This window comes from Halalkalicoccus tibetensis (assembly GCF_037996645.1).
In the GTDB taxonomy this organism is placed as follows: domain Archaea; phylum Halobacteriota; class Halobacteria; order Halobacteriales; family Halalkalicoccaceae; genus Halalkalicoccus; species Halalkalicoccus tibetensis.
This window is the reverse complement of record NZ_JBBMXV010000001.1, coordinates 536,409-593,505: the sequence shown is the minus strand read 5'-3', so window position 1 is coordinate 593,505 and position 57,097 is coordinate 536,409. Positions and strand designations below refer to the sequence as shown.

The window sequence follows — 57,097 nt, the reverse complement described above, 5'->3', positions numbered from 1 at the left end:
GTTGACGCCGTGGAACGTCGCGGTGATCAGGAACAGGACCATCAGCGAGTAGTAGCCGAGGTCCTGCATCCGGTACTGGCTGCCCGCGAACGTGATCTCCGAGGCGTGGTTCACGAAGTGAAGCAGGAAGAAGTGGAAGGCGAGCACCACGATCAGGAACGCCGCGGTGATCCGCTGGATCAGCCAGAGGCTGCCGTTGGAGTCGAACGAGGAGTACCGTTCCGCCATCTAGAACACCCCCTCGATGAACGTCGGCACGCTCGCGATGGCGATCAGGCCCGTCACGATCAGCGCCGCGTAGAAACTCTTGTCCTGTGCTTCGAGGCCGACCCCGAGGTCGATCATCAGCAGTCGGATGCCGTTCAGGATGTGAAAGACCGCGACCGCGAGCAGGCCGACCTCGAGGACACGGACGATGAAGAGGCTCTCCAGGCTCTGGATGGTCTCGGTGTACGCTCCCGTCCCGACGGTCGCCGTGCTCAGGACCGCGATATGTGTAAACAGGTAGCCGATGAGTACCCAGCCGGTGAACTTGTGGAAGATCCACGCCCACATGCCGGCGGTGAACTCGCGCCACCGACCGAAGTCCTCGACGAGGCCACGATTGTACGACTGACTCATTCCTGCTTGGGTCTTGGACTCATGGACTAAAGAGGTTACTACCTCGCACGATCGACCGCTTCGAGGGCTCTCGTAGCAACGTTCGGACCCGTTCACTCCCCGACCGAGCGCCGGGAAGCGACGATGTCCTCGATGGTCTCGTCGAGCTCGACGAGATGGCAGATCGGGTTGCCCGGATAGACCACGGGGTTCTCGAGCACGCCCACCAACAGGCCGGTGAAGGGGGCCTCGACCACGTCGGTTTCGGTCATGAACGGGTTGGTGATCGTACAGATCGGCTTACCCTCGTAGACGAGCGCGCCCCGGCGGTGGTGCATGTCGACGATCCCGCCCGAGTCCGCCCGGATCCACGTCTTCTCGAGGTCGTCCTGGATCACCGTCCGCCAGCCCGGCCAGCGGACCTTCGTTTGGGGGTAGAGCCCGTACTCGGCGAAGACGCTCTCGGTCCCCGCGAGCGCCTCGTCGATCAGGTCCCGCTGGAACTGGTGGGCCCCGCCCATCTCGATCGTCACGGTGGGGGTGCCGCCGTCGCTGGCCTCCCGGCGAAGCGTTCCTTCGGGGCCCTCGCTCGCGATGATGACGTTCGAGGCGAACGCGAACGCGAGGCGCCTGACCTCGGGGTCCTCCATGTGAGCCCGGACGTGGAGCATGTTGTTCCGGCCGCGCGTCGAGGTGTGGAAGTCGAGGACGAAGTCACACGGCTCGATGAAGTTGGTGTAGATCCGGTGGGCCATCCGCCGGGCGCTGGTCCCGCCCTCCGAGCCGGGGAACGACCGGTTCAGGTCCCGATCGAGGATCGGCAGGTAGCGCTGCTGGGCGAGGAAGCCGGGGACGTTGAGCACCGGGAGACAGACGATCGTCCCGTGGAGGTCCGTGTGATCCCACTCGTGGGCCACGGCCCTGACCACCTCGATCCCGTTGAGCTCGTCGCCGTGGGTCGCGGCGGTGAGACAGGCCGTCGGACCGTCGTGCTCACCGTTGACAATCGTCACGGGGATCCTGATGGGGTCGCCGAGATACGTCTCGCTGACCGTATAGCGGATGTTCGTCGTCTCCCCGGGGGCGACCGTTCCGCCGTTGTAGGTGAAGGCGGAGGGCGCGGCTGTCATGGCTGTGTCTGCGGGCCCGGCACGTAATAAGTCTCCCAGGTGGATCGGCCGGACTGGCAACGCTTTTGCACCCGCCGTGAGTTGCCGTGAGTATGGGAACCGGGAGCGTCCGAGTCGGGGTACTGAGCCTCCACAGTAGCAAAGAGACGAAAGCCATCCTGAACGCCATCGAGGACCTCGGCCACGAGGGGGAGTGGCTCAGACAGGAGAACACCGCCATCGAGATCGACTCCGACGGCGTACACCTCGAGCCCGACGTCGACGTGATCGCCAATCGGCTGTTGCTCTCGAACACGGGCCACCCCAGCGAGGAGCTGGGCCTGGCGACGACCTACGAGTCGCTGCGCCCGATGCTCAACGAGCCCCAGGCGACGCTGACCGCCCTCCATAAGTTCGCGACCGGCGTGACGCTCGCCGACGCGGGCGTCCCCGTGCCCGACGCGCTGCTCGCGCTCGACAACCGCCGGCTCAACGAGGGCCGTGGCGAGTTCGGCGAGGAAGTCGTCTACAAGACCGCCATCGGCACTCACGGCGGCGGCACCTGGAAGATCGGCCCCAACGAGTCGGTCAACCCCCGCGTCGGCAATCGCCAGGCGTTCCTCCAGGAGCTGATCGAGCGCGACGGGGAGAAACACCGCGACCTGCGGGTCTACGTCGTCGGCGACCGGATCATCGGCGCGATGAACCGCTACGCGCCCGAGAACGACTGGCGGACGAACGTCGCCCTCGGCGGCGACGTCGAGGACGCGAGCGACCGTCTGCCCGAGGAGGTCGTCGAGATGGCGAGGCGGGCGACCGACGAGATCGGGCTCGACTACGCCGGCGTCGACCTCATCGAGGGCGAGAACGGCTGGTTCGTCCTGGAAGTCAACCCCACGGCCGGCTTCCGCGGGCTCTATCGGGCGTCGAACGTCAGCCCCGCGCCCTACATCGCCCAGGAGGCGATCGAGCTCGGCGGCGGGGAGGTCGATCCCGAGCGCGTCCACGACCTCTCGGCGACCCTCGACGACTCGCGACCCGCCTCGATGCCCCCGGAGGCCGAACAGGTCCGCGACGAGGTCGTCTCCATCGGCTACACCGAGGAGGTACTGGTCAGCGGGACCAGCGGCAGCGAGACCGTGATCGCCAAGTCCGACACCGGCGCGGCCCGCACCAGCATCGACACCGGCCTCGCCGCCGAGATCGGCGCCGGCCCGATCAAGTCCATCACGCGGGTACGCTCGGGCAGCTCGAAGTCCAGCCGGTCCCGACCCGTAGTGGACCTCGTCGTCGGCGTCAGCGGCAACCAGCACACCGTCACCGCGAGCATCGAGGACCGCAGCCACATGGACTACGCGCTGCTTCTGGGTCGAGACATCCTCGAGAACTACCAGGTCGACGTCCGCCGCCGCGCCGAGGCGGAGGACTACGACCCCGACAAGGAAGAAGAGGAGGAGTAGCTCAGTCCTCGGCCTCGTAGGCCGCCCAGACGTACTTCGTTCCGGCCGATCGATAGGGTCGCCAGGCGTCGGCGATCTCGCGCATCTCCGCGCGCGTCAGCTCCTCGCCGTCGTTGTAGAGGTTCTCGATACCGCGCCGGACCGCCAGATCGCCGAGCGGCAGGACGTCCTCACGTTCGAGGACGAACAGCAGGTACATCCGGGCGGTCCACTCGCCGATCCCCTTGATGCGGGTCAGCTCCTCGATCACCTCCTCGTCGGTGTGGTCGGCGAGCGCCTCCCGGGTCAGGTCACGCTCGAGAAAGGCCTCCGCGGCGTTTTTCACGTACTCGGCTTTCGTCCGACTGAGGCCGGCCTCGCGAAGCGCCTCCTCGTCGGCGGCCAGCACCGCCTCGGGCGTCACCCCGTCGTCGAACAGGTCGAAGACGCGTTCCTTGACGGCGGCGGCGCTGGCGGTCGAGAGCTGCTGGTTGATGATCGAAACGATCAGTCGCTCGAACTCCGAATCCCATTCGGGCTCGACGTAAGGATCGTACTCGCTAATCAGGGCCTCCATCACGGGGTCCTCCCGTAGGCGTGCGAGCGCGTCGTCTGCCATCGCCGTCGCTAGGGACGCGAACCACCTGACGGTACCGGTCCGGCCGTCGTCAGCTAATAAACTGAATACGGGTTGTTAATCCAGGAGAGGGAAACGTTGAAACGGGTTGCAGTCCCACCGTGGAGCATGGAGTTAGACGACGTCAACACCATCACGGTTCTCGGTGCCGGAAACATGGGCCACGGGATCGCGGAGGTCGCCGCGATCGCCGGCTACGACGTCTACATGCGCGACATCAAGGAGGAGTTCGTTCAGAACGGCTACGAGCAGATCGAGTGGAGCCTCGGGAAGCTCGCGGAGAACGACCGCCTCTCGGAGGACGCCGCGGACGCGGCCCTGGAGCGGGTCACCCCCGTCGTCGACGTCGAGGAGGCGGTCGCGGACACCGACTTCCTGATCGAGGCGGTCCCCGAGCAGATGGAGATCAAGAAGGACGTCTACACCGACGTCGAACAGTACGCCCCCGAGGGGGCGGTCTTCGCGACCAACACCTCCTCGCTCTCGATCACCGAGCTCTCGGAGGTCACCGAGCGCCCCGAGCGGTTCTGTGGGATGCACTTCTTCAACCCGCCGGTCCGGATGGACCTCGTCGAGGTCATCACGGGCGAACACACCGACGAGGAAACGCTCGAACTGACCGAGGCGCTCGCCGAGGAGTTCGGCAAGACGCCCGTGCGCGTCCACCGCGACGCCCCCGGATTCATCGTCAACCGCGTGCTCGTCCCGCTGATGAACGAGGCCGCGTGGCTCGTCAGCGAGGACGAGGCGACGATCACGGAGGTCGACTCGACGACGAAGTTCGAGATCGGCCACCCGATGGGCGCGTTCGAGCTCGGCGACCAGGTGGGCAACGACGTGAGCTACCACGTCCTCCAGTACATGAACGATGTTCTGGGCGAGGCCTACGAGCCCGCCCCGCTGCTCGTCGAGAAGGTCGAGAACGAGGAGCTCGGGAAGAAGACCGGCAAGGGCTTCTACGACTACGAGGACGGCCCCGGCGCGGAGATCCCCGCCGACGAGGGCTCGGAGTTCGTCGAGGCGCGCCTGCTGGCCTCGATGGCCAACGAGGTCGCGAAGCTGATCGGCGGGGACATCGCCCCGCCCGACTCGATCGACGAGGCGGTCACCCTCGGCGGCGGGTGGCCCGACGGCCCCGTCAAGCTCGTCGACGAGTACGGGCTCGAACGGCTGCTCGAAACGCTCGAGGAGGCCTACGAGGAGACGGGCCACGAGCGCTACCGGCCCGACGACTACCTCCGCGAGCGCGCCGAGGCGGGTGGGTTCTACGACGCCGCCGAGGACGGGGATCCGGAGGGCTACGAGTACGACGCCATCGAGGTCGAGGTCGACGGCCGGATCGGCCATCTGTCGATCGACCGGGCCCACCGGATGAACACGATCACGACGGACATGATCGACGAGATCGACGACGCCCTCGACAAGCTGGCCGAGGACGACGACGTCCGCGCGATCCTGCTTTCGGGTGCCGGCGACCGGGCCTTCTCGGCCGGCTTCGACGCCTCGACGGCCGCCGCCGGGAGCGGCCTCGAGGCCGCCGAGCTCTCGCGACACGGCCAGCGGGTGTTCGGACGCCTCGAGGAGCTCGCCAAACCCGTCCTCGCCGCGATCGACGGCTACTGTCTGGGCGGCGGGATGGAGCTCGCGGCCTGCGCCGACATGCGGATCGCGAGCGAGCGCTCGCAGTTCGGCCAGCCCGAGCACAACCTCGGACTCCTGCCCGGCTGGGGCGGGACCCAGCGGCTCCCGCGGATCGTCGGCGAAGGCCGCGCGAAGGAGATCATCTTCACCGCGGACAACGACTACGAGCCCGAAACGATGTACGACTACGGGTTCGTCAACGAGGTCGTCCCGACCGAGGAGTTCGACGAGCACGCCCGGGAGCTCGCGGGCGATCTCGCGGGCGGCCCGCCGATCGCCCAGAAGCTCACGAAACGCGCGATGCTCGCGGGCCGAGGCGACGTCGATGCCGGCCTGGAGCTCGAGGCCAGTTCCTTCGGCCACCTCTTCACCACGGACGACCTCTGGGAGGGGCTTTCGGCCTTCCAGAGCGATCGCGAGCCGGAGTTCGAGGGGGAGTAGATCGACGCGGAACGGAACGTTTAAACGAATCTGCCGGGAACGGTAGGACGCGAGCGGAGTGATCGCTCGGTTGGTGTAGTCCGGCCAATCATTTCGGCCTTTCGAGCCGATGACCGGGGTTCAAATCCCCGACCGAGCACTTCCCTCTTGCAGTTTTCTGCCATGGATAACCAGAAGTAAATCCATCATGGCATCATCCGAGTCGACTCAACGGAACGACCTCCCGAATAGCATTCCTGTCCTCACTCAACCAGCAAAGCGGTACCTCAACGACAGGCAACAACAGGACTACGAAACCCATCGGAGGAACCTTCTCAGTTGGCTCCATACCCTGGGGAAGAATCCAGAAGCAAACCAGGGATACAGTGACTCAACTCTTGAGAAGACTGCGTACCGATTAGACCAATTCTATCGGTGGGTATGGCAAGAAGAAGGATACACAACGAACATCACTCAGGAGCTTGCAAACGACTATCTCAACCATCTCAAGCAATCCGATACATCGGCTTCCCATGGGAACAAGATAGTCAAATCCCTCAAAAGGCTCTTCAAATGGCAAGAGTATCAGAAGGGGCTCAACCCATGGGAACCCAACGTAGCCTTCTCGTCGGGGAATACCAGTTCCCAACCACGGGATTACCTTACCAAAGAAGAACGGACCAAAATACGGGAAGCTGCCCTTGAGTATGGGTCTGTTCCGGGGTACAATGACCTCACTCCTTCCGAGAGAGACCAATGGAAGACATACTTGGCCCAACGGTTCGGTAAACCCAAGTCAGAGGTCACCCCAGAGGATTGGGAGAAGGCCAATGAATGGAAAATCCCCAGTATGGTTTGGGTCTCACTGGATGCCGGGCTTCGACCAGTAGAGATAGAACGAGCTTCCGTCAGTTGGATTGATACCCAGAATGGGATGCTACGAATACCTAAGGAGGATTCATCGAAGAATCGAGATAACTGGTACGTCGGATTGACCGAACGAACAGCAGATTCCTTGAGACGGTGGCTCAGAGAGCGAGAGAACTGCGAGATGTACCATGGAACGGATTCTCTGTGGTTGACGAGGGAAGGAAACCCCTACCAAGCACAATCGCTCAGATACCTTCTCAGGCGTCTCTGTAAGCTTGCAGAGATTCCCGTGGAGAACCGTAAGATGTCTTGGTATGCTATCCGCCATTCCCTTGGCACATACATGACCGCAGAGAGGGACCTGAAAGCAGCTCAGAGCCAATTGAGGCATAAGAGTCCCCAGACGACCATGCGGTACGACCAAACGCCAATAGAGGACCGCAAGGAGGCTCTGGAACGGATTGGGTAAGACCACGAGCCCATAGAACGTTCTGCTATTCCCTCTATCTCCATTATGTTGTCACGATTATCCCATGTCTTCACAAATGTACCTGAATAACCTGGTGATACAAGGAGTGTCAAGATTACCCAAAGAGACTAACAGAAACTACTAACAACTTCGTTATCGCAATTCAGGAAAGATGGGGAAGGAAGAGCTCATAAAAATGACTGTGGCATCTATTATCGGTGCTCTATTCATCTTTATTATTTCAATCATATTACAATGGGCTGGAGCCAGTTTCGCTCTTATTAGCTCTGCAACAGGCATTTTATTAGTGATATTCTGGTTGTATGACTGGATATTTGATGAAGAAGTCAAAGGAGAAAACGAAGCACAAGAGGAAGGAAATGAAAGCTCCGAACTTGACGAAAAAGAAATACCCCCTAAGATGGCAGCCGGTAGAGTTCCAGGAAATAGAGAAAAGCCTGTTGGGCGGAATAAAAACCGAGAAGAGATACGGTCTTCCGCAGATACAATAAAGGAAAATTGGGAATGGGCAGGCACAGGGCAGCATCCAAATATGACTGTATATTTCGTTCGTTGGATGAGGACTTTTTTCAATGAATTAGCTATTGGAGAATCGTATGAACAAAGGTGGTCATATTGGATAGAACGAGTTGCGATTTCCCTTGGGGTGCTGTCTTATCTTTGGATGTTCCTGATTATAGGACGGAGTGTAAATGAGCTAATCGGTCTACCATCATTTCTCCAACCTGTTGTGTCAGTAGCACCCTCCACGATTAATCTCATGCCTGCTTACTCCATGACAGGGTTCCTTTATCTTGTTCTACCTATAGGTATTATTTCCGCTATCAGCTGGTACTATACCACAAAACAAGAAACTATTTGCCCAACTTGTGGAGAGACGTTTACCCTTATTAGTGAGGGACGGTACTATCGTCCTGAAAATGTTCATCCTCCAGTTGGACCCCATAGGAGCAAAGAGTCATCAATTGTGATTAATGGGATACAAATCTGGAAATGCAAGTCCTGTAGAAACCAAATTATTCAAGATATCCAATGGGAAGAGTAGAAATAGCCACTCTTCATATCAATTGGTCTTTCTCTCCTATCTCTGGAAGCTCACAGGTGCTTAGGACGGACAGCAAATCATCAAAGGTTTTCTCATCTCTTCACTTCTCAAACTGCTCATAGGCCAACTAAAGAGCACACAAATCTATTGTTTCATCATACCCATGATTGATGGAGCAGATTATCCCGGTTATCCTGAACCGGAACCAGAACTAGAACCGGGATGGAAATTAAAACTCAAACATGTTGGGATTGCTCTAATAAGAAGTTCTTCTATCTATTCTCGCTGATAGTAACAAGTGTAAAGATGGTATTGTCGGGTGTAGTTGGAGCCTTATTAGCTCTCCATTTTGACCGAACAGTTCCCGAAGGGATTTCGACAGATACGATTTGGATAATTGTTCTTATTTTCGTTTTTTCGTATGCTGCCTACCATCATCTGGAGAATTTTATGGAGGACACTGACCTACCCCCCTATGAGTGAAGTTCCACTAAATAGACGGTCATAGTTCGCGTCTGAACAAACCCAATGAGAATATCAGAGCACTATCCTCGAAGTTTATAACCGATAATGGGACCAACAGAGTCCATGACATCCAACGAATGGCACCCACAAGATTGGATTATTGTTCTTGAAGTCCTCTCCGAATGGACTGGCACGCCTGATGGTACTCAGACATCAAGACAAATCCGAGCAGAAGAGATGATACTGGAAATTAGAGAGCAACAAGAAGTCCATCCCAGAGACCTCATTGAACAAGTTGACCAAGAGTGGTATGGACGGCTACCTATTGACCATGAATTGAGAGAGCCATAGGGGAAGCTATTCGTGGTTATTTCGCGTATATTGGGAATGAATTACCTCTGGTTTCCATTTTGAGACCGCTATATTGATTCCTAAGAGGGATTCGCCCATGCCGAGGTTTTCTTTCCATCATCCCATTGTAATCCCTTCAGGAAGCAAACTGTGGATTTGTGTGAAGGTTGTTTTGATGAGTTGGTTCGTCAGATAGAAACCCTGAAAGAGCGATAGCTACCATACCATTTTGTCCCTGGTTGTGTCAAACCCTACTGGGAGACAAACTATGTTAGGGATTTTCAACAAGAAGAACAAACGATCGGAAGAATTGACCGAGGAGGTAATGATTATCGAGAGAGACGATGAAGTAGTCATCAATCATACAGACAGTTCCCAAGCAGAATTTCGGGATGTCAAATCGGTCGGTTATCGATTATCTCAACGGTCGGCATGACCCGCCTCAGTTAGCGATTGTTTGAATAACTTTAACACGGATTTCTCTGATTGTACGAGTGCTGGGGGTAAAACGAATCTCTCAGCGAACTATGGGCAAGGACAATTACGGCCATGAGGCATCTCGGCGTACTGTAATTAAATCACTGGGAATTGTTGCGGGAGCGGGTGTACTCTCAACGAGTCAGGTAGCGGCGGGGTCAAGCGATGGCGATGAGGTGGAGGGTTCCCGATGTGTTGACGGCACGATGTATTACCCGGTTCGAGTAACCGTTGTGGATAGTGAGACGGATGAGCCGGTGCCAGTTGGCGCATATGGGCTTTCGGTTGGTGAGGGACTTATCCCCACAGACGATGACCCAGAGGGGAAGCCGGGGACGGTTCTAACGTATCTTACCAAAGGGACGCATTACGTGCGTGCGGGAGCTTATCCCATGCACATGCACGGCTTTGCGTGTGTCACTGTGGACGCTGATGAGGATGAGCCGGCTGAAGTGACGGTTCCGGTGCCGGCAGGACCGGAGCATCCGAGCGTGACAGAGCCGGACGATGGCGCTGATGATAGTGACAGCGATAGCGATGAGCCGGACGAGACGCCAGCGGGGAGTGACGGTGACGATGGAGATAGTGATGACAGCGATGACAGTGCTGGCGATGGGTCGGATGAGGAACCGGATGCGCCACCAGCGGACGGTGGCGATAGTGACGGTGACGATGGTGACGGTGATGGCGATGACGATGACGTAACCGATGAGCCGCCAGCGGACAATGGTGATGGCGATGACGCCAGCACACACACAGTTACCTTTACACTCAGAGGCGGTGGCGAGCCGCTTGATGGGTTTGAGATTGAGGTGAACGAGTTCGGTGGTGGGGTTGCAGAGTCCGGGCCAATCGAGTATGTCGATACCCTCGAAACGGACGAGAACGGGGAGGTAAGCATAGACCTCGAAAACGGCGCTTACGTAGCGTTACCCCAGATTGGGTCGGCCAACTGGGTGAACATGGGCGATGGGTTCTTTAATGTCGACGGGGAGGACCGCACGTTCAATATGGTTCTCACCCGGCCAGAAGGCGATAGCACGCTGACGGTTCGGGTTACGGAGTTCGGTAGTTACTCCGGCGATGACGGAGCGCCGATTGAGGGGGCTGAGGTGACCATTTCCGAGTGGGCCAGAGAAATTGAGGAAACGGACACCACGGACGCCGATGGCGTGGCAACGTTCGTTGTGCCTGTTGGGGAGTATTCCATCAACGTAGACGCTGAGGGCTATCTGTGGGTACCGGAAACCACGGATATGATGGCTGAGATAGCCACTGATTTCAGTGAGGTCGAGGTGAACCCGCAACTGTTCGTTGACCCGCCAGACCATGACCTTACGTTGACGGTTATCGATGCGGATACAGGAGGGCCGATTGAGGAAGCAGATATTGCAGGCGTGGGCGGCCGTCCCGGCTCGGGTGATGCGCTTATCGGTGGCGTGACGGACGCGGATGGCGTGGCCGTGATGAACGCCATGGAGCCACTGTCCGATTATACCATTGACGTTCGCGCTGATGGCTATGAATCTCAGACGTTCAACGAACCGCTCACGGAGGATACGGAACGAACGATTGAGCTAGTGCCCGAGAGTGATACATAGGCCGGAAATATCACTCCGGCGGTTGTAGTAGGAATAGCGCCTACGATGATATGGGTGCAAATCCCAGGGTTAGTAAGGCCCAGTGCTCACAATTTTTTTCGTGGGTTGGCCGTACTGCCTGTGTCTGTAAGTTGATAGTAATATAGGTACAACGGAACAGCATCAAAAAACGACCAGAAGGGATAGAGGAACTGCTATGGATACGGTTGCTCCATTACGGGAAGAGAATGTACTGGGTCGATTCTCTCACCTCTAATGCCCCATGAGATAGTGAGATACAGGCTCGTGGGGAATCAACAACTCAGATAGGGATATTAACAGATAGAGCAGGCCCCAACCCCACAACCCATATAATGGCTTGTATGTGTCTTTTCAGGAGTTATCCTCTGTTACCATGGCTATGGGGGCATCACGCTACATCATCCGCAGAGGTGAAGGAACACTACGCTCTTAGCCCAAAATAGTGACCTCATTGGCCAAGACGAGCTATCGTTTGATGACCAGCTGGTCCTGCTGGAGAAGGATGAATCGGATTGGAGCCTCAACAGCATCCAGCCCATTGACGTTTCCGAACCATGGAGTTTATCGAAGAAGTCGTAGCCGATGACTGACCTCTACTCAAAAGGCGGCCGTAAATCCCTCCCTCGGAAATCAAGGACCTCACCAGACTCCAATTCAACTCGATAAAGCCGTGAATCCTGAGGGTCACCAGCCTCGTCCGAGATAATCTCGACTACGGTGCCATGTTCTCCATGGTAATGGTGGTCCGGGTCAGTTTCATCGGGAATGTCGATTCGGATTCGCTCTCCTTCCCGTAATTGTCCCACAAGAGTAAACTAGGATGGATTCGTCAAAAGCTATTTGCTCCACTCTATCCGATTAGAGAATCTTAATAGAATACCTTTCACGAAACTGAACTGGGACATCAGAGTCACGTCCACGGTGTCCAGGGTCAATCCGACTCTTTCCTCTTCTAGTTCACCTTCATTTGTTTGCTACAATCTGTAATTACCCTGGACACCCTGGACATGCCTGATAGTAATGAGAAAGAGGAGTGACAGTCAGAAGGATTCAGACTCAACATTTTCTAACCAGCCAGAATTCTCGTCATTGTCCTCTTCACTATCCGTTACTAGAGAATCACCGTCTGAGAGTGCGATACCAGAGTAACATCGAATTCGTTCCCCGTCGATGTTCGGCCGAGTCTGTTCAACGTTTGCCCTCCATTTGAGTTCCTTCGTTACCGTCTGCTTCGGACGGGACGGAAGTCCTTGATGGTAACAGAACTCGCAGTAGGCATCATACACATCATCCTCCGGTGTTTTAGCCTCGGGAACAATATCGACCTTCTCTTCAAGGAACTGCTCTATCGAGGTCCCATACGAACGCCAGAACGACCGAGTGGATACAATATCCCGATTCTCGGTGAACTGTCCCTGCCTCATCAATTGGGCATATCCGTCAAGTGTCCAGTTAAGGATGCCAGGCAATTCCTCCAGCAGTTCATCTTCGAGATTCGGATTTCGGTCGGCCGACGGAATCGTCTCCGAGAACTCGACAATGTGCCACCGACGATAGAAGGCATCGTCATCATGGTCTACACTTGGAACTTGATTGGCCGCGAAGAGCAACTTCTGAGTCGGCTGGAACCGGAACGGGTCCTTGTTCTTTCGTTCAACAGTGATGGAGTCCCCGGCAGTTAACGTCTTGAACACACCTGGATTCTGGACACTCGCTGCATCCAAGTCATTGTAGATGTTGGCGAACTTCTCATACAACTCTGCCTTCGCAAACCGTTGGTTCGCCAGTGCCTGCAAGGACTGATTGGCGACATTCTCGTGACCGAGAAGTTCATTCACGACGTTCAGAAACGTGGATTTCCCACTTCCAGTCGGGCCAACGAGGAGTAATGCCTTCTGGAAGGGTTGATCCCAGTGATGGAGACAATAACCGACGAATTCCTGGAGCTTCTGACGGTCATCCTCATCGGATACCCACTGGTCGAGACAGTCCTTCCAGGTCGGATAGTCCGCATCAGGGTCGAATTCAACGGGCAACCGAGACCGAAACTCATCTTCGGGACTGTGAGTACGTAGAGTCGGGTTCGATGGACTGGAGACGTCGATAACACCGTTCTCAACACAGACCATATCATTCGGGCCTCGGAACTCGTTAGCCGTTCTCGACCGACCTGCTTTGAGCTTGTGTAGGATTTCGTTGACCTCTCTTCGAGTTGCATGTTCCCGTAGGCGGTCTTCGAGCTGCTCCCGCACAACACGTTCACCATCAGAACGGTAGATGCCCGCCTCACGGTCGTAATAGTATAACTCCTCGGTCTCAGCCATGGTGAGGCACTGGAACTCCCGTCGAAGTTGGTCAACAGCTTGTTGTCGAACGTCGCGCTTCATGACGTCTGTATCGTCATATGCTGCTTTGATATCGGTCCATACTTCTGACGGTGACCGACGAGCGACTCGGACCTCCCAATTGCCGTTGGTCTCTTCACTGAAGGCTTGAAATCCATCGACATACTCATCGGATAGGAGTCCAGATAGCCAGTCGATGAAGTCACCCCATTCTTTTCCTTCTACTGGATACCGTTGGTCTTCAAACGCTTTCTGGACGTTCCTGGCCTCCAAGTTCGCATTTGGCAGCTCGTAGACCCAGAGAATGTTCTCATCAGGGTCTACCCACTCCTCGATATTCGACTGTATCGATTGGTCCAAAGTGTCCTCATCCTGAGTAGCGATAGGACCAGGATGGTCGGTAGTCGATTCAATTCGTCTATTTCTCTCCAAATGTGTTATACTCATATTTTAAATACTGTTCGATGAGGAGCTCAATAATGAGACTATTTGCCTCGCTTCCAACACCTCGACAGTTACCTCCCGATAATTTCGGCAAATATAATTCATCCGCCCATTACTGTCTTCTTCCGTCTGTAGTCAGGAAGTTGACTTTTAAGCTGCCTCATACATTAATGCCCTCTCGGGCAATCCCCGCCGTGGAATCGAACCACGGAAATTCCAACGGGGAAACATTATTTCAGACCGGAGGAATTTCTGCCCTCACACAGTCCGGTTATTTCTCCAGCTAACCACTCTGCTAACGGTACTAACCAGTCGAGGTAATGAGTAGCTCAATCATCGTCCGCTTCGAGTTCCTCGCTTGCGTCGTGGTCCTCGATGTCTTCTGGGTTCGAAGTCTCGTTTTGACCACTCTTCCAAGTGATTATTGCAGCAGGGTTAGATGTCGAGCGGCTCGATTCTCTCACCTTCAGCGTACCTACGGGAAGTCGACCTCGGACCCCGGTTATCGTCTCACCCTTGTACTCATTCGGCTGGAGACGATTCCCGTTGGGGTCTCGTACATCCTGAAGGTCGAACTCAGGGTGGTTGAGTAGTCGCCGCATCAGCCCAGCTACTTCGGAGTATACCTGTACCTCATTCTCCGACTTGAGGCCCGTGAATGTATACTCCTTCTCCTCCGGCGTGAGGTTCGGGTCTTCTCGGACCTGATTGACGAGTTGATTGATGCCGAAACCAGTGTTGAATCGCCCATTGTTACTGCTCATTGTTGACCTCGAGCGATTCTCGACGGAGGTAGTCATTCGATGAGTCTCGTCGGCCAGCGTCACTTGACAGCTCTGCAGCGCGGATACGAATCTCATTGAGTACCTCGTAGCCGATGGTAACCGTGGTTGTCTCAGAGGGGGTCAATCTGCGGGAGATTTCTTCGCCGGTCGTTTTCTGCTGCGTCATTGCAAGTCCTGGTAGGGGGTGGTACTCCAATTAGCCTTGGAGTGGTATATGAGCCATATACGATGGACTGGTCGGTCAATATGTTCCGCTACTGGAACGGTTAGACTACGATGATTACTGGAAGGAAGTCAGTTGGTTTGGCTTTAATCGCTTATCCATAGCTCTTCAACGCTACAGGACGGAGGAAATCGAGTTGACCACCATTCTTGGAGTTGACTACAGCAGAGCTAGAGATGGAGCAGCTCGACGTCCTCATTCTCAGACAGACGATTGAATCCAACTCGTAATCTCGTCACGGTCTCATCAGTGTACTTTCTCTCGATTCGACCCACTTAATGATGTAATGAATTGAATTATTAGAAACTCAGATGAACCATCCTTGGTCTGACAGTCCGAACTACGAGGATTTACCTCAACCAACCCTACGACTAGGACCGCTGATTTCGTTGAAATAGACGTATGAAAGGGTTATATCGGCCGAAATACTGACCCGATACCATTTTATGATTTTCTTGGATTCGCAAAACGCTGACCGCATTTCATACTCATACAGTAAGGGGTGGTAGTCTCCCTTCTATGGAGCCACTGGCGAGTGCTCGAGGACGATGGTAAGTGGTGTATGACGCAACGTGGCAACACGCGGCTACAGTGCATCCCGGTCAATGTGCCGGCAAAGTCCCCGGATTCGATTCGGGGGCAGGATGCACGCGGCGCACCTTCCGTCACCGAAACGTTCGCCATCCGTCTCAGTAAGCACCACGGAAATCGAAAGATGAACCGACGGGCGAAGGCACGTCCCAACGTCTCATAGGATGCGGGGGTGCTTATCGGGTATTGAACATTACTCGTGAGGGCAATGGAACCGAGCAAGCAGTGTAAGCCCCAGACCGCCATGCTGTGCATGGCATAGGTTCACCGTCGACCCCTCGGGTCTGGCCGGTTATTGGAGGTCGACAGAAACACTCCATTGGAAACCGGTGAATGAAACCCTCTGCCTCTGAAATTAGGCATGGTTTCGGATGTACCCTTGTGGGGTTGAAGGCTGCTCTGGGTCATGTCCGTCGAATCTGGTTAGTGTAGCAGGAGACTGGCACGGGGGAAATCGGGAGAAGGCTCGGGAAGAATTGACAACTCAGATAAGTAATTTAATATATACAAAGCTGTCATCTCCCCACATCATTCTCACTGGGTTGTATGGCCTGTATTCTTTGTTTGGGGGGTAGGGCTTCTTTTGTGACTGTAGGGAAGGTGTTGTAACTAATGGGGAGGGCAAAGCCTGTCAATGGGGTCGTTGGACCATAATATCAGTATTTTTAAGCGTTCGATGTCGAACGTTGGTGGAGATTGATACATTGCCCAAACCCATGAGAATTATCAGAAATGGGAAGCGTTCCACGCGGAACGTTAACGGAATGTGACACATTGGGACTTGTCATGGAGTGGAAGCGTTCCTATAGAAACGTTTATGGAAACTGATAGATGACCTCTTACCTCTCACAAGCCGTAGCTGGCCGTACAAGCGGGATGGCAAAGGAAACGATGGAAGACACTCATAACCATCCTAATGGTCCCACGGGGGGACCACCGCCACGATGGGGACTACAGCCGTCTTGCAACGGCATTTGCCTTATTGGTGGGGTACCCTTAATGCCATCGGTTATCTGAAACGATTCATCCATGAATCCCCTACTCCCTTTAAGTAGAGGGTAAATTCCCGATTGGAGTAGAGGGCTTCTAACGTCCATAAACAACACTTCCCGCACTATTGAGGGTGAGAGGGCTTTGTACATGGGCTAATTGTACTCAAGGGCATTCTTTTGGGAAGCAATTACCATCCCAATGTATCAGAATACTTCATCGTCTCGCGCGAAACGTTACTGGAATATGATATGTAAAGCGGTTCTCAGCCCAGTATTGTCAGAAAAACTTCACAGTTTCACGTGAAACTGTTATTAGGATGTGAGAGGTATTCCAGCCTTCAATCTATTATTATCAGAAAATATTAGCGTTCAACGTTGAACGTTGATGGAATGTGACACAAAAGGACTTGTCATGAATGAGGGGTGTTTCACGTGAAACGGTAAATGAATGTGACAAGTGAGTTATGACCCAAAACTCTCACTCCCTTACCATCACTTTCCCTTTAGAAGCCGTAGCTGGCCGTACAAGGGACGGAGCCAACAAAGACGAGAAACCACTCATCAGGAATGAAATCGTTCACACATCCATTGAAAGCCCACAAGGGCTTACCCCGTGATGGAAGGATTACACCGCTCAAAGAGCGGCACTTGAATTACTGACTGTTTTCATTTAATCCCATTGATTATCTGAAAGGAATGGCCATGAGCTATACCTTTTTATACCCCTGAAAGGATTTTCAAAAACGCTTATCGCTCGAATTCTTCAAGGAGAGATGTTGTGTGCCCGGTGTTGAATCCCACGGAGGGTTGCACACCAGTGTACAAAGGGGGGATTGAACGAAGACAATTACCACCACTCCCATTGGGACAAGTGCCAGCCTTTTTTGTCAGAGAATGGAACCGTTGCACGTGCAACGTTATGTAAAACTGATAATTATCCCAGTCTTGCCCGAATACCCCGGCCAGACTCGGACGCAAGACCGTTTGCTATTGTTGGTCACATTCTTCCCACATTGGGCAATGATTTGCCCGTTTTAATCTCTTTCTGGCCCAATCTGTGCAAGAATTGCATTATTCCCCTCCATATACCCTGTTAGTGGTTGTCGTGGTGTGTCAGAGGCACTTTCCCCCTCCACAGACGCACTATGCGTCCATTAGGTAGTATGGAGTGGATATGTGTATTAGAATTAGTTGATAACACAACCTTTTCTTACGAGGTATCGATGAAGAGTTAGTGTTGTCTATGGTTTTATTGGTAAGGAGAGACAAGTACAAGTGCCGACCTGGAAGGGTTGGCTTCGATGTGTCCGCCTTCGCATCCATCGCTGACTCAGCCACTCAGGGAGTGACCCCATGTTGGGGTTATACTCAAGGGGGCTTCCTCCCCCTTGTTGCAGAATAGTTGCACACCGCAGAGACGCAATACGAGCCGGAAGTAACCCCATATTAGAGTATCAGCCAACAAGTAGAAGGGGGACTTATGCGACAGTCATCCCGATGAGAGGAACAATCAGAGTCCTTAGATTGGAAGCCGTGCTATGACCGAGAGACTTTCTCTTCCAGTGAGAGCCACCAAACAACCCCTTTGGCTCCGACCTTCTTTTTCAAGACTTTCTCTTCATCATGCAGCTTGTTGAGCCGGTCATAAACGCTATCCTTCTTCAGAGGGAGTCCATCAGTGACTTCCTGGGTAGTGACTACTGGATTGTCATGGGACTTGGTTAGCTCGAATATCTCATCAAGCAGCTCATCATCCGTGACTCTGGGTTTGCGGCCGACGTTTGCCATGGTCTCCATACTACTTTAGCGAGTATAATGATTACCCTTACAACAGGGTCTTTCCTTCCAAAGAGACGTATCAGGTACTCTCAAATAGCTTTATCATTAGCCCGGTTGTAGGTGTCAATGAGAATCCCGGTCGAAGGTCATAGGAAATGGCCCTGTGCTGGCACACAGGACCGGGGGTTCTCAGGGTGAGACCCCATGCAAACTTCGCAATCAAACCAGAAAAGCGGACTGGTCGAATCGGCAGACGAAAAGACAGTCAAACGCGCTCAGTGGGAAGCCTTCAGCTTCGAGCTTGAAGCGCCGGGATTAGTCCTGGTTACAAACGAGTCCCATGAGGATGGGTCAGACCATTCGTACTTGGTCAATATCGAAACTGAGGTGCCATGTGCGTGTGAGTGTCCGGCCTTCGAGTACGGAGATAGGAGCCCATGCAAGCATATGCTCGCCGTGGCTATCCGTGAGCCCGTTCTGAAGGCTGCTCAGAGCCGACAGAAGCCTACTCCCATGCCGGATGGGGGAAAGGACATAGAGACCTGTCAGAACGGTCAGACGGGCTGCTGTGGCCCTGATGGGGATGACTTACCGTGTTTTGAGTGCTACCAAGATATCCACTGAATCCGTCTCTTAGCTTGCATCAAGGATAGTCTCCGATTTTTCTCTATCAATGCATGATTCTCACATCACGAGGTAAGTACGGGTTCACTAATCAACTAGTTGATCAAATATTTTCTCGGGGAATATTATTATGATTGAATGATACGATAGTTGGCGATTAGTGTTAAATCACAGGGTCCCTATGAATCACTAAATTTCGATACTTTACTCCTAATCTTACAATACGATAAATTTTCAGAGCTGTCTTATAATTACTAACATTATCTTTAACTAGAGTGGATATAAATGAAGATAGTGTCTTACATGACACAACAGTACTCAAACCAGTCGAAGGGGAGTAATGCTACGCGCCGGAACGTACTCAAGGCCGGACTTGCAGTGTCGGCAGCGGCCATTGGCGTCTCGGCGTCGGGCGTCGGGATGGCCCAGTCCGAGATGGACCTATCGCTTTCAGTGGATGCTGAGGCGGAGCTAGTCACCATCACGAACAACGGTGACAGCGAGGTGGACCTGTCGGGCTATCAGATGAACTTTGAGGCGGGCGAGGATTCGAACGTTGACCAAATCCGCACGCTTGCGGGAACGGTGACGATTGGAGCCGGGGAGTCGGTGACTGTCGCTACGGGTGCTGGGGAGTCGGGCGATGTCTCCCTTGAGGACCCGTATGATGGAGAGGTGCTGAACAACGAGGAGCCTGATGTCGTGGCGCTGCTGTCGCCTGAGGATGACGTGGTTGCGTCGTCGGGTGATACTGGTGGGTCGAGCGACGATGACGGGGCGTCTGATTCGGATGAGGACTCGGATGAGGGCGATGAGAGCGACGAGGAAGAAGATGAGAGCGAATCGGATGTGGATGAGGGTGACGAGGAAGAGGAAGGCGACTCGTCCGACGATGACCAGTCCGATGACAAGCCAGCAGATGATGCAGGCGACGAGGAAACCACGGATGAGGATGCGAGCAGCCAGGATGAGACGACGGATGCTGACGATGATGGCGTGCCCGCAAGCAAGGATTCCGACGACGACTGCGCGAAGGTCGACTGAGGAATCCAACCGACAACGCGATTCAGTCTCTATTTTTAAGGTCTATGATACAGGGGCCGGTAGACGGAGTAGTAAGCCGCTCAGTCGGTTAAAGAGGCTGATGGGAACTACATCAGATACATATCCAAACCGTCAAGAGAGTTACTATGGACTTGCTGGGAACGACCTACCGTGTTTCGAGTGCTATCAAGATAGCCACTAACTCCGCTTTTTAGAGTTCATATTTCCTATAGCGTATAGTCAGTAACAGATTACAGGATTCCACTCACTCTCAATTGTATGTCTCGATTGCCTCCCGAAGCGTCATTGTCTCAATATCTCGGTCTTCGACCCAGGAAAGCATCTCCCGAATCGACTCCTCATTTACCTCTTCCTTGAACGAGTGTGCCCCAACCACACCGAGGAGCGCGTCGTCAGCAATCTTATCCAGGTCATGCTTGACCGACTTCTTGTTCGTGAACTCAATGAAGTAGTCTCGCTGGGTCTCATACGGGTCGTACTCGTCAGGATAGTTGATGCGTGACCCGTGGTTGGCATTCGCTACACCGTCGTACTGTTCCTTCACGAAGAGATTTGAGTAGCCTGAATACGCATCATACGGGGCCAGAATAGTCGAAACGTCATAGCCCATCTCTTCAAGCGCCTTCTTTGAGTCGTCCACTGCCTCATGCATCACATCAGCAGGATAGCGAATCTCGGTTTCGCCAGCATGGAAATGCTCGTCAACCGGCTCAGTGAGTTTGACGCGGCGCTCACCAGGCTCACCAGCAAGACCTGCAACTTCACGAAGCACCTTCGTCTCACCATTGCTGATTTCGACCGTCTCACCCTCATGATGGCCGTGTCGATAGCCTTCCGCTGACACTATGATATCACTGTGGTTGGTGTCTTCCGTGAGTGGGAACGACCCGATTGGACGATGTTTCTTAGTATGGCTGGCAATCTCCCAGCCTGCGTCAACTAACTCGTCTAACTCCTCGGTATCCATGTAACCCGATGTTCCAATCCAGTTACTCACAATCCCGGTCGTCGCGGGTGCATCGAATGCTTTGTGAGCGGGCAATGCCTGTGTGTAGTCCTCCATCGCCCCATCGTCATAGACGAAGACGATGGCTCCGTTCTCTGGTTCGGTCGGTTCTGGGTCCTCCTCCTGTTCCTCTGGCTCTTCAACTTGCTCTTGGTCGGCGTGTGGTGGCTTGCTCTCATTCGTCGCCTCCTTCGGACTCTTACGCCCGCTGTCGCCCTGTAACCCGAATAATTGCTTTATCCTGGCGATGAGCCATGAGAACAGCCCCATCCCGAAGATATTTTGCAGTACCCTACGACGCGTTGGTCGCTTCCCCCTCATACAGTCATATCTTTAACAAGAATCATATAATCCTTGTGGAAATACCTGAGAGGAATGATATCAAGAGATACAATCTAAATATATGGCAAGAAAAAGAGGTCAAAAGGGAGCAGTCCGGCGATACCACCTGGGACGTAATTCGGTTAGTTCTGACGGTGAATTGGGAATCGCAAGCAGATGTGGAGGTATACCAGAGTAGTAATCAGAAGTTGTCTACCCTCATCCTGTCTTTCAATTCCTGTTTCAGATAGGAGTATATCAGAACTCTTTGCCGACAATAACATACGATAGGACAGGTCTTGCTTCCTTGTTCAACATTATGCTTCCGGGACAAGGGGCGTTGCACAAGGGATTATCCATAAACAACCCCATGGACTCTCAGTCCAGGACCGCTTGTGCCTCCTCTACGTCATCAGGAAAGCCGGCTATTCTACCAACGAAGAGACTCATCTTAAGGTAGAGAACCCGTTTCCCTATATCGGAAATAGACCTCGGCATACAGGGTAACTGACTCCGATATCATAAATCAATCCCATTACCGTCTCTGTAGAAGGTATACAGGCCCTCTCTATGATTATTCACTTCCCTCCTCTACTAACTTCTTGAAACGGTCCCGTCGTGATTGGTCGTCCGTAGTCTGGAGTTCGCCATACTGTCGCTCAAACTCATCTAACTGTTCGTCAGTTAGCACCTTGTTGAAGTGCTCCGCAAGTCGTTCCGAGAAATTACCATTCATATCTAATTGATAGATTGGTAGATGTTAATTCTTTCTGTATTAATATAAGCTGTAATTTACTTAACTATTCGAAAAATTAGCCCTCTTTGCCCTCTCTTCGTTTCCCTCAGAGTCTGAAATTGATGAAATAGAGCGAGACGAAGAACAGTCTGTGCTACTATTTGCGGCCTTTCGGCCGACGAAGTAGATATGCACACTGTTATTGATGTGGGTTGTATAGGACATTACTCATGACGATGAACAATATAGAGACTCAGTATTGTTGGGGGTGTAGAGTGAAGGCAACTGGAGAGTGGAAGGGAGCGGGGAGCAAATGGGTGTGTGGTATTTGTGGCAGGACAGAGACTACGTAAATTAGAGATTATTCATGAATTCTTTTCTCTGTTCTCTCTTTTCTGACTGCGTGCCCTTATCGTAGTGCTTATCCAGTACCTCTTGGCTCACATCAGCTCTGTCACTAACAGCTTTGGCAGGCCATCCGTTGTTCCGATGATGGGTGATGGCTCCCTTTCGTATTGCATGAGGGCTTACTGAAGACGGGCATTTGGATGCGAAGCGATTTTCAGCCCCTTTACACTCATTTATCTTCTTCTCTCTGCTTAATGATTTGCCTACGTTCTCGGCGGAGATGCTAATCCTCATCTACAATTCTTCAAATTCATATTGTAGCTCTTCATCCAGCTCACACAAACTTCATATAATGTAGCCTGCCATCTGGTAGCATACCATGATGGAGGAGGTACAACAATTGAGAGACGGTACAAAGGGGCCATAGACAATGGTTTCAAAGCGAGTCATTGCTGCGATTGTTCTTTCAACTGTTATCCTAATGAGCGCCGGTTGTACTGGCTGGGGAGATGACGGCCCTAGCGACCCGCCGGAGGAGGAGACAGATGGAAACGGTGAAGCTCAAGAGGACGTTGACACTGTAGATGAGGGCGGCGAGTCCGATGAGAGCAGCACAACGGATGCTGAGGACGATTCTGATAGAAATGAGTCCGATACATCCGATGAAGACGATAGCTCTCAGGATGGCTCTGAGGCCCCAGATGAGAGTGAGGAGGAAGACACTTCCGAGACTGACTCCGATGACAGTGACGAGTCTGATGAGTCCGATTCGGATGAGTCGGATGAGTCGGATACATCCAGCGATACGGATGATACCGATGAATCGGATGACAGTTCTGATGAGTCCGATAGTTCTGATGACAGTGATGAATCGGATGAACAAGATGAGGATGAGTCCGACGAAAACGATGACGAGTCTGATGAATCTGATGAAGATGATGAAGATGAGTCGGGTGAGGAAGGCGATGAAGGCGAGGAAGACGACGATGAAGAGGTCTACACCCTCACCGTTGAATCTGATGAGCCAGTAACGCTTGAACGCAACTGGGAGGATGCCAGTACGACTCGGGAGCCCACTGATGGCGTTGTTGAGTTCTCAGTTATAGAGGGCGAGTACACCCTTTCGGCAGATGGGTACGAAGACATGGTTGTAGAGGTCGGAGAGGACATGACTGTTCAAATGTCCGAAGATGAGGAGACTCATACATTGACCGTCGAGACCCAACAAGATGTTCCAGTAACTCTCGAACGGTTCTCGGATGGCGCTACTACTGAGCGTACCGCATCCGATGGCGCTGTTGAGTTTACCGTATTAGAAGGGTACTACGGGTTGTCAGCGGATGGTCACTACGACATACATGAAGAATTCGCCGTTCATGTAGATGAGGATACAACAATCACTTTACAAAGCACGGATGGCGAACGTATTGAAGTGACTGTCGTAGATGCTGAGTCTGGAGAGCCAATCCAAGGTGCTGAAATCAGTGGTGTATGTGACTGGTGGTATACTTCTGGTGATGCTCACACCGTGGGAGAGACTAACATCGATGGGGTTGCACAACCTGAAACGATTACTCCCACAAGTTGTGATGGTGGTGTCTCTGCTGATGGATACGAGGACAAATCCGTTTCACTCTCAGTACCTGATGATGATGGAAGAGTAATTGAACTTGAACCCGAAGAACCCACCACTCACACACTTCACGTCACATCGCTTGCAAGGCTCTGAGTAGCCTTCTCAGAAGTACAAGCTCAATTGGGCGTAAGATTCGCGATATCACTCAGGCGGCTCACAGACCCCTTGTTAGCTCTCATATTGGAATTGAGGGAAATAAATTGCCCTGAATTGATAATCTCTTTTGCAACGAATGGGGTGAAGTGGGGACAATGGTGAATAAGTTCCCCTGTAACCAACAATCAACAGAACCGTGCTACGATTGTAGCCCTGTGTGAATCAACAGTCGATTATCACGCTTTTCAATATCTTCTACTAATAATTTATTAGAATAATTATATAGAAAGGTATAATATACCGTTTCTAGAACCTTGAACAAAGCATGGGAAACAGCTTCGATGTTTGTTCTCAATGTGGAGAGCCCATCATGAGGACTGTAGTTCGGGGTCCATCACCAGCTGAAGAAGTTGCATACCCTTGTAGACATCATTTACATTCTTTGGAGGCAATTGAAAGTAGCTAAACTCTTTTTCTCCCGATGAATCGAATCGGACCCTTGGACGAATTACCCCCATCATTTTGTGGGTATCCGTTGAATCTGGAAAGTGTGGCAGGAAGCTGGAATGAGGAAAACCGCCGGAGGGCTCGGTTGGTTTCCGCGCGATAGCGTGGAATGACGTGGAACTTTGTTCCACGAAGTATCCGAGCCAATCATTTCGGCCTTTCGAGCCGATGACCGGGGTTCAAATCCCCGACCGAGCATTTTCGACACCGTTTCGGTCCACTCATCAGGGGAGCGACCGCCCGGAGCGGCGGGGCGAAACGGCCTCGTGAGTGGTTTTCCGACAAAAAGCGTCGTTGCTCGTCGGACGCCTCGATGTCGACGTCTTCCGTGCCGTCGGTGGCGTCGTCCCGCAGGTCGGCGCCGACCTCGCCGTCGTCGCCGACTCCCGCACAGCCCGCACACAGAACAGCGAGGGTCGATCGATCGATCACGCCTCTATGCACAGTAGTCACGAATAGTCGTTCATCGCCGGCTACCGACGACCGCCGAGCGCGGTGCTCACAGGACGATTGCTCGACGGAAGAGACATGCCACGGGTCGGCAGCCACGAGGGGCTGCCGAGGCGTTCGTTCGAAGCCGCCGAGCGCTCAGCGATTGAGCAGGGAGCGGACGGCCGATCCGAGCGACGACTGGTCGTCGCCGATCGCGATGCGCTGGTCGTGCGGCGCGGCGTCGAACTCCTCCTCGAGGTACGGCGCGAAGACGGCGGTCAGCGGGGTGGGAACGATCAGCCCGCGGGACTGGTTGTAGTCGATGACACCGTAGTCGTCCAGCTTGGGGAGGTGGGACTGGTACAGCGCGATGTACACGCGCTGGCGCTGATCGGAGGACAGCTGCTCGACGGAGATCTCGTTCTCCCAGGCGGCGATCGCCTCCGCGACCGTGCGCATGTTGAACTCCTCCTGGTCGGGATGGGTAGCGAAGTACCGCAGCACGGCACGTCGGCGGGCGTTCTGGAGGAGGTGAAAGAGGTCGTCCTTCGGGATCGACAGCTCTTCCTCGACCGACTCTCCGGCACCGTCTTCGGCGGTTGGCGTTTGGATACTCATGATGCCTGTCATGTCATACACAAGTAAACATAATAAAAGCAGAATATTGTTCACCCCGTTCTCCGGGCTGATAAACGCGGATAATGGACCGGCTAAACGGTTCAGACCGCTAGTTACGGTGCGATCGGTCGATCGACCTGATTATACTAGCCTGATCCCGCTAGAGGTTCCTAGGAGGGGGTATACGAATACCGAGTTGGCGTGTTCGGATCTGGGTGTACTGAAAGCGCCTACGTTTTCTCTTAGATGGAATATAAGAAGACATTTGATTATATTAGGAGTGGATTTTACCCATCCATTGAGTATCGATTGCTGCGTGCGGTTGACTCCCGTGTGCCATGCTCGGTCGCACGCTTGCCATGTGATGTTCGCGCCGCTTCGTGCGGCGTAACCTTTCCCGCGTGTGGAAAGCACGGGTGGTAAACGAACGGTCGGCTCAGGCGCCCCGGAGCTGATACCCGCCGAGCGCGACGACGGCCGCGAACACCGGTAGCACCCATAGACCGGTGTCGATGCCGAGGATCGATCCCGTGACGGCCCCGACCGCCGCGAGCAGGAGGCCGAAGGTTCCGAGACCGATATAGCCTATCGTGATGGAGTCGGACGTCCCCGCGTCGGTCTGGCCCATATATGCTGCGACGAACTCGGCCTGATCGCGGAGTTCGACGTCCTTGCTGTCGGTATCGTAGTCGACGACGCCGAGCCCCTCCAGTTTCGGGAGATGCGTCTGATGGAGCGAAACGTAGACACTCTGGCGGATGTTTCGTGGTGGCGGCTCCTCGCCGCTCTCGAGGGCGGCGATGTGTTCCGACAGTTCCCGGATCGTCGCCCGTCGGTCGTGCTCGAACAGGAACTCGATCACCGCCCGCCGCCGATCGTTTCTGAGGATGTCGTGTATCTCCCCTTCCGTTAGCGACGATTCCCCCTCGCTCATGCTTCTCCTCGTACGTACGGCCAGTCGACGTCCCCCATCATCCCCGGATGAACCGTCATATGGAGATGTTATTATTGTTACGTATTTTTTCAACTACAAGATCAGAAACATTAACCTGGGCTAGCATTTCTGCAAGGAGCGACCCCGGGCGCCCGTTCGGAGGTGGGAGTATGGTTCCGTTAATCGTTCTGATGGGGCCGGCGAAACGGCTTCACGCCAGCCACTCCTCGGGTTTGGTGTCGTAGTCGATGTCGCTCGCCTCGATCGCGGCGAGCTGCTCGTCGGTCAGTTCGCTCGTCTCGAACCCCTCCCCATCGTATCGGATCCGGATGCCCTGTTCGGTCGGCTCGGGCTCGCGGTTGCGCCGCCGTGCGACCTCGACGTCCTTGTCGGTGACCTCCTTCCGAATGGTCATGAGGTTCACCGGGCGGCCCCAGAGCTCGAAGACGCGAACGAGCGTCTGTTTGGCCTGCCCGACGTCGAGCGCGACGCCGTTGTACCGATGGCCCAACAACAGCTCGTTCCGGTTCGCGAAGTTACCGTCGTGGACCTCGATGGTCGGCTTGCCGAAGTTCGTGAACTGCAACAGCAGCTTCTTCTTGACGTCCGCCGCGTCGGTGCTGGTCGCACGATAATCGCCCGTCGCGTGGGCGTACTCGTAGGTGAAGTAGTCGTGGCGGTCGACGAACTCCTGGGTGAGGAAGGCGTCGATGAACGTCACGTCGTTGTGGCTCTCGCGGATCTCGGCCATCCGCCGCCAGCCCGCCGTCCGGTCGACGTCCGCGATCGCCTCCTCGACGCTTCCGTACAGCGCGTCGTCGAGGACGTACCGGCCGACCCGCTCGAGGTCCGTCTGTGTGATCCGCCCGAGCACGCCCCGGTTCTGCGGCTTGACGAGCGAGTAATGGCGTTCGGCGAGCCCCTCGTAGTCGAGGACCTTCCATGGGTACCGGTCCACGTCGATCTCTCCCCTCCGTGCACGCTCGAGGGCGTCGTGGTCCACCCCGGTTTCGAGCGCCGCGAGCTCGTCGAGGCGGTCGCCGTCGATCCGGTCGAGCGCCTCGCGGGGCGCGAGCAGCTCCGAGACCCGATCGAGATCGACGGTCTCGTGGAAGTTCCGCCAGGTCACCCCCTCGACGCGAAGCAGCTTGTCGATCACCTCGCGCCTGTTCTCGTCGTTCTCGATGTACTCCCAGAGCTCCTTGCCGAGTTTGTAAGGGTTCAGCCCGGGCGAGCCCAGGACGCGGGCCTGGTGGTCAGCGTAGTCGATGAACTCGTTGCCGTCGGCAAAGCCCTCCTCGGCCATCATCATCGACTCCCAGTAGGCCGCCCAGCCCTCGTTCATCACCTTCGTCATGCGCTGGGGTGCGAAGTAGTACGCCTCCGCCCGAAGCGCGTCGAGCACCTCCCGTTGCCAGGGCTCCATCTCGCTTGCGCGTTCGGACTCCCCGTCGTACTGCTTGCCGTGCTCCCGGAGGAAGGCGAGCAGATCGGGGTCCGGCGTCTCGGGGAACGACTCGCTTGAGCCGTCGCCGCGCTGGCGTTCGAGCCACTCCTCGTCGAACACCTCCCCTCGGACCGTCTCCGAGAGTCCCAGCCCCGAGAGCGCCTCCTCGATGTCCTCGCGGTCGGGTCGTTCCTCGCGCGCGCGCTGTCTGACGAACGCGCTGTGCTGGTCGATGGCGTCCTCGATACACAGCACGTTGTCGATCCAGCGTTCGACCTCGCTTCGCTCGACGTCTGGGTCGGCCATCGCCGATTCGACGGTCCGGGCGTGGCGCGAGAGCATCGCCGCGGCCTTCGGGCCCGAACCGGGCTCGTCGCCGGTGAACAGCCCGAACCAGCGGTTGTTCGCGAAGAAGTCGGCGTGGGCCTCGACGTGGGTGATCACGGCCTTCTGATCCGCAAGCGAGTTCGACTCCTGGAGAAACGCGTTCGAAGGGTCGTCGTTGTTGACGAGCTCGAAGGCCTTCCCGCCGACGTACTGGTTCTGCTTTCGCTGGCGGTCGAACTTCATCCCCCAGCGCCAGTGGGGGTACCGCTCCTGAAAGCCGTCGTAGGCGATCAGCTGGTTCATCTCGTCGTTGTCGACGATCCAGTAGTTCACCGGATAGGGTTCGAGCCCGAGCTTCTCGGCGAGGGCGTTCGCCTCCCGCACCGGCTCCTCGAGCTTGTCCGCGACGCGCTGGGCGTGGTAGTTGGTGGTCATGCGTCGTCCTCCGTGCTGAGTATCTCGTAGATCGCGTTCGCGACGTCGTCGGGCCCCGAGACGTAGGCCACCGCGACGTTCTCGCGGCCGCCGAGGCGCCGTTCGACCTCCTCGGCGTGGGTCGCGTTGATCGCGCTACCCGAGGGCTGGGTCTCGACGTACGCGTGGAGGTTCGCCTCTATTTCCTCCATCAGCGGGATCACGCTCTCCTCGGTGTCGTTCGAGGAGTTCTCCGAATCGCCCGCGGCGAAGACGTAGCGGTTCCACTCGCTCCACGGGTACTGTTCGTCGAGGATCTCGGCGGCCAGTTCGTAGGCCGAGGAGATCTTCGTCCCCCCGCCCGAACGGATGCCGAAGAACTCCTCGCGTTCGACCTCCCAGGCGCTGGCGTCGTGGGCGATGTAGACGAACTCGGCAGTGTCGTACTTCCCCGTGAGATACCAGTCGAGCGGCGTGAACGTCCGCTCGACGAGCTCGCGTTTGTCCTCGCGCATCGACCCCGAAACGTCCCGGATGTTGATCACGACGACGTTGTGCTGGGGCTTGGTAACGACCTCGGGATAGCGGTAGCGCTCGTCCTCCCGGCGGAAGGGGATGTGGCCGATCCCCTCGCGGCGGATGCGCTGGCTGAGCGGTTCGGCCTCGACGTTCGCCTCCATCTCCTCGATGCTCGCCCATCGCCCGCGCCGGTCGTCGGGAAGCGACGCGAAGGCGTCGTCGATCCACGCCTTCGAGACGGGGACGTTGTTCGAGCGGGCGTACTCAAAGGCCGTCTCGGGGGAGATCCCCTCGACCGAGAGGAGCTCGCGGACGTACTCCTCGTCGAACTCCATCGCGAGCTTCCGCTTCAGCCCCTGTTTGAACAGCCGCTCGACGTCGAGCGCGCTATCGGGGCCCGTTCGGGTCCGGTCGGTGAGCGCGCCCTCCTCCTCGGTTTCGACCTTCTTTCCCTTGGGCTCGAGGTCGAGTCCGAGCTCCTCGTCGAGCTCCTGGGCGAACTCCTCGGGGTCCATCTCGTAGTACTCGTGCTCGCCCTCCTCCTCGCCGGGCTCGCCCTCGTCTCCGTCACCGGGCTGGGGCTGTGGCTGGCCGACCGGGTCGCCGGGCTCGGGCGTGCCACCGTTGCCCTGTCCGACCCCGCCCTGATCGAGCTGGTCGTAGGCGAACTCCGGCAGCGAGACGATCTTGACCGGGACATGGATGTCGTCGCCCTGCCCGAGATCGCCGTACTGGATGAACTCCGCGAGGTCCTGGCGGCGCTGCTCGCCGACTTCACGGTAGCGTTCGAGGTCGTCCCTCAGTCCCATCGGTAGCTCACCTGTCCCATGACGTGCCGACCCGTCAGCTCCGCCGAGGCCGGCGAGTAGCCGAACTCCTCGACGAGCGTGTCGATCGTCCGCTCCTTGACCGCCGCGGTCTCGGTGTTCGCCGGCGGGTCGTCCCACTGGTCGGGGTCGAAGTCCTCGTAGACCCGTGCGACGTCGCTCCAGTCGTGGCTCTCGAGGACCTCACGGACCACCGGGATGTCGAGCAGGTTCACCTCGTCGATCGCGAAGTCCTCGGTCCGGTTCTGCCAGGCGTGGCGGTTCAGCGCGGTGATGACCCGCTCGCGCCGGAACGACCTGACGGTCGGCATCGGCGTCGTGCCGTCGTACTCGCCCTCGCTGAACCGACCGAGATGCTCGATCTCGAAGACCTTCATCTTCAGCGGATCGGGCTGGCTCTCGCCCTGGTCGGTCTCGACGACGCCGTCGGTCGCCCACGCGTAGACGTGCTCGACGTACTCCTCGACGGTTTCCTCCTCGACGCGTTTCTCGTGCATGATCGCGTCGATCACGTCCGCCTCCTGCTGGTCGAAGACGTGGTTCTTGACCGAGGCCAGCCGGTCCTCGAACTCGCGGCGCTCGGCCCGCGAGAACATCGGCGCGTCGTGGAGCCGTTCCGCCATCTCGTTCAGCACGTCACGGGGCATGAGCACGTTCTCGACCGGGAGCTCGGGATGGCTCCGGTCGCGGGCCGTGTTCAACAGCTCGGCGATCACGTCGCGGGTGAACGTGACCGGGATGCCCTGGGTGCCGTCGGCCGCGTTCGGGTCGAAATCGAACGCCTCGGCCTCGATCCGGTCGTCGCCGTCCCTGAGATAGCCCCGATCGAACAACAGCGCCTTCTCGACCAGCGAGAGCCGCTCGGGGAGGTCGTCGCGGTCCAGTCGCGAGACGACGCTGTAGAGCGCCGCCGCCTCGACCGTATGGGGTGCGAGCTCGCGCTCCTCGACCTGCCCGCCGCGCTCGCCGACGCGGATCGAAAGCGGGGCGCGAACCCGATCGCGGAGCTCCTCGCCGTCGCTTCCCTCCCAGACCGCCGTCTCGCCGGTGAGCTCGCGGTGGATCAGCTCGCATTCGAGCCGGAGGTTCGTCAGGTAGCCGAACTCGTGTCTGTCGAGCCGGCGTTTGAGCGCGCGCAGCGGGTCGGCGCCGTTGCGGTCGGCGTGTTGGTTCAACTGGGCGTCCAGATCGGGGTTCGAGATGATCAACAGCTGGGTGTCGACGTCCATCCCGATCGCCTTATCGAGCTTGACGTGGCGCTCGTCGGGAACGTTGAGCAGCTTCTGGAGCAGGTCGGCGTGCTGGGTGGCGTCCTCGACGATCGTCAGCAGGCCGTTCCCTTGTGAGAGCACGCCGTCGTAGCTGAACGCCTGGGGGTTCTTCCGTCCGCGCGAGTCGAGCTTCTGGAGCATGCCGGCCATCCAGCTGCCGACGAGCCGCTCCTTCGGCCGGCCGTCGTCCTCCGAGTGCAGCACGCCGATCCCCTGGCCCACGTCGACGACGTAGTTGGTCACCCGGAGGTGCCGGGGGTCGGTCACCGCCGAGAAGAGGTCCGCGACTCCTTCGCGGCGGTAGCGCCGCTCGAGGTGGTCGTAGGCCTCCCGGCTGAAGGGGTCGAGCTCCGTCTCCGCGCGGATCGGCGTGTGATCGCCGTGCTCGGCGTCGAGGTCCTCAAGGATGGCCTCGCGGACGGGCTCGGGGAACACCGACAGGGGGTTCGACTGGACGGGGCTCTGATACCAGCTCTCCTCGTCGACCTTCGGGACGTCGCCGTAGGTCAGCCCGGGGGCGTCCTCCGCGCTCGCGACGTTCCACTCGACGGTGTAGCGCCTTCCTTCCGGCGTTTTCGAGTACTCCCGGAGCCCGTTGACCAGACACCGCTTGAGCTCGGACTTTCCGGTGGCGGTCGGCCCGTCGAACCAGATGATCTTCTCCTCCTTCCCGCGGCCGGCGGCGATCGAGCGCAGGTCGTCGACGAAGTCGTTGAGCACCTCCGTGTTGCCGAGGATCGCGTGCTCGCCGTCGTTGTGCGGGTCGTCGAAGAAGCGATAGCGCTCGCGCTCCTCGCCCTCCTCGATCACGGTCCGGGTGCCCGCGGCCTCGATCGCGCTGAGGAGGTACTTCGAGGCGTGGGCGCCGATCGAGGGCTGCTCGAACAGCCGGTCGACGTACTCCGCGAGGCTCATGGGCTCCTCGTAGGCCGCATCGAGCTCGCGATCGGCCTCCCGAACGTACTCGCTGCCGCTCATGCTTCGAGCTCGCTTTTGGCGACCTCCGCGCCGGCGAACTCGAGCACTTCCATCGCGCCCTCCTTGGAGTAGCCCTGTTCGATCAGCGCGTCGACCCAGGCGTTGCGCTCGTCGTCGTCGAGCTCGTTCGCGCTCACCAGCGCCGAGAAGTTGATGTTGTGTTTCTTGTCCTCCCAGAGCTTGCGTTCGAGGGCTCGGCGGAGGCGATCGTTGTCCTGCGGGCTGAACGCCTCGCCCTCGCGCGCCCGCCGGGAGACCCAGTTCGAGACCTCCTGGCGGAAGTCGTCCTTGCGGTCCTCGGGGATCTCCAGCTTCTCCTCGACGGCCCGGAGGAACGTCTCGTCGGGCTCCTGCTCGCGCCCCGTCAGGTCGTCGGGCACGGTGTCGTCGTCGATGTAAGCCATCACGTGGTCCATGTACTTCTCGCCCTGGCGCTGGATCTCGTCGATGTCGTAGGCCAGCGCGTGGCGCACGTCCTCGATGGCCCGCTCCTTGTACTCCTCGCGCACGAGCTCGAGGTAGCGGTGGTAGCGCTCGAAGTTCTCCTCGGGGATCGAGCCGTGGTTCTCGAGGTTTTCCTCGAAGTGGGTGAACACCGCGAGCGCCGAGAGATAGGACCGCCCGCGGTGCATCGAGTCCATGATCGCCTCCGCGATCTCGTCGCCGATGAACCGCGGCGAGACGCCGATCATCGCCTCCGCGATCTCGGCGCTCTCCTCGCCCTCCTCGCGGAGCTTCTTCACGTCGATGTCGTCGCCGTCGCTCGACTCGCCGTTGTAGGCTTTGGCCTTCTGGACGATGTCGACGGCCTCGGTGTCGGGCTCCTCGATCCGGGTCAGGACCCCGAACAGTCCCGCCATCTCCAGGGTGTGGGGCTCGACGTGGATGTCGGGAACGTCGGCGTTGTTCAGCAGCTTCCCGTAGATCTCGGACTCGGCGACGTACTCCAGCACGTACGGGAAGTCGATCCGTTTGGTCCGGTCGTTGAACGCCTCCATCGACTCGTCGCCCTTCTTCTCGCGGTACTCGGGCATGTTCGTCCGGCCGACGATCACCTGGTCGATGTCGATCCGGGGGTTGTTCTTGGGCTTGATCGTCTGTTCCTGGGTCGCGTGCAGGAAGTCATACAGGAACTCCTTTTGCAGCTTCAACAGCTCCTCGCCCGAGAAGATCCCGCGGTTGGCGTTGCAAAAGGCCCCCGAGTAGTCGAACGCGCGCGGGTCGGACTCGCCGTAGACGGCGATCTTCGAGTAGTTGACGTCGCCGGTCAGCTCGGTCTCGTCCTGGTTCTTCTTGTCCTTCGGCTCGAACGTCTCGATCGCCTGGCGTTTGTTCTCGTCTGCGAGCAGCCGGACGACCTCGACGTGGTTCTCGAGCACAGTTTGAAGGTCGTCGTCGTAGTACGCGAGCAGCTCGTCCATGTAGAAGCTCGAAGCCGGGTCCAGCGACTGCTCGTTGCGGATGGTGTAGGGCGCCTCGAGGCGCTCGTTGAGCTCGTCGATGACCTGCTGGCGCTGTTCGAGGGGGAGCAGGACCAACGGGTCCTGGTTCATCGGCGACTGGACGACGTCGTCGGCGGGGTCCTGGTCGGGAATGACGTCACAGAGGTTCGTCCACCGGAACGTGTACATCCGACCCTCCTCGCGGGACGTGTAGTCCTCGAAGTAGGTCCTGAGCTGGGCGTCGAAGGCGGACTTCCCGGAGCCGACGGGGCCGAGAAGGAGCTTGATCCGGCGGTCGGGACCCAGCCCGCGCGCGCCGCTTTTGACCTTGTTGACGAACTCGTGGATCGCGCGGTGGACGACCTCGCCGTAGAAGGTGTTCTCGCCCCCGCCCAGCGGGTCCTCCGAGGCGAGCAGGTACTCGACGGTACCGCTCTCCTCGTCGTACTGCGTGCCGTAGTGATCGAACATGTCGGCGACGCGCTGGTGGGCGTTTCTCGTGATCTTCGGGTCGTCGTGAACGGCCTCCAGATACCAGGCGAACGTCTTCGCGTCGCGCAGGTCGCTTGGGACCGTCTCTCTGTACTGCTGGCTGAGCGTTTCGAGGGTAGTGTCACTGGACATGGTTGCTGTGGGATGCGAAATCGGGCGATCGTCCGGGGGCGGGCCGACGTGGTGGCGTCACCGACTGAACGGTATCGCGCCCGCAGGGAGCGTCACGGCTGGTCCGACGCGGGCCGACGGGGGTACGCGGGCGGGTGATGATCTCTGTCATGGAACGAGGGTCGAGGCCGGCACCCCAATTGGGACTCCTGAGGGGGGCACGGACGGCGCGGGTCGTTCGGTGGGCGGATACCGGTACTGTTTAATATTTGTGTGCCTCGTTAACATAAGTCTTTCTGCGTGGTCAACATGGTGGACGGAACCCGAGGACCCATGTCGGGGAGCCGTCAAAGGGACGTATGGAGGAGCTACCGGCGGGCTGGGAGCGCTGGAACGACGAACCCGACCGGGCGGTGTTCGTCTACCGGCCGGACGTCTTCGACTCGCGGACGTTCCCCGCACCCTGTATGCCGACGCTGTATCTGAGCAACGGGCCCCACAGGAATCCCCGGCCCGAACAGCGCCACGGGGCGACGAGCGACGAGTGGTATCTGACGCTGTATCTCGAACCCGAGGTCGCCCTCGCCGAGGAGCGCTATGACGACCGTGAGGGCGCGGCGGCGGGCGCCGAGGACCTGGCCGAACGGTTCGCCGCGGGCGAGCTCGATTACCGGGGTGCCTATCAGGTCCCGCGTCCGGAGTACCTCGATCGGCTCGACGAGCTCACCGGGCGAGAGGCTTAACCGGCGTGTGGGCCTACGACCGGCAATGAGCACGCTCACGCTGATCGGGTCCCGGCTCGCCGAGCCCGGCACCGAGTTCGTCTACCATGGGGAGGCCGACGCCTGCGAGGGCTGTCCCTACCGCGGGCAGTGTCTGAACCTCGTCGAGGGCCGGAAGTACCGCGTCGAGAGCGTCCGCGAGAACGCTCAAACCCTGGAGTGTGGCGTCCACGACACCGGGGTGAACGCCGTCGAGGTCACCCCCGCGGGCATGACGGCGAACGTCCCCTCGAAGGGCGTCTACGCCGGCAGCAAGGCGAGCCTCGCCGGGGATTGTCCCCATACCGAGTGTCCGAGCCACGAGCTCTGTGTCCCCGACGGGGCGGAGTTCGACGAGGAGTACCGGATCCGCGAGGTCGTCGGCGACCCGCCGCATGACTACTGCATGCTTGATCGCGAGCTCACGACCGTCGAGTTCGCCCCACCCGAGGAGTGACCCGGATCGGGGTCCGATGGACGGTCCCCGCCTTCCTTGCACAGGTCTGTCGCGGCAGTATTAAACGGGCTTCGCCCGACCTCCGGATATGTTCTCGTACACGTCGGCCACGGCCGCATCGACCGAACTGCTTCCCCGCGAGGAGCGCGAGCGCCGCCTCGAGGCGGCGGGCTACAACGTCTTCGGGCTCGCGAGCCGGGACGTGTTCGTCGACCTCCTGACCGACAGCGGCACCGGCACGATGAGCGATGCCCAGTGGGCCGCGATGATGGAGGCCGACGAGGCCTACGCCGGCAGCGAGAGTTTCCGGGAGCTCGAGGCCGCCGTCTCGGACGTGATGGGCTTCGATCGCGTCGTCCCGACCCATCAGGGTCGCGGCGCCGAGAACGTCCTCTATGGGTGTCTGATCGGGGAAGGCGACGTCGTCCCGAACAACACCCACTTCGACACCACCCGCGCGCACGTCTCGGAGAACGGCGGCGATCCCGTGGACTGTCCCGTCGAGGAGGCGGGCGACCTCGGCGGCGAGGAGCCGTTCAAGGGGGATCTCGATCCCGAAAAGGTCCGCGCGCTCGTCGACAGGGTGGGCGCGAATCGGATCCCCGCGATCGTCCTCACGATCACGAACAACTCGGTGGCCGGCCAGCCGGTAAGTATGGCGAACGTCGAGGCGACCCGCGAGCTCGCGGACGAGCTCGACGCGACGTTCGTGATCGACGCCTGCCGGTTCGCGGAGAACGCTTTTTTCATCAGTGAGCGCGAGGACGGCCACGGCGACCGGTCGACCGCCGAGATCGCCCGCGAACAGCTCTCGCACGCCGACGCGATCGTGATGAGCGGGAAGAAGGACGGGCTCGCCAACGTCGGCGGCTTCGTCGGAGTCCGCGATCCCGACCTGTTCGAGCGCGCGAAACAGCGCGCGATCCTCTACGAGGGCTTCTCGACCTACGGCGGGATGGCCGGCCGGGACATGGCTGCGATGGCCGTCGGGCTCCGAGAGGCGGTCACCGAGGAGTACCTCGGCGCGCGGATCGGCCGGGTCCGCGAGCTCGGCGACCGGCTTCGGGAACGGGGCGTGCCGATCTACACCCCCGTCGGCGGCCACGCCGTCTACCTCGACGCCGGCCGCGCCCTCCCACACGTCCCCGACGACGAGTTCCCGGGCCAGGCGCTGGTCTGCGAGCTCTATCGCGAGGGTGGAGTTCGGGGCGTCGAGCTGGGGAGCTTCGCCTTCCCCGAGACGGACCGACCGGAGCTCGTGCGCCTCGCGCTGCCCCGCCGCACCTACCACGACGAACACCTCGACCACGTCGCCGAGACGGCAGCGGCAGTGCTGGACCGAAGCGACGAGGTCACTGGATTGAAGGTCGTCTCGGAGCCTGACAACGAGGCGCTCCGACACTTCAGCGCCGAACTCCGGCCGGTTTAGGGCCCGTGTTCGAGCGCCTCGGCGTAGGTGTAGTCCTCCTCGCGGGCCTCCGGCTCCCGCCCGTCGAGGCGGATCCGCCAGCCCTCGATCGCGGTCGGGTCCTCCAGGGCGTTCGACAGCGCCGTCCGAACGTCGATCACGTCGACGCCGTAGAAGTCCTCGGGAACGCCGTGGAGGTATTGGAGCGCGGTCTCGAACAGCGATCGCATGCCGGCGTCGTCCTCGAAGTCGGCGTGCTTGTACGCGCCGGCGGCGACCTGCACCATCCCGTGGAGGAACTTGCTCTCGACGTTTCCGCTGCCGTAGTTGTACCACTCGTCCTCGAAGCAGTCGTGTGATTCGTGATACTCCCCGGAGTTGAACAGGCGCACGCCGTGGAGGGTCGCCCGCCGGAGCGTCCCGTGCTCCCAGCCGTTCGAGCGCGCCCGCTCGGCGTCCCATCCGGCCGGGTCACCGGAGATCGGCGGGCCGACGGTGTCGTCGCGGGTGTGCTCGTCCATACCGATCGGTTACGGTCGCACGCGCCTAACGGTTCGGTTCGTCCGGCGGGTCAGTAGACCGCCTCGCGGATCTCCTCGCGAAGGCTCTCGAACGCCGCGAGGTATTCCCGGCGCTCCTCGCGGAGCGCGGCGAGCTTCTCGCCGTACTCGTCGTGGTTCTCCGCGAGGCGGAACTCCTCGATCGCCATCCCCGGTACCCGCTCGGGCACCTCGAATCCCAGCCGGTCGTCGTGGGTCCACTCGATCTCGCCGCGGGCGGCGGCGGTCAGGATCGCGATGGTGTCCTCGACCCTGATCCCCCGCGAGCCCACGGAGCCGGTGTTGAGCACGAAACACTCCGCGTCGGTCTCGTCCATGAGGTCGGCGAAGCGGTTGCCCTCCTCGCCCTCCGGTCCGACGATGAAGGGGTTGGTCCCGACGACGCGGATCGACTCGCCCGCCCGGTCGGGGTCGCCGGCGCTGGTCTCGACGGACTCGCCGAGCATGAACGCGACCGCCGCCTGCTCGGGGGTGAGCCGCGCGACCGGCGGCATCAGCGGGTTGCGCGTGATGAAGAAGACCTGGTCGGCGCGCTCGCAGTCGATGTCGGGGGCGGCGCTCGGGAGGTCCTCGCGGCGGATCACCGCCCGGCCGTTGGTGGTGAGCGAGCCGTCGTCGAAGTCGACCTCGCCGTCGGAGTCGACCGAGACGTTCTCGAGGACCGCCTCGGGCCGGGTCGCGGCGTGGTGGAGTGCGGGCTGTTCCTCGGCGTCGAGCCCGATAGTCTTGATGTAGAGGCCGCCGCCCTCGCTGCCCGCGAGCGTGTCGGGAAAGAGCGCACAGACGTCGTCCTGCAACATCACAGCCGACTCGGGCGACTCCAGCCAACAGCCGTGGCCCGTGAGCGTCGACTTCCCGGTGCCCGAGAGTCCGAGAAACGCCTGGGGGACCTCCGAGAGCTCGCCCTCGTCGTCCTCGAGCGTGAGGCGTTTGGTCCCGGCGTGGAGCCCGAGCCCGCCGCGCTGTTTCGCCCGGTACATGAACAGCCGGAGGAACGACTTCTTGGCCTCGCCCGTGTAGTCGCTGCCCAGTGCGACGGTCACGCCCTCGTCGGGGAGCACGCGGATCGCGGTCTCCTCCCAGTCGGGCAGCTGGAGGGTCTGGAAGTCCGGCTCGCGGCCCTCCGGCGCGGGTTCGAGCAGCTTCGCCCACGCGAGGGCGATCCGGCCGTACTCCTGGGGGACGAACAGCCGACAGCAGTAGGCGTGATCGGGGTGGCGACCGACCATCCGGTCGAGACAGACCAGCTCGGTCGCCCCGGCACGCTCGAGGGCCGCCTCGATCAGTCGCCAGTCGTCCTCGCCGAAGGCGTCGTCGACCGCGTTCCTCGTCCGGTCCGCGCTCCGGGAGCGGTACTCGCTGACGTAGCTGGGGCTCCCGTACTCGGTCGTCGTCTCGAGGGATTCGGAGAACTCGCGTAGTTCCTCGAAGCTCGGCTCGTAGAGCACCGATTCGGACGTCGGATCGGGGAGCTCCGAGACGGGATCGATCGACCGGATGGTGCCGGTCAGCTCGCCGGGGGTAGCGTCGCCGGACATGTACCCCGCACTACTACCGGTGGCCGTATTAATTATGCCGTGATTACAGTTCACACATCGTATTAATTGAAGAAATTAACTCGTATCGTAGTTGCGAACCCGGAAGAGCGAACGGTCGGTCGGTTCCGTTCCGGTGGGCGATCCGGAATCTTTTAGCGGTCGGCTACCGGAGTGGGCGCTGCGTGCGAGGGTAGCCAAGCCCGGAAACGGCGGCGGACTCAAGATCCGCTCCTGTAGAGGTCCAAGGGTTCAAATCCCTTCCCTCGCATGAACGGACGGCGCGAGCCGTCCCGTGAATGCAGAAGGGGTTGAACCAGGGAGCGTCCTTCGGCGCGACCGTGGTTCAAATCCCTTCCCTCGCATCGCCGGGGTCACACCCGTGATGCGGAAGACGCTCTCGGAGCGCTCTTCCCTCGCAAAGTTCTCACCGATGCCGATCCGATAGCGACGGCCTCGAAGTGTTCGGGCCCTCAGTTGCGGTAGCGGGCGCTGCCTGCCGATCGGAACGCGAAAACTCGGACCGGCCGCCCGTATCGGTCAGTCAGCGGAGTCCGACCGATGTCGGTGGCCGCAGTTGAGACACGGCCGGATACGAAGCGGCTTCCCACACGTCTGACAGTGCCAATCGGGATATCGTCTGCTCATTGGACCCGTGTGTGGTAATGTGTCACTCCCGTATATGCCTTCGGATATCTATCAACCGGGCAAGCGTTCCATCCATGAGGGACGAGCCGTTACAACCGACATGCCGACCCCGGACGGGACGCGCCTCCTGCTCGACGCGATGCTCGGCAAACTCGCGACCTACCTGCGGATGTGTGGCTACGACGCCGCCTACGCGCTCGATCGTGGCGTCGAGGCCGACGAGGCCCTCCGGACGCTGGCGGGCGAGGAAGGGCGGCTCTTGCTCACCCGCGACACCGACCTCGCCGATCGGACGGCTGACGCCGTCCTTCTCGAGGCTCGGGACGTCGGGACGCAGCTCGCGGAGCTCCGCGATGTCGGGTTCGAACTCGCGCTCGACGAGCCGACCCGGTGTTCGGCCTGCAACGGGGAGCTTCGGGAGCTGGGCAACGACGAAGCGACACCCCCGTCCGCCCCCTCGACCGACGAACGCCGCGTGTGGCGCTGTCGGGAGTGCGGCCAGCCCTTCTGGCGGGGCAGCCACTGGGACGACGTCGGGGCGAGGCTTGAGGGTCTCCAACGTGACCGGGGCGAAACGTATCGGCCCGACTAGACCGGAACCCTAAAAGTTCCCGCCCTCACCCTCTGAAATATGGACGACGTTTCCGACCGGATCGACCCCGCCCGCGCGTGGGTCGCCGTGGCCGTCACGACGGTCGCCGCCCTCGTCGCGGGTGCGCTCGCCTTCCCCCGGCAGGTCTACGACGGCTTCCTCTGGCAGTATTTCTGGGGCCCGGTCGTCGCCGACGGCACCGGCTCGGCCTGTGCACAACGCGTCGACGGCGAGACGCTGTTGCTCGACAGCGCCGCCGACTGCCAGCAGGCGATGGGCATCGTCGCCGAGCCCGGCTACACGCGGCTCTCGACGATCACCTACGCGCTCGTGTTGATCTTCGCGCTGGTCGGCGTCGTGTTCCTGCTTCGACGGCTCGATATCGGGCGGGATCAGGGGCTGTTCTTCGCGCTGTTCCCGTTCATGCTCTTCGGCGGGGCACTGCGAACCGTCGAGGACGCGAGCATCGCGATGCTGCGCGAGACCGGCGAGCCCGCGATCTCCTTCCCGCTGAGCGCGCTGTTCATCAGCCCCTTCATCTACTTCACCGTCTTCTTCGTCACGCTCGGGGCGCTGCTCCTCAGCGTCGCCCTCGCCAGACGCGGTCCCCTCGACCGCTACGAGTACCCCCTCGCGGCCATCGGGACGCTCGCGTTCACGATAACGATCGGCTATCTGGGCTGGCTCGCGATCTCGACCGAGGTCCTCGAGATCAACCCCGGGATCGCGATCATCACGCTGGTCGGCGCGACGGTCGTCGCCGCCCTCGCCTGGGTCGGCACCGAGCGGTTCGTCCCCGAGGTGAACGTCGCGACGGGTTACATGGGCGTGCTCGTGGTCTGGGGCCACGCGGTCGACGGGTTCGCGAACGTCCTCAGCCTCGACTGGTCGGAGGAGCTCGGCATCCCGACCTACTCGCCGAAACACGTCGTCAACAGCGCCATCATCGATATCACCGGGGCCGTCCAACCCGAGTCCGTCTCGGAGGCTATCGGCACCGCCTGGCCGTTCCTGTTCGTGAAGGTCGCGGCCGCGCTGTTCGTCGTCTGGGTGTTCAACGACGAAATCTTCGAGGAGAGCCCCCAGTACTCGATGCTGCTTCTGATCGCGATCCTCGCAGTCGGGCTCGGTCCCGGGACGCGGGACTTCCTGCGGGCGACCTTCGGGATCTGATCAGGGATACGGATGGGGATCCCGTTCGAGGCGCGGCTCGAACCCCATCGACCGGGGGACCGCCTCCGCGCGCTCGCCGAAGACCGGTTCGCGCGTGAACAGCGGCTGGGCCCCGGGAACGAGCACGCGCGTCGCCTCGAACCCCAGCGCCCTGACGTCGCTCGGGGTGACGTCCGCCGCGTACGGCGTTAGCCCCGCATCGGTCACCCGCGAGACGAGCGTCTCGAGCTCGTTCCCCCGGTCGAGCGCCCGTTCCCCGACGCCGTCGGCGCCGACCCGTCCCGAGGCGTCGAGAAAGTCGCGTGCCGGGTCGGGAAACGACCCGTAGCGTCCGATCCAGCCCGACTCCTCGGCCGCCGCTTCGGGCCCCATCGACCGTAGCTCCATCCAGTTCTGGAGCGCCTCACAGAGCGCCGACCGGGCGGCCGCCGTCGCGTCGAGGTCCGCGTCCGAGCCTACCGCGAACCGCGGCCAGTCCTCCTCGCCGGCCGCCTCCCCATCGCGGTGGACGGCGACCGCGACGACGGGCACGTCGACGTCCTGTGTCACGAGCAGCGGCGTGACCGAGAGTCCCTCGCTTGCGGCCCGCCGCTCGAGGATGCGAAACTCCTCGTCGTCGACGGCGAGCTCGAGGGGGTCGAACGTCGAGTACCACGCGAGCATCGTCGCGTCGCGCTCGATCACCTCGTAGAGCCCCGAGAGGCGCGCCTCGACCCGGTTGTTTCCGAGCCCGAGCCCGGTCGTGATCGACGGCCCGAACCGTTTCTCGGGCGGCGGGAACTGGACGAACTCCGCGGGAAGCGAGACGTCCTCGCCGGTATCGAGGCGCTCGCCCTCGACCCACGGCAGCTCCGCGTCCGTCGCCTCGGCCCCGACGAACCGTTCCGGCCCGACCGCTCCTGGCCGATTCTCCGGGCTGGCGATCTCGAACACCTCCTCGCGGTAGACGCCAGCGCTGTAGCGCTCGAGCGCCTCGCCGAGGGCCTTCATGTAGGCCGCGTTCCAATCGCCCGCGACGCCGGCCGCCTTGGTCGCCGCGCTCGCGTCGCTGAACCCGTCGGTCCCGGCGCTCGTTGCGAGATAATAGGGGACGGGAAACGACGCGACCTCGCCGACCGAGCGGACGATCCCGACGCGGTCGTCGACCCCGCGCTCGGCGCGGGCGATCGACTCCTCGAGCGAGCGATCCGTCCCCCCGCCCGGTCCGGCCGTCGGCCCGCCACAGCGCTCGCAGGTCGGGATCCCGAGGAACTGCCGCTCCGTGTAGGGCAGCTCGACGACGCTGCCGAACAGCCCCTGCTCGTCGCCGCGAAGCGCGCCGACGAGGCGGTAGCCCGCTACCGCGCCCGCGAACCGCTCGGTGGCGGGGTCGGGGTCGCTTCCACCCTCGTCGAACTCGCCGGCCTCGATCCGGGTTCGGAGACAGCGATAACAGCCCGTTTCGGGGGCGAAGCCGGCGATCGAGGCCGCGACGTCCTCGACGGCGTGGCCCCCGATCCCGCCGAGCTCGACGGCCACCCACGGCCCGTCGCGCGAGCCGTTCACCTCGTCGAAGGCGTCGTCGCCGGCGTCGCCGACGACGACCCCGACGGGATGGCCGTCGAGCTCCCCGATCGAGCCGTGTTCCGCCGTCACACCGACGTCGTTGAGCGCGGCCGCTATCGAATCGACTGCGGGCCCCGAACCGACGAGGCCGACGGATACGTCCATGCGTCGGTTCGGGGCGGGAAACGAATAAAACCGATCGGATCTAGTTCAGGAGGTTCTGTGCGACGCTCGCGAGCTGGTCGGTGTTCGCCTCGCGCAGGCGCTCGTCGCCGAACTTCAGGCGCAGGCGCGGGCGGCCGACGTCGATGGGAACCTTCTCGGTGTCGATCAGGCCCATGTCTTCGAGACGGGTCTTCGTCCGGGAGAAGGTCGCCTTGCTCGCGATACCGACGTCCTCACCCCACTTCGAGATGTCGTAGAGCAGGACCTCGTTCTTCGCCGCGACCAGCAGGCTGATCGTCACCTCGTCGAGCCCGTTGCCGTCGCCACGGGCGGTCTGCAGCGAGTCGAGCACGCCGGTGAAGTCGTCCTCGACGGGCTCGCCGATCTCCTCGGTGAGCGACGTCCGGACCCGCGAGAGCGCCGGCGTCCGGAGGTTGAACTCCGCGGCGTCCTCCCAGGTCGACGTATAGGCGTCGTACGCCAGCGTGACGAACTCCTCGTCGTCGGTCGTCAGACCGGCGACGGTGTCGCCGACGTTGATCAGGGCGACGACTTCCTCGGGCGAGACCAGAAGCGAGTTCTCGTTGCCGTTCTCGAGCGAGCGAAGCGAGAGGCTGTCGTCGTCGACCAGATCGGCGGCGTTGCTCGCGAGGATGAAATCGCTCGTGACCGTCTTGAGCGTCCCCTCGTCGCCGAGCAGCCGGATGCGTGGCGGGTCGGAGACGTCGCCTGCGACGTCGACGAGCTCCTCGATCGCGTCCGCGGACGGGTTCACTACGATGAGGTCCTCGGAGCCGGACTCGAGTACCGTTCGTAGGATATCTTCGATGTTATCATCGAGTAAATTTGAGGCCATAGTTGTGGGTGTACAATGGCTTTACAGCTATTTAATTATAACGGCTGAGAGCCAGGGATATCACATCGAATATGAAAGATGTCGAAAGCGTCCCGTATCCCGTCCGTACCACCGGTTCCGGCGTAGAGAAGCGACGGGATCTACGTGATGTGAGGTTTTCATTTTTGAGAACGAAGCTTTGAGGCGAGCTCCTCGGGCCAGTAGAACTGGCCGTCGTAGATCACCGGCGCGTCGATCGACGACAACACGTCGAGAAACGACGACCGATCGAGGGTCGACTCGGTCGTCGTCCCGTTGAGGTGGGGGCTGCCGTCGCCGACCGCCTCGGGGTAGTACCAGCCGCCGGCCGTCCAGGTGGGCAGCACGTCGTAGCCGACCGAGAACTCCCCCTGCGTACGATCGACGATCAGCGTCCCGGGATGCCGATCGCGCCGACCCCCGAGGACGTGGGTGCCGTCGCCGACGACCGCGTAGTTCTTGCCCATCATGATCTGGCGGCGCGCCAGCTGCATCGCGCGGTCGATGCTGAAGCCGTAGACCAGCAGGCGGGCGAAGGTCGTCCCGACCGTCGCGGCCTGGTCGTTGAGCACCTTCGAGAACGTCACCCCGCCGGCGACGCTGCCGCGCTCGACGAGCGCCTCGCCCTCGTAGAAGGAACCACAGGCGTTCAGGAAGAACGTCTGTGCGTTGCACTCGGGGATGGATTCGGCCGAGAGGTTGCCGTCGGTACAGCGAAGCCCGTCGGTATCGCAGTGGCCGACGTAGTGGACGAACGCGCTGGGGCGCTGGAAGACGGACGAAAGCTCCTCGCAGCTGAGCCCCTCATGGACGGTGACGTCGATCGGGAGCTCCGAGGCGTGGTCCTCGTAGATCCGGGCGACCTCCGCGTGCTCGCCGTCCATCTCGGGGTCGTTCTGGACGACGATGAAGGGGAGCCGGCCGTCCGTGTCGAGCCCCGAGAGGCCGTGCTCGAACGCCTCCGTCCGGGCGTTGAACACGTCGATCGGGACGGTCTCGTCGAGCCACGCGTGCGACCGTGCGGGCCCGAGGACGGGCTCGACCGCGTCGACCGACGCCGACTGCCGATCGGCCCCGCGATAGAAGTCCGTCAGCGACCGCCGGAGCAGCTCCTTCCCGTCCAGCGGACGGGTCTCGGGGGACTGGACCAGGCTCATGCGATCGAGGGCGTACGGCAGTGCCCTGGCTGGCTCGCGCTCGGGAGGGATGTACGTCGCGAGGTGCCACTCGGGGAGCTCCAGGGACGCCTCGTCGAGCTCGAGGTAGGCAGCGAGGCGCCGGACCGGGTCCGAGAGCCGGTTCCGATCGAGCGCGAGCGCGTCGGGATCGGGAAGCCCCGAGAGGTCGGGCCCCGCCTGGCGACAGCAGCAGTCGAGGTAGAAGACCCGCCGGAGCAACGAGGTGACCGCCGTCTCGAGGTCGCCGTCGAGCCGGTGGGTCAGCCCCGGGGCGGTGATCGTCGGGGTGATCCCGTCCTCGATCCGCACGGCCGCCTGCAGGTAGTACGCCAGCGGCGAGACGGCGAGCACCGTCCCGAGGTCGGCCGGCACCCGAAGCTCGATCCCCGTGTCGGCGGTGGCGTCCACGACCCGTTCGGGGGTCGTGACGTCATCGGCGTACTCGATCCGTGAGGGGTGCCCGCGCAGGGCGGGCAGGGACTTCTCGGGGCCGGTCGTCTCGATGCCGGCGTGGAGATGCGAGATCGCGCGCGCGAACCCCGCCGGCGTCGGCGGGATCTCGATGGTCGACTCGGGGCCACGAAACGGGCTCCTGAACCCGAGGGTGACCGACTGGTGGCCCGCAAAGGAGACTTCGAGCGATCGGTTGGGGGCGTGGACGGTCGCCGGTCCCTCGAACCGGACCGACGTCTCGATCGGCGCGGGGACGTCGAGGAGGTAGGTGTCGTGGGGCAGCTCCTCGGGTTCGTCGCCGACCGGCGTCCCAGTGTTGGCACCCGTCAGGCTCGTGATCGTCGCTCGCGGAGTGCCGAACCCGAGCTTCGAGACCTGCCCGGAGACCGTCGTGTCGACTGGACGGGGAAGCGTCCCGCCGGCGTAGAACTCCCCCCAATCGGGGGCCGCTATCTCGACGGCGGCGCGTCGGTCCGACACCCTGAGCCCCGACATCGTCACCTCCCAGTCGATCATGCTGCGATATATACCGCTGTCTCTGATAGATAATAGGTCTGTCGGAGGCGGCTAATACTCGATTAAACGGGTATGTCCGGGGTCGACCCGTGAGCGATATGGGGTAGATTTTAGCCCACCCTGTCGAATCCCTTCCCATGGAGTACGACACCGTCCATGAGACCGACCCGGAGATCGCGGAGGCGCTCGAAGGGGAGGTCACGCGTCAACAGGAGGGTCTACAGATGATCGCGAGCGAGAACCACGTCTCGCCCGCCGTCATGGAGGCCCAGAGCAGCGCGCTGACCAACAAGTACGCCGAGGGCTACCCCGGCAAGCGCTACTACGCCGGCTGCGAGCACGCCGACACCGTCGAGAACCTCGCCATCGAGCGCGCGAAGGAGCTCTGGGGAGCCGAGCACGTCAACGTCCAGCCCCACAGCGGCTCACAGGCCAACATGGGCGTCTACCTCGCCGTCCTCGAGCCGGGAGACAGGATCCTCTCGCTCGACCTCACCCACGGCGGGCACCTCTCGCACGGCCACCCCGCGAACTTCGCGGGCCAACTGTTCGAGGTTGAGCAGTACGAGGTCGACCCCGAGACGGGCTACATCGACTACGAGGGCCTCGCGGCCCACGCCGAGGAGTTCGAACCGGACATGATCGTCTCGGGCTACTCGGCCTACCCCCGCGAGGTCGAATGGGAGCGGATCCAGGAGGCGGCCGACGAGGTCGGCGCCTACCACCTCGCGGACATCGCCCACATCACGGGCCTCGTCGCCGCCGGCGTCCACTCCTCGCCCGTCGGGACCGCGGACTTCGTCACCGGCTCGACGCACAAGACGATCCGCGCGGGCCGTGGCGGGATCATCATGTGCACCGAGGAACACGCGGGCGACGTCGACTCGGCCGTCTTCCCCGGCGCGCAGGGCGGCCCGCTGATGCACAACGTCGCGGGCAAGGCCGTCGGGTTCAAGGAGGCGCTCGAACCCGAGTTCGAGGAGTACGCCCAGCAGGTCATCGAGAACGCGCGGACGCTGGGCGACACCCTCCAGGACCACGGCCTCTCGCTGGTCTCGGGCGGCACCGACACCCACCTCGTGCTGGTCGACCTGCGGGACTCGCATCCCGACACGACGGGCGGCGATGCGGAGGAGGCCTTAGAGGACGCCGGGATCGTCCTGAACGCCAACACGGTGCCGGGCGAGACCCGAAGCGCGTTCAACCCCAGCGGCATTCGGGCAGGAACGCCCGCGATCACGACCCGCGGATTCGGCGAGGAGGAGATGCAGGCGGTGGGCGACGCCATCGCCCGTGTCGTCGAGAACCACGCAGACGAGACGGTTCGCAACGAGGTCCGCGAGGAGGTCCGCGCGCTCTGTCAGTCCCACCCGCTCTACGAGGACGAGTAGGCGCTCGGCGCGAGTTTATCGTTTCCGCCGACGTAGTGTGGTATATGGCAACGATATCCACGGAGGAGACCACGTCCCACGCGCGGATCGTCGAGGGGGTGTCGGCGTGGCCGGGGATCGAGTCCGGCGTCCACCGCTTCGGCGCGACCGAGTTCACCGTCGACGGCCGCGGGATCGGCCACGTTCACGAGGGGCGGGTGCTCGACGTCAACTTCCCCAAGCGCGTGAAGGACGCCCTGATCGCGGAGGGGAGCACGAACGAACACCGTTTCGCGGGCGGCGGCTGGACGAGCCTCTACCTCGATTCGGAGGCCGACCTCGGGCGGTCGATCCGGCTGCTTCGGATCTCCTATCTCTACACCGTGTTGACGATGCGACGAAGACCCGCCGGCCGGGAGATCCTGGAGGGGTTGGATCTCGACGCCGAACTCGAGTCGCTCGGATTGAGCGGGGAGCTCCGCGCGGCCTTCGACCGGATACGGCCCTGAGCGCGGCGTGATCGAGCGCCAGTCAGGGCTAGCCGGCGTAGGAGCTCCCGCCGACGACCTCGACGAGCTGGCCGTAGCCCACCGAGTCGTCGGGCTGGAACTCCCTGACCGCGACCCGCACGCGCATCCCGACGTGCTCGGGTTCGGCATCCGAGACGTACAGCCGGGTGTCACCCACGAGTGCGAGCCCGGATCCCTCCTCGCGATCGTACTCCGCGAGGAAGACGTTGATCTCCTTGCCGGGTTGGAGCGTCGGTTTCGTGGTGCGCAGCGACCAGCCTTTGAGGTATTTCGAAAGCATGCTCATATCCGTGCCACCTCCTCGCTCTCGCGGTCGATCAGGTACTCGCGGCCGAAGCCGGTGATCGCCGCGAGGACGAACACCAGCACCAGGAGCCAGCCGTGGAAGACGAACGGAACGACCTCGATCGGGTTGACGATCATCGCCGCCTCGAACCAGTCGTACTCGCCCGGTAGGCCCTGCATCGCCTCGAAGCCGACGAGCACGCCGCCCGACCACGGGAAGATGTAGCCCAGCGCCGCGGTCTGGGCGTCGAGGATGTTCGCCCGTCGGTAGCCGTTCAGGTTGAACCGCTCGCCGATCTTCGAGATGTAGGGCCCGATGGCGACCTCGGCGGCGGTGTTGATCGTGATGATCGCGTTGATCAGCGCCGAGGAGCCGACCATCGTGAGCTCGGCGTTCCTGACGTTGGTCGCGAGGTTCTCGATCGACCAGTCGAGGATCGCCTGGAAGGCGCCTCCCCGAATCATGATCTGGGCGGCGGCGATGATGAGAAGAACGAGGATCGAGAGCTCGAAGAAGCCCGCCGCGCCCTCGAGGATGCTGCCGCCGACGCCGACCGCGTCGGGGTCGTCGACGATCTCGAGGATCGGGAGTGCCTCGAGCGGGCCGGCGAACGGCGCGTCGGCGGGCGCGTTGAAGACCACGATGTCGCCGACGGTCGTCAGCCCGAGCGCGAGGTTCGCGGCGACCGCGACGACGATCCCCCAGGAGATCGCCTCGACGATGTGGCGACCGGCGACCGCCGTCGCGATGACGACGCCCATCGAGGCGAGGTGGACGAGACCGATCGGCTCGCTCTCCGCGACGAAGATCTCCTGGGCCTCCGCGGCAATGTCGAGCGCGCCCCCGACCGTCCCGCCGATCAGCACGTAGGCGAGCAGCGCGGGGATCGCCGCTACGATGGCGTATTTGAACCGCGAGGCGACGACCCCGCCGATGTCCGAGTCCTGGGTGACGGCGCTGACGATGGTGGTGTCGGAGACCGGCGCGAGGTTGTCCCCGAAGATCGCCCCCGAGAGGATCGCGCCGAACATCAGGATCGGGTTCGCCCCGAGCAGCACGCCCGCGGGGAAGAACAGCGTGACGAACGCGATCGTCGCGCCGTAGCCGGTGCCGATCCCGGTGGTGAACAGCGCCGCGAGGACGAACGTCGCCGCGGGAAACAGCGTCGCGCCGATACCGCCGGCGTCGGCCAGCCAGACGAGCCCGCCGACGAAGCCGCCGTCCTGCAGCAGCTCGGCGAACATCCCCGCCCAGATCCAGGCGACGATCGCCGTCACCGCGACGGGCTGGGTCATCCCCTCGAAGATGGTGTTCGCGTAGCTCTTCCAGTTCCCCCGGACGAAGAACATCCCGAGGATCAGCCCGATCAGCATCCCCGCGACCAGCCCCCCCGTATCCGAGATCCGCCACAGCGCCGTCTGGGCGATCGCCCAGACGATGAAGAAGGCGATCGGGATCGCGCTCATGCCGGGCCCGCCGTAGAACTCGATGCGCGGCCCCTCCCCCTCGTCGCCGCCGAACCCGCTCATCACGTCCGGATCAGTTGCTTCGCTCATCTCATTCACTTCATGGCTCAGAACCGGCCTATATAAACCTGTCGTCTAGCCGAGCGTCACCTCGCGGATTTCGACGGTGAAAAAACACACAGATAGACGAAAATCCGGAGCAGGACAGGACGAACGGGTTCCGCCATCGGTTCCCTCGTTACCTTCCGACAGGCCAAGGTACACCTTCGACGAGGGCGAACCGGGGACCATGCAGGCACGAGTCATCGACGAGTTCGGCGAGCCCGACGTCTTCGAGACCCGCGAGATCGAGACGCCCGAGCCCGGCGAGGGCGAGGTCCGGATCTCGGTCGCGGCCTCCAGCGTCAACCCGGTCGACTACAAGATCCGACGGGGCGACCTTCCACCCTTCGCCCCCGATTTCCCCGCGGTGATCGGCTGTGACGTCGCCGGGACGGTCGACGCCGTCGGCGACGGGGTGACGGAGTTCGAGGCCGGCGACGAGGTCTACGGCATGCCGGGCGGCGTGACGGGCAACCCCGGCGCGCTCGCCGAGTACATGATCGCCGACGCCGACGCGATCGCGCCCGCTCCCGAATCGATTTCGCTCGCGGAGGCCGCCGCGCTGCCGGTGGTCGCGCTCACCGCCTGGGAGATGCTGATCGACCGGGCCGAACTCGACTCCGAGGAGGAGAACGACGTGCTCGTCTACGGGGGGTCGGGCGGCGTCGGGCATATCGGCGTTCAGATCGCGAGCGCGGCCGACGCGCACGTGGTCGCGACCGGTTCGACCGAGGAGAAACGCGGGATCGCCGAGGAGCTGGGCGCCGAGGCCACCGTCGACTACACCGAGCAGTCGGTCGAGGAGTACGTCGCCGACCACACCGGCGGGGAGGGTTTCGACGTCGTCTTCGACCCGATCGGCGACGACCACCTCCAGACGTCCTTCGAGGCGGTCCGGCCCTACGGCCGGGTCCTCACCACCGAGTCGAGTTCGACCCAGGACGTGAGCGCGATGCACCTCAACGCCCTCTCGCTGGACGTCGTGCTCGTCATCCTCCCGATCCTGCGGGACGCCTGGCACGACCGCCTGGGCCACGAGCTGCGCGAGATCGCTGGGATGGTCGACGACGGCGACCTCGAACCGCTGGTCGACGAGCAGCGCCACGGCTTCAGCGAGGCCGAGGAGGCCCACCGCCGGCTCGAGGAGGGCGACGCGCTCGGCAAGATCGTCCTCGAGAACGACCTGTGAGTCAGGGATCGGAGTCAGTAAAGCCGCTCGTGAAAATCACGACCCACTGGCCGTAGTCGTACTCCTCGCGCACCTCGACCGAGACGACCCATTTGACCCACTGGAAGCCCCGTCGGCCGGGGGTGACGATCCTGAGGGGAAAGCCGTGGCCGTGGCTGATCGCCTCCTCGCCGACGTGGGTAGCCAGCAGTGCGTCGCGGGCCTCATCGATGGGAAGGCTCCAGCGATAGCCCGTCACCGACTGGAACCGGACGTATCGTGCGTCATCGGTGGGTTCGACCTCGTCGAGCAGGTCGCCCACGCGCACGCCCGTCCAGTCCTGCACCGAGTACCAGCCGCTCGTGCAGTCGAGGGTGCTTCGTTCGCGGTCGTCGGGTGCGAGTTCGTCGTAGGCGAGGTCGATCCCCCGCTCCGTGGCGCCTCCGACCGTCAGCGACCAGTCGTCGGGGTCGACGGGGTCAGGGTCGTCGGCGACCCAGCTCGTGGTGGGGAAGGCGTTGCCCGTGAAACTGCCCCGCTCCCGGGAGCCGGTGAAGCGCCTGTCGGCCCCCGGCGTGTCGAGCAGGCGGTTGATGGCGCTCTGGGCCCGCCAGGCGATCGCTCCGACGGCTCCGAGCGCGAGGTAGGTGAGGAAGGTGCGCCGGCCCTCGAAGTCCTCGCGCCGGGGCGGACGATAGCGCTGGGAGAGATGCGAGAGCACCAGGGGGACGAGCGCGACGCCGAAGGCCATGTGCAGCATGAGGAACTCCCAGTAGCCGAAGCGCTCGTGGTAGCCGAAGACCCACATCACTCCCGTCACGAGGGCGGCGCTGGCGACGAGGACGGCGAGGATCGACACCGGCGTGGTTCGATCCCACTTCGAGAGATCGGTGATCCGGCCCCGGACCCGTCGAACTTTCCAGAACAGCAGGATCACGAGGGTGAGGCCGGCGATGCCGTGGGCGTAGAAGAGAAAGCGGTGTTCGGGTCGGCCGAGCGTGAGGCTCACCAATCCGGAGGCGACCTCGAAACAGACCAGCGCGAACAGCGTCCAGTCGACGAGCCGCGGCGGCAGCGAGAACCGACCCATGCCCGTTCTACGGGTCGGAAGCGGAAAGTCCCTCTTACTGGCTGTGTTCGTACTCCTCGTAGTCCGGGTCCGGATCGATGCGCGAACCGACCCAAGCGCCGAGCGCGATGCCATAGACGGCGTGCGAGGCGTGGAAGATCGTCTCCGCGTCCGCCTCAAGCTCCATGTCGAGCATCCACTTGAGCATCACCCGTTCCCCGAAGGCCGAAAGCGCGAGACCGAAGATCGTCCCCCAGACGACGCCCTCGGTCTCGGTCGCCGACCGCGGGAGGTTCATCCGCGGATAGAGCAGGCCGAACAGCGCCCCGAAGCTCACCCCGTAGAGGACGTGGAGGACGACCCCCATTCCCGTGTACTCCTCGGGGTGGCCGCTCCCGACGTACTTCGCCCAGAAGTTCGCGGAGGGCGGTAGTGACCGGAGTATCGGTAGCCGAAACGCGGTCATCACGAACGTCGCGAACAGTCCCCCTTGGACGGCCCGGAGCAACGACCGGGCGGTGAACACCGGCATCGACTGGGCCTCCTCGACGACCTCGCTCTCCGAGGACGGTTCGTCGGACTCGTCTCCGTTACTGAACAATGTCATTGATCCCGTCGGCCGTTGTCCGTCCGGGAGTATAACTCCCGTCCCCTGATCGGCCGACCGGTGTTTCGCACCCTCCGAAGGGTAATGCACGAACGTGCATATCGAACTCGGAAACACTCCGTAGATGGGCACGAACCCGAGCGTTGAAGGCGGTGGATCGCCCAGTCCCACCCATGACGACGATCATCGACGGGAACGAGGTCGCGAGCGAGGTCCGCGGGGAGCTCGAGGGGGCGATCGGGACGCTCGCCGACCGGGGCGTGACCCCGGGGCTCGCGACGGTCCTCGTCGGCGACGACCCCGCCAGCGAGACCTACGTGAACATGAAACAGCGCGACTGCGAGGAGGTCGGCATCGAGGGGATCCACGTCGACCTCCCGGGCGACGCCTCGTCCGAGGAGCTCTACGACACGATCGAGGAGCTCAACGCCGATCCCGAGGTCCACGGCTATCTCGTTCAGGACCCGGTGCCGAATCAGATCGACTACCGCGAGGTGATCCGCCGGATCGACCCCGCGAAGGACGTCGACGGGTTCCACCCCGAGAACGTCGGCCGGCTGGTCGCCGGGGACGCCCGGTTCAAACCGTGTACCCCACACGGGATCCAGAAGCTCTTCGAAGCGTACGACGTCGAGACCGAGGGCGCCGACGTCACGGTGGTCGGTCGCTCGGACATCGTCGGCAAGCCGATGGCGAACCTGCTGCTGCAGAAGGCCGAGGGCGGCAACGCCACCGTCACGGTCTGTCACTCGCGAACCGAGGACCTCGCCGCCAAGACGCGAAACGCCGACGTCGTGATCGTGGCCTCCGGGGTCACCGAACTCGTCGACGGCTCGATGCTCTCTGAGGGAGCGACGGTGATCGACGTCGGGATCAGCCGCGTCGACGCGGACAACGAGAAGGGGTACGAGCTCGTCGGCGACGTCGAGTTCGAGAGTGCGAAGGAGGTCGCGGGCGCGATCACGCCGGTCCCAGGCGGCGTCGGGCCGATGACCCGCGCGATGTTGCTGTACAACACGGTAAAGGCCGCAAGCGAGGCCGAGGACGTTCCGGTCGAGCTTCCTTAGAGGCGATCGCTTCCCAGGCTCTCGAGGCGCTCCTGTGCGCGCGCGAGGGCCACCTCATCGTCCGCCCGAACGGTGCTCCCGAGGTCGCGGGCGACCTCGATGAGGCGTTCTGCAGTCCGCGGCTCGACGTCGCCGTCGAGCGCCTCGACCCGCCGGAGATGATCGTCGAGCCGACCGAGCGCCCGGCGCACTGACGGGCGCTCGGCGTCCTCCTCGTCGAGGAAGGTCCGCAGGTCGTCGCGGTAGGTCGAGACCGCCTTCGCGTACGCCAGCCCACGTGCGGGCGCGAGCGAGGCGGGGACCTCCGCCGGCGGGGGCCGTTCCTCGTTCAGCAGCGCGAACAGGTGGAGCTGTTCGGCGTCGTCGGTTCCCGGATCCAGCGCGCCCGAGGACAGCGAGCGCTCGTAGGCCCGGATCGCGCTCGCGAGCTCGCTCGCGATCAGATACGTCTCGTCGAGTTCGCGCAGCTCCCCGCCGTTGATGAACCCCCGGTCGTGGACGTACTCACGACAGCGCTCGGTGACCTCGCTGGCGACGTCCGTCAGGGGCTGGTCGGCGACCCCGCGTTTGACCGGCGTGAGGTCGAGCTCCGCGGGGGCGTCGGTGTGGAGCTCGCGCTCCTCCCGGCCGACGCTTTTGAGGCTGCCACAGTCGGGACAAGCCACCTCGCCGGTCTCGTAGTACGACCAGCGCGTCCCACACCCGGTGCACTCGCGCTCGCCTCGGATCTCCATACCCGGCCTACCGCCGCCGCGGACAAAAGCCTGTGTTCGGCCCGGATCAGGGAGGAAGTTGATGTGGGCGCCGATCTCAGTAGCCCCATGCGCAGCGAAGAGGAGATCCGCGAACAGTACGAGTTCCTCGCGGAACAGCTCGAGAGCGACGAGATGCGCCACGAAGGGGTGCGAGAGATGTTCACTTACTACAAGCGGGCGCTGGGCTGGGCGCTCGAGGAGGAGTACATCTAGCCACCCGAACCATTCCCGGTAGCTTTAAGGGGTAATGGCGTGAGTACACAAGTGACGCTTCGCTTTGGAGGGCCGAAGCGTCAGCGGGGACCAATTCAGGGCGGCAAGCAGCCACACGGGGATTTTTCCTCCCCGTGTGGATTGCTTCCACGGACGACGACATCACGGAGCCCCGCGTCCGCCGAACGATACCCGAAAACGGCCGAACCACCTACGTTCGAGAAGGGGGAACGGGACGCGCTCCGGCCGGCGAAAACCGCCGTGCGGTAGGCTGAATCCCGACATGTTTATGAGCGGCGGGGGCGGACTTGTCATTTAAGTATAGGCATGTATGACCTGACAGGCTTTCAGCGGGATCTGCTCTACGTCATCGGGGGGCGCGACGAACCACACGGGCTGGCGATCAAGGAGACCCTGGAGGAGTACTACGAGACGGAGATCCATCACGGGCGGCTCTATCCCAACCTCGATACGCTCGTCGACAAGGGGCTCGTCGAGAAGGGCCAACGCGACCGGCGGACGAACTACTACGCGCTCACCCGCCGCGGGCGCCGCGAGATCGAGGCCCGCCGCGAGTGGGAGACGCACTACGTCGACCTCTGAAACGGAGGCGTTAACACGAATCACACAGTAGGAGGGCCGTGAACAGCGTCGGCCTCGCGATCGACGGCGACCTGCTTCGGATCGTGCTGGCCGGCGCGCTCGGGCTCTTTCTGGGGCTCGAACGCGAGTGGTCGCACAAGTCCGCCGGGATCCGGACGTTCTCGCTGATCAGCCTGCTGGCCGCGGTCTTCACCGTCCTCGATCAGCCGCTGTTGCTCGCGATCGGCGGGCTGTTCGTCGCGGTCCAGGGGCTGTTGCTCGCGGTCCAGGGGTTGCTCGTCGAGGAGTCGGGGCTCTCGCTGACGACCAGCGTCTCGATGCTGGTCGCCTACGGCGTCGGCGTGCTCGTCGGCGCGGGGCGGCTGGTCGAGGGCGTCACCGTCGCGGTGCTGTCCTCGCTGTTGCTCGTGTTGAAGCGCGAGCTCCACAGCTTCGCGTGGGGGATGAGCCGCGAGGAGCTGCGCTCGACGACCGAGTTCGCGGTGCTGGCGTTCGTGATCTACCCGCTGCTCCCGGCGGGCGACGTCCCGATCGGCGCCGCCGGCTTCGAGGTGGCCGTCGAGCCGCGCGTGATCTGGCTGATGGTCGTCACCGTCGCGGGGATCGGGATCGTCAACTACGCGATCGTCAACAGCTACGGCGGGCGGGGGATCGCCATCACCGGCTTCTTCGGCGGGCTGGCCTCCTCGACGGCGGTGGTCGGGACGATGCTCGACCACGTCCGCCAGCGCCCCTCGTCGGCCTCCTACGCCGTGGCAGCGATCCTGCTGGCCGACGCCGCGATGGCCGTGCGCAACCTCGGGATCGCGCTCGCGTTCACCATCGAGGCGCCGCTGTTCGGCGCGATCGTCCCGCTGGCCGCGGTGGTCCTCGGCTCGTTTCTCATCGCCGGAGTGATCGCCGACTGGGACGAGGAGGTCGAGATGGAGCTCGAGAGCCCCTTCTCGCTTCGCAACGCGCTCGGGTTCGGCGCGATCTTCCTGCTGATCGTCGTCGCGGGGGCGTTCGCGGAGGCCCACCTGGGGACCGCCGGCTTCTACGCGACGGCGGCGCTCTCCGGGTTAGTGTCGAGCGCCGGCGCGGCGACCTCCGCGGTCGTGCTGTATCGGACCGGCTCGCTCGAACACGACGTGGCCGTGATCGCCATCCTGCTCGCGACCGTTTCGAGCCTCGTCGTCAAGGCGGCGCTCGCCGCCACGAGCCCGAACCGCGAGTTCGCCCGGCAGGTCGCGATCTGGACCGGCGTGCTGGTGGCCGTGACCGGGGTCGCGACCGCGGCAGTGTTGCTGTGAAGCCGGCAAGACTTACCTCCCCGGACTGCGACCCCGTCGCATGGACCGAGAAACGGCGGTACCCCGGGTCCGCGAGATGCCCGGCGAGCGCGCCCGCGAGTGGGCCGCCCACCACCGCCGAACCGCCGCCAGAAGCACCTACGTCTACGACTTCGTCTGGGACGTCACCGCCGAGGCCGCGGGCCCGTTCTGTACCGACGTCGACGGCAACGTCCTGCTCGACTTCAC

At 61.2% G+C, this 57,097-nt stretch carries 49 protein-coding genes and 2 tRNA genes (2 of these 51 only partly in view); 25 read left to right on the top strand and 26 right to left on the bottom strand.

The genetic code is table 11. The features are described 5' to 3' along the window. From WOA58_RS03225 to WOA58_RS03215, 3 genes are all read right to left on the bottom strand, one after another. Positions 1–228: the 5' portion of a succinate dehydrogenase hydrophobic membrane anchor subunit gene (locus WOA58_RS03225; protein WP_340602720.1), read on the bottom strand. 144 nt of this gene lie to the left of the window's left edge; only the first 228 of its 372 coding nucleotides appear in the window; the start codon lies at positions 226–228; its stop codon lies beyond the left edge, outside the window. Then, complete coding sequence (gene sdhC, locus WOA58_RS03220) at positions 229–621, bottom strand: succinate dehydrogenase, cytochrome b556 subunit (RefSeq protein ID WP_340602719.1); 393 nt, start codon at positions 619–621, stop codon at positions 229–231. It abuts the gene before it with no gap. Positions 622–713: 92 nt separating this feature from the next. Continuing rightward, entirely contained in the window at positions 714–1,730 is a 1,017-nt protein-coding gene (locus WOA58_RS03215) for a succinylglutamate desuccinylase/aspartoacylase family protein (RefSeq protein ID WP_340602718.1), read from the bottom strand. A 92-nt stretch (positions 1,731–1,822) separates the two neighbouring features. Here WOA58_RS03215 and WOA58_RS03210 point away from each other — a divergent pair, with 92 nt between their 5' ends. After that, complete coding sequence (locus tag WOA58_RS03210) at positions 1,823–3,169, top strand: RimK family alpha-L-glutamate ligase (RefSeq protein ID WP_340602717.1); 1,347 nt, start codon at positions 1,823–1,825, stop codon at positions 3,167–3,169. A gap of 1 nt (position 3,170) precedes the next feature. Here WOA58_RS03210 and WOA58_RS03205 read toward each other — a convergent pair whose 3' ends face one another. Next, a complete protein-coding gene (locus WOA58_RS03205) occupies positions 3,171–3,767 on the bottom strand; it encodes a DNA-3-methyladenine glycosylase family protein (RefSeq protein WP_340602716.1) in 597 nt (198 codons plus the stop codon). Between the two features lie 126 nt (positions 3,768–3,893). Between WOA58_RS03205 and WOA58_RS03200 the strand changes: the two genes are divergently transcribed. The 6 genes from WOA58_RS03200 to WOA58_RS03175 all read left to right on the top strand — a co-directional run bounded on the left by WOA58_RS03200 (position 3,894) and on the right by WOA58_RS03175 (position 11,145). Then, positions 3,894–5,867 (top strand): 3-hydroxyacyl-CoA dehydrogenase/enoyl-CoA hydratase family protein, encoded by a 1,974-nt coding sequence (locus tag WOA58_RS03200; protein ID WP_340602715.1) that lies wholly within the window; start codon positions 3,894–3,896, stop codon positions 5,865–5,867. Between the two features lie 64 nt (positions 5,868–5,931). Continuing rightward, positions 5,932–6,006: transfer RNA gene (locus tag WOA58_RS03195), tRNA-Glu, on the top strand. A 48-nt stretch (positions 6,007–6,054) separates the two neighbouring features. Continuing rightward, positions 6,055–7,185 (top strand): tyrosine-type recombinase/integrase, encoded by a 1,131-nt coding sequence (locus WOA58_RS03190; RefSeq protein ID WP_340602714.1) that lies wholly within the window; start codon positions 6,055–6,057, stop codon positions 7,183–7,185. A 172-nt stretch (positions 7,186–7,357) separates the two neighbouring features. Next, positions 7,358–8,251 carry a hypothetical protein gene (locus tag WOA58_RS03185; protein WP_340602713.1) on the top strand — a complete coding sequence of 298 codons (894 nt, stop codon included), beginning with the start codon at positions 7,358–7,360 and terminating at the stop codon, positions 8,249–8,251. A gap of 588 nt (positions 8,252–8,839) precedes the next feature. After that, entirely contained in the window at positions 8,840–9,067 is a 228-nt protein-coding gene (locus tag WOA58_RS03180; protein WP_340602712.1) for a hypothetical protein, read from the top strand. 869 nt (positions 9,068–9,936) lie between these two features. Next, complete coding sequence (locus tag WOA58_RS03175; RefSeq protein ID WP_340602711.1) at positions 9,937–11,145, top strand: carboxypeptidase-like regulatory domain-containing protein; 1,209 nt, start codon at positions 9,937–9,939, stop codon at positions 11,143–11,145. Between the two features lie 614 nt (positions 11,146–11,759). On the opposite strand, the gene WOA58_RS19055 is transcribed toward WOA58_RS03175, so the two are convergent. The 4 genes from WOA58_RS19055 to WOA58_RS03160 form a co-directional block, all read right to left on the bottom strand. Next, entirely contained in the window at positions 11,760–11,972 is a 213-nt protein-coding gene (locus WOA58_RS19055) for a hypothetical protein (RefSeq protein ID WP_390220314.1), read from the bottom strand. A 234-nt stretch (positions 11,973–12,206) separates the two neighbouring features. Further along, positions 12,207–13,871 (bottom strand): DNA primase family protein, encoded by a 1,665-nt coding sequence (locus tag WOA58_RS03170; RefSeq protein WP_340602710.1) that lies wholly within the window; start codon positions 13,869–13,871, stop codon positions 12,207–12,209. 413 nt (positions 13,872–14,284) lie between these two features. Continuing rightward, positions 14,285–14,719 carry a hypothetical protein gene (locus tag WOA58_RS03165; protein ID WP_340602709.1) on the bottom strand — a complete coding sequence of 145 codons (435 nt, stop codon included), beginning with the start codon at positions 14,717–14,719 and terminating at the stop codon, positions 14,285–14,287. A 3,363-nt stretch (positions 14,720–18,082) separates the two neighbouring features. After that, positions 18,083–18,334 carry a hypothetical protein gene (locus tag WOA58_RS03160; RefSeq protein WP_340602708.1) on the bottom strand — a complete coding sequence of 84 codons (252 nt, stop codon included), beginning with the start codon at positions 18,332–18,334 and terminating at the stop codon, positions 18,083–18,085. Between the two features lie 195 nt (positions 18,335–18,529). Between WOA58_RS03160 and WOA58_RS03155 the strand changes: the two genes are divergently transcribed. Then, positions 18,530–18,949, top strand: coding sequence for an SWIM zinc finger family protein (locus WOA58_RS03155; protein WP_340602707.1), 420 nt, complete (start codon positions 18,530–18,532; stop codon positions 18,947–18,949). A gap of 303 nt (positions 18,950–19,252) precedes the next feature. After that, entirely contained in the window at positions 19,253–19,993 is a 741-nt protein-coding gene (locus WOA58_RS03150; protein ID WP_340602706.1) for a lamin tail domain-containing protein, read from the top strand. 271 nt (positions 19,994–20,264) lie between these two features. Here the strand turns inward: WOA58_RS03150 and WOA58_RS03145 are convergent, their stop codons facing one another. Together WOA58_RS03145 and WOA58_RS03140 are read right to left on the bottom strand one after the other, a co-directional pair. Continuing rightward, positions 20,265–21,341, bottom strand: coding sequence for a polysaccharide deacetylase family protein (locus WOA58_RS03145; protein WP_340602705.1), 1,077 nt, complete (start codon positions 21,339–21,341; stop codon positions 20,265–20,267). Between the two features lie 1,090 nt (positions 21,342–22,431). After that, entirely contained in the window at positions 22,432–22,719 is a 288-nt protein-coding gene (locus WOA58_RS03140) for a hypothetical protein (protein ID WP_340602704.1), read from the bottom strand. Between the two features lie 136 nt (positions 22,720–22,855). On the opposite strand from WOA58_RS03140, the gene WOA58_RS03135 reads away from it, so the two are divergent. Then, positions 22,856–24,154, top strand: coding sequence for a hypothetical protein (locus tag WOA58_RS03135; protein ID WP_340602703.1), 1,299 nt, complete (start codon positions 22,856–22,858; stop codon positions 24,152–24,154). A gap of 804 nt (positions 24,155–24,958) precedes the next feature. Next, positions 24,959–25,123: a hypothetical protein gene (locus WOA58_RS03130; RefSeq protein WP_340602702.1), complete on the top strand. Its 165-nt coding sequence runs from the start codon at positions 24,959–24,961 to the stop codon at positions 25,121–25,123. Positions 25,124–25,252: 129 nt separating this feature from the next. Here WOA58_RS03130 and WOA58_RS03125 read toward each other — a convergent pair whose 3' ends face one another. From WOA58_RS03125 to WOA58_RS03100, 6 genes are all read right to left on the bottom strand, one after another. Further along, positions 25,253–25,714, bottom strand: a complete 462-nt coding sequence (locus WOA58_RS03125; RefSeq protein ID WP_340602701.1) for a DUF7344 domain-containing protein — start codon at positions 25,712–25,714, stop codon at positions 25,253–25,255. 436 nt (positions 25,715–26,150) lie between these two features. After that, the gene (locus WOA58_RS03120; RefSeq protein ID WP_340602700.1) at positions 26,151–26,648 is read right to left on the bottom strand and encodes a DUF7344 domain-containing protein; all 498 of its coding nucleotides are present in this window, start codon (positions 26,646–26,648) and stop codon (positions 26,151–26,153) included. Between the two features lie 211 nt (positions 26,649–26,859). After that, on the bottom strand, positions 26,860–28,857 hold the full coding sequence (locus WOA58_RS03115) for a SpoVR family protein (RefSeq protein WP_340602699.1): 1,998 nt from the start codon (positions 28,855–28,857) through the stop codon (positions 26,860–26,862). Beyond that, positions 28,854–30,164: a YeaH/YhbH family protein gene (locus WOA58_RS03110; RefSeq protein WP_340602698.1), complete on the bottom strand. Its 1,311-nt coding sequence runs from the start codon at positions 30,162–30,164 to the stop codon at positions 28,854–28,856. Before WOA58_RS03110 ends, WOA58_RS03115 begins: the two co-directional genes overlap by 4 nt. Beyond that, a complete protein-coding gene (locus tag WOA58_RS03105) occupies positions 30,155–32,431 on the bottom strand; it encodes a PrkA family serine protein kinase (protein ID WP_340602697.1) in 2,277 nt (758 codons plus the stop codon). Before WOA58_RS03105 ends, WOA58_RS03110 begins: the two co-directional genes overlap by 10 nt. After that, the gene (locus tag WOA58_RS03100; protein WP_340602696.1) at positions 32,428–34,497 is read right to left on the bottom strand and encodes a PrkA family serine protein kinase; all 2,070 of its coding nucleotides are present in this window, start codon (positions 34,495–34,497) and stop codon (positions 32,428–32,430) included. Before WOA58_RS03100 ends, WOA58_RS03105 begins: the two co-directional genes overlap by 4 nt. 338 nt (positions 34,498–34,835) lie before the next feature. Between WOA58_RS03100 and WOA58_RS03095 the strand changes: the two genes are divergently transcribed. The 3 genes from WOA58_RS03095 (at position 34,836) to WOA58_RS03085 (ending at position 37,123) form a co-directional block, all read left to right on the top strand. Next, positions 34,836–35,219: a DUF5820 family protein gene (locus WOA58_RS03095; protein ID WP_340602695.1), complete on the top strand. Its 384-nt coding sequence runs from the start codon at positions 34,836–34,838 to the stop codon at positions 35,217–35,219. A gap of 25 nt (positions 35,220–35,244) precedes the next feature. Continuing rightward, positions 35,245–35,694, top strand: a complete 450-nt coding sequence (locus tag WOA58_RS03090) for a UPF0179 family protein (protein WP_340602694.1) — start codon at positions 35,245–35,247, stop codon at positions 35,692–35,694. Positions 35,695–35,782: 88 nt separating this feature from the next. Beyond that, positions 35,783–37,123 carry a tryptophanase gene (locus WOA58_RS03085; protein ID WP_340602693.1) on the top strand — a complete coding sequence of 447 codons (1,341 nt, stop codon included), beginning with the start codon at positions 35,783–35,785 and terminating at the stop codon, positions 37,121–37,123. On the opposite strand, the gene WOA58_RS03080 is transcribed toward WOA58_RS03085, so the two are convergent. After that, entirely contained in the window at positions 37,120–37,623 is a 504-nt protein-coding gene (locus tag WOA58_RS03080; RefSeq protein WP_340602692.1) for a DUF309 domain-containing protein, read from the bottom strand. The two genes, WOA58_RS03085 and WOA58_RS03080, sit on opposite strands and share 4 nt — an antisense overlap. A 50-nt stretch (positions 37,624–37,673) precedes the next feature. After that, the gene (locus WOA58_RS03075) at positions 37,674–39,200 is read right to left on the bottom strand and encodes a phosphoenolpyruvate carboxykinase (ATP) (RefSeq protein ID WP_340602691.1); all 1,527 of its coding nucleotides are present in this window, start codon (positions 39,198–39,200) and stop codon (positions 37,674–37,676) included. 184 nt (positions 39,201–39,384) lie between these two features. Here WOA58_RS03075 and WOA58_RS03070 point away from each other — a divergent pair. The 3 genes from WOA58_RS03070 (at position 39,385) to WOA58_RS03060 (ending at position 41,610) form a co-directional block, all read left to right on the top strand. Continuing rightward, positions 39,385–39,468 (top strand) — tRNA-Leu (locus tag WOA58_RS03070). Between the two features lie 477 nt (positions 39,469–39,945). After that, a complete protein-coding gene (locus WOA58_RS03065) occupies positions 39,946–40,437 on the top strand; it encodes a Mut7-C RNAse domain-containing protein (protein WP_340602690.1) in 492 nt (163 codons plus the stop codon). A gap of 39 nt (positions 40,438–40,476) precedes the next feature. Next, positions 40,477–41,610 (top strand): DUF63 family protein, encoded by a 1,134-nt coding sequence (locus WOA58_RS03060; protein WP_340602689.1) that lies wholly within the window; start codon positions 40,477–40,479, stop codon positions 41,608–41,610. On the opposite strand, the gene WOA58_RS03055 is transcribed toward WOA58_RS03060, so the two are convergent. The 3 genes from WOA58_RS03055 to WOA58_RS03045 form a co-directional block, all read right to left on the bottom strand. Next, complete coding sequence (locus tag WOA58_RS03055) at positions 41,611–43,320, bottom strand: YcaO-like family protein (RefSeq protein WP_340602688.1); 1,710 nt, start codon at positions 43,318–43,320, stop codon at positions 41,611–41,613. Positions 43,321–43,360: 40 nt separating this feature from the next. Further along, a complete protein-coding gene (gene tbsP, locus WOA58_RS03050) occupies positions 43,361–44,176 on the bottom strand; it encodes a transcriptional regulator TbsP (RefSeq protein ID WP_340602687.1) in 816 nt (271 codons plus the stop codon). Between the two features lie 158 nt (positions 44,177–44,334). Then, entirely contained in the window at positions 44,335–46,341 is a 2,007-nt protein-coding gene (locus WOA58_RS03045) for a hypothetical protein (RefSeq protein WP_340602686.1), read from the bottom strand. A 137-nt stretch (positions 46,342–46,478) separates the two neighbouring features. Between WOA58_RS03045 and glyA the strand changes: the two genes are divergently transcribed. Further along, positions 46,479–47,732, top strand: a complete 1,254-nt coding sequence (gene glyA, locus WOA58_RS03040) for a serine hydroxymethyltransferase (protein ID WP_340602685.1) — start codon at positions 46,479–46,481, stop codon at positions 47,730–47,732. Positions 47,733–47,776: 44 nt separating this feature from the next. Next, the gene (locus tag WOA58_RS03035) at positions 47,777–48,220 is read left to right on the top strand and encodes a luciferase domain-containing protein (protein ID WP_340602684.1); all 444 of its coding nucleotides are present in this window, start codon (positions 47,777–47,779) and stop codon (positions 48,218–48,220) included. Positions 48,221–48,248: 28 nt separating this feature from the next. Here the strand turns inward: WOA58_RS03035 and WOA58_RS03030 are convergent, their stop codons facing one another. Together WOA58_RS03030 and WOA58_RS03025 are read right to left on the bottom strand one after the other, a co-directional pair. Continuing rightward, positions 48,249–48,527, bottom strand: coding sequence for a DUF7513 family protein (locus WOA58_RS03030; protein WP_340602683.1), 279 nt, complete (start codon positions 48,525–48,527; stop codon positions 48,249–48,251). Next, positions 48,524–50,083: a Na+/H+ antiporter NhaC family protein gene (locus WOA58_RS03025; protein WP_390220302.1), complete on the bottom strand. Its 1,560-nt coding sequence runs from the start codon at positions 50,081–50,083 to the stop codon at positions 48,524–48,526. Before WOA58_RS03025 ends, WOA58_RS03030 begins: the two co-directional genes overlap by 4 nt. A 199-nt stretch (positions 50,084–50,282) precedes the next feature. On the opposite strand from WOA58_RS03025, the gene WOA58_RS03020 reads away from it, so the two are divergent. After that, on the top strand, positions 50,283–51,284 hold the full coding sequence (locus WOA58_RS03020; protein ID WP_340602682.1) for a zinc-binding dehydrogenase: 1,002 nt from the start codon (positions 50,283–50,285) through the stop codon (positions 51,282–51,284). Position 51,285: 1 nt separating this feature from the next. Here the strand turns inward: WOA58_RS03020 and WOA58_RS03015 are convergent, their stop codons facing one another. Together WOA58_RS03015 and WOA58_RS03010 are read right to left on the bottom strand one after the other, a co-directional pair. Beyond that, on the bottom strand, positions 51,286–52,353 hold the full coding sequence (locus tag WOA58_RS03015; RefSeq protein ID WP_340602681.1) for a molybdopterin-dependent oxidoreductase: 1,068 nt from the start codon (positions 52,351–52,353) through the stop codon (positions 51,286–51,288). 34 nt (positions 52,354–52,387) lie between these two features. Continuing rightward, positions 52,388–52,939 (bottom strand): DUF6789 family protein, encoded by a 552-nt coding sequence (locus tag WOA58_RS03010; protein ID WP_340602680.1) that lies wholly within the window; start codon positions 52,937–52,939, stop codon positions 52,388–52,390. 173 nt (positions 52,940–53,112) lie between these two features. On the opposite strand from WOA58_RS03010, the gene WOA58_RS03005 reads away from it, so the two are divergent. Continuing rightward, on the top strand, positions 53,113–54,006 hold the full coding sequence (locus tag WOA58_RS03005; RefSeq protein WP_340602679.1) for a bifunctional methylenetetrahydrofolate dehydrogenase/methenyltetrahydrofolate cyclohydrolase: 894 nt from the start codon (positions 53,113–53,115) through the stop codon (positions 54,004–54,006). On the opposite strand, the gene WOA58_RS03000 is transcribed toward WOA58_RS03005, so the two are convergent. Continuing rightward, positions 54,003–54,740: a DUF7117 family protein gene (locus WOA58_RS03000; protein ID WP_340602678.1), complete on the bottom strand. Its 738-nt coding sequence runs from the start codon at positions 54,738–54,740 to the stop codon at positions 54,003–54,005. The two genes, WOA58_RS03005 and WOA58_RS03000, sit on opposite strands and share 4 nt — an antisense overlap. A gap of 87 nt (positions 54,741–54,827) precedes the next feature. Here WOA58_RS03000 and WOA58_RS02995 point away from each other — a divergent pair, with 87 nt between their 5' ends. The 4 genes from WOA58_RS02995 to WOA58_RS02980 all read left to right on the top strand — a co-directional run. Continuing rightward, positions 54,828–54,974 carry a hypothetical protein gene (locus WOA58_RS02995; protein WP_340602677.1) on the top strand — a complete coding sequence of 49 codons (147 nt, stop codon included), beginning with the start codon at positions 54,828–54,830 and terminating at the stop codon, positions 54,972–54,974. Positions 54,975–55,301: 327 nt separating this feature from the next. Beyond that, the gene (locus WOA58_RS02990) at positions 55,302–55,577 is read left to right on the top strand and encodes a PadR family transcriptional regulator (protein WP_340602676.1); all 276 of its coding nucleotides are present in this window, start codon (positions 55,302–55,304) and stop codon (positions 55,575–55,577) included. A gap of 38 nt (positions 55,578–55,615) precedes the next feature. Next, positions 55,616–56,869, top strand: coding sequence for an MgtC/SapB family protein (locus WOA58_RS02985; protein ID WP_340602675.1), 1,254 nt, complete (start codon positions 55,616–55,618; stop codon positions 56,867–56,869). A gap of 40 nt (positions 56,870–56,909) precedes the next feature. Continuing rightward, positions 56,910–57,097, top strand: partial view of an aspartate aminotransferase family protein gene (locus WOA58_RS02980; RefSeq protein ID WP_340602674.1) — the beginning only. The gene runs 1,156 nt beyond the window's last position; the window shows 188 of its 1,344 coding nt (coding positions 1–188); it begins with the start codon at positions 56,910–56,912; the stop codon falls past the right edge of the window.

What these genes read in the sequence shown, in the direction of transcription:
- sdhC (WP_340602719.1), bottom strand. Translation starts at nt 621, where the DNA reads ATGAGTCAGTCGTACAATCGTGGCCTCGTCGAGGACTTCGGTCGGTGG.
- WOA58_RS03215 (WP_340602718.1), bottom strand. Translation starts at nt 1,730, where the DNA reads ATGACAGCCGCGCCCTCCGCCTTCACCTACAACGGCGGAACGGTCGCC.
- WOA58_RS03210 (WP_340602717.1), top strand. Translation starts at nt 1,823, where the DNA reads ATGGGAACCGGGAGCGTCCGAGTCGGGGTACTGAGCCTCCACAGTAGC.
- WOA58_RS03205 (WP_340602716.1), bottom strand. Translation starts at nt 3,767, where the DNA reads ATGGCAGACGACGCGCTCGCACGCCTACGGGAGGACCCCGTGATGGAG.
- WOA58_RS03200 (WP_340602715.1), top strand. Translation starts at nt 3,894, where the DNA reads ATGGAGTTAGACGACGTCAACACCATCACGGTTCTCGGTGCCGGAAAC.
- WOA58_RS03190 (WP_340602714.1), top strand. Translation starts at nt 6,055, where the DNA reads ATGGCATCATCCGAGTCGACTCAACGGAACGACCTCCCGAATAGCATT.
- WOA58_RS03185 (WP_340602713.1), top strand. Translation starts at nt 7,358, where the DNA reads ATGGGGAAGGAAGAGCTCATAAAAATGACTGTGGCATCTATTATCGGT.
- WOA58_RS03180 (WP_340602712.1), top strand. Translation starts at nt 8,840, where the DNA reads ATGACATCCAACGAATGGCACCCACAAGATTGGATTATTGTTCTTGAA.
- WOA58_RS03175 (WP_340602711.1), top strand. Translation starts at nt 9,937, where the DNA reads ATGCACATGCACGGCTTTGCGTGTGTCACTGTGGACGCTGATGAGGAT.
- WOA58_RS03165 (WP_340602709.1), bottom strand. Translation starts at nt 14,719, where the DNA reads ATGAGCAGTAACAATGGGCGATTCAACACTGGTTTCGGCATCAATCAA.
- WOA58_RS03160 (WP_340602708.1), bottom strand. Translation starts at nt 18,334, where the DNA reads ATGGCAAACGTCGGCCGCAAACCCAGAGTCACGGATGATGAGCTGCTT.
- WOA58_RS03155 (WP_340602707.1), top strand. Translation starts at nt 18,530, where the DNA reads ATGCAAACTTCGCAATCAAACCAGAAAAGCGGACTGGTCGAATCGGCA.
- WOA58_RS03150 (WP_340602706.1), top strand. Translation starts at nt 19,253, where the DNA reads ATGACACAACAGTACTCAAACCAGTCGAAGGGGAGTAATGCTACGCGC.
- WOA58_RS03145 (WP_340602705.1), bottom strand. Translation starts at nt 21,341, where the DNA reads ATGAGGGGGAAGCGACCAACGCGTCGTAGGGTACTGCAAAATATCTTC.
- WOA58_RS03140 (WP_340602704.1), bottom strand. Translation starts at nt 22,719, where the DNA reads ATGAGGATTAGCATCTCCGCCGAGAACGTAGGCAAATCATTAAGCAGA.
- WOA58_RS03135 (WP_340602703.1), top strand. Translation starts at nt 22,856, where the DNA reads ATGGTTTCAAAGCGAGTCATTGCTGCGATTGTTCTTTCAACTGTTATC.
- WOA58_RS03125 (WP_340602701.1), bottom strand. Translation starts at nt 25,714, where the DNA reads ATGAGTATCCAAACGCCAACCGCCGAAGACGGTGCCGGAGAGTCGGTC.
- WOA58_RS03120 (WP_340602700.1), bottom strand. Translation starts at nt 26,648, where the DNA reads ATGAGCGAGGGGGAATCGTCGCTAACGGAAGGGGAGATACACGACATC.
- WOA58_RS03115 (WP_340602699.1), bottom strand. Translation starts at nt 28,857, where the DNA reads ATGACCACCAACTACCACGCCCAGCGCGTCGCGGACAAGCTCGAGGAG.
- WOA58_RS03110 (WP_340602698.1), bottom strand. Translation starts at nt 30,164, where the DNA reads ATGGGACTGAGGGACGACCTCGAACGCTACCGTGAAGTCGGCGAGCAG.
- WOA58_RS03105 (WP_340602697.1), bottom strand. Translation starts at nt 32,431, where the DNA reads ATGAGCGGCAGCGAGTACGTTCGGGAGGCCGATCGCGAGCTCGATGCG.
- WOA58_RS03100 (WP_340602696.1), bottom strand. Translation starts at nt 34,497, where the DNA reads ATGTCCAGTGACACTACCCTCGAAACGCTCAGCCAGCAGTACAGAGAG.
- WOA58_RS03095 (WP_340602695.1), top strand. Translation starts at nt 34,836, where the DNA reads ATGGAGGAGCTACCGGCGGGCTGGGAGCGCTGGAACGACGAACCCGAC.
- WOA58_RS03090 (WP_340602694.1), top strand. Translation starts at nt 35,245, where the DNA reads ATGAGCACGCTCACGCTGATCGGGTCCCGGCTCGCCGAGCCCGGCACC.
- WOA58_RS03085 (WP_340602693.1), top strand. Translation starts at nt 35,783, where the DNA reads ATGTTCTCGTACACGTCGGCCACGGCCGCATCGACCGAACTGCTTCCC.
- WOA58_RS03080 (WP_340602692.1), bottom strand. Translation starts at nt 37,623, where the DNA reads ATGGACGAGCACACCCGCGACGACACCGTCGGCCCGCCGATCTCCGGT.
- WOA58_RS03075 (WP_340602691.1), bottom strand. Translation starts at nt 39,200, where the DNA reads ATGTCCGGCGACGCTACCCCCGGCGAGCTGACCGGCACCATCCGGTCG.
- WOA58_RS03065 (WP_340602690.1), top strand. Translation starts at nt 39,946, where the DNA reads ATGCCGACCCCGGACGGGACGCGCCTCCTGCTCGACGCGATGCTCGGC.
- WOA58_RS03060 (WP_340602689.1), top strand. Translation starts at nt 40,477, where the DNA reads ATGGACGACGTTTCCGACCGGATCGACCCCGCCCGCGCGTGGGTCGCC.
- WOA58_RS03055 (WP_340602688.1), bottom strand. Translation starts at nt 43,320, where the DNA reads ATGGACGTATCCGTCGGCCTCGTCGGTTCGGGGCCCGCAGTCGATTCG.
- tbsP (WP_340602687.1), bottom strand. Translation starts at nt 44,176, where the DNA reads ATGGCCTCAAATTTACTCGATGATAACATCGAAGATATCCTACGAACG.
- WOA58_RS03045 (WP_340602686.1), bottom strand. Translation starts at nt 46,341, where the DNA reads ATGATCGACTGGGAGGTGACGATGTCGGGGCTCAGGGTGTCGGACCGA.
- glyA (WP_340602685.1), top strand. Translation starts at nt 46,479, where the DNA reads ATGGAGTACGACACCGTCCATGAGACCGACCCGGAGATCGCGGAGGCG.
- WOA58_RS03035 (WP_340602684.1), top strand. Translation starts at nt 47,777, where the DNA reads ATGGCAACGATATCCACGGAGGAGACCACGTCCCACGCGCGGATCGTC.
- WOA58_RS03030 (WP_340602683.1), bottom strand. Translation starts at nt 48,527, where the DNA reads ATGAGCATGCTTTCGAAATACCTCAAAGGCTGGTCGCTGCGCACCACG.
- WOA58_RS03025 (WP_390220302.1), bottom strand. Translation starts at nt 50,083, where the DNA reads ATGAGCGAAGCAACTGATCCGGACGTGATGAGCGGGTTCGGCGGCGAC.
- WOA58_RS03020 (WP_340602682.1), top strand. Translation starts at nt 50,283, where the DNA reads ATGCAGGCACGAGTCATCGACGAGTTCGGCGAGCCCGACGTCTTCGAG.
- WOA58_RS03015 (WP_340602681.1), bottom strand. Translation starts at nt 52,353, where the DNA reads ATGGGTCGGTTCTCGCTGCCGCCGCGGCTCGTCGACTGGACGCTGTTC.
- WOA58_RS03010 (WP_340602680.1), bottom strand. Translation starts at nt 52,939, where the DNA reads ATGACATTGTTCAGTAACGGAGACGAGTCCGACGAACCGTCCTCGGAG.
- WOA58_RS03005 (WP_340602679.1), top strand. Translation starts at nt 53,113, where the DNA reads ATGACGACGATCATCGACGGGAACGAGGTCGCGAGCGAGGTCCGCGGG.
- WOA58_RS03000 (WP_340602678.1), bottom strand. Translation starts at nt 54,740, where the DNA reads ATGGAGATCCGAGGCGAGCGCGAGTGCACCGGGTGTGGGACGCGCTGG.
- WOA58_RS02995 (WP_340602677.1), top strand. Translation starts at nt 54,828, where the DNA reads ATGCGCAGCGAAGAGGAGATCCGCGAACAGTACGAGTTCCTCGCGGAA.
- WOA58_RS02990 (WP_340602676.1), top strand. Translation starts at nt 55,302, where the DNA reads ATGTATGACCTGACAGGCTTTCAGCGGGATCTGCTCTACGTCATCGGG.